The organism is Streptomyces sp. 2114.4, from assembly GCF_900187385.1.
GTDB lineage: Bacteria > Actinomycetota > Actinomycetes > Streptomycetales > Streptomycetaceae > Streptomyces > Streptomyces mooreae.
This window is the reverse complement of the sequence record NZ_FYEY01000001.1, coordinates 6821899-6877111: the sequence shown is the minus strand read 5'-3', so window position 1 is coordinate 6877111 and position 55213 is coordinate 6821899. Positions and strand designations below refer to the sequence as shown.

General features: G+C 71.7%; 53 protein-coding genes and 1 pseudogene (2 of these 54 running past the window's edge). 29 read left to right on the top strand and 25 right to left on the bottom strand.

The annotated features are described in order from the left end of the window. From CFW40_RS30380 to CFW40_RS30370, 3 genes are all read right to left on the bottom strand, one after another. On the bottom strand, positions 1-353 hold the 5' portion of the coding sequence (locus tag CFW40_RS30380; protein WP_176956336.1) for an aldehyde dehydrogenase family protein. The gene continues 1243 nt to the left of window position 1, outside the view; 353 of the gene's 1596 nt are visible here — the first part of the coding sequence; it begins with the start codon at positions 351-353; its stop codon lies off the left edge, out of view. Positions 354-724: 371 nt separating this feature from the next. Then, complete coding sequence (locus CFW40_RS30375) at positions 725-1102, bottom strand: chorismate mutase (RefSeq protein WP_088800989.1); 378 nt, start codon at positions 1100-1102, stop codon at positions 725-727. Positions 1103-1183: 81 nt separating this feature from the next. Continuing rightward, a complete protein-coding gene (locus CFW40_RS30370) occupies positions 1184-1438 on the bottom strand; it encodes a hypothetical protein (protein WP_088800988.1) in 255 nt (84 codons plus the stop codon). Between the two features lie 352 nt (positions 1439-1790). Between CFW40_RS30370 and CFW40_RS30365 the strand changes: the two genes are divergently transcribed. The 3 genes from CFW40_RS30365 to fdhD all read left to right on the top strand — a co-directional run bounded on the left by CFW40_RS30365 (position 1791) and on the right by fdhD (position 5230). Then, positions 1791-2351 carry a cysteine hydrolase family protein gene (locus CFW40_RS30365; protein WP_088800987.1) on the top strand — a complete coding sequence of 187 codons (561 nt, stop codon included), beginning with the start codon at positions 1791-1793 and terminating at the stop codon, positions 2349-2351. A gap of 376 nt (positions 2352-2727) precedes the next feature. Beyond that, complete coding sequence (locus CFW40_RS30360; RefSeq protein ID WP_088800986.1) at positions 2728-4044, top strand: FAD-dependent monooxygenase; 1317 nt, start codon at positions 2728-2730, stop codon at positions 4042-4044. Positions 4045-4339: 295 nt separating this feature from the next. Then, positions 4340-5230, top strand: a complete 891-nt coding sequence (fdhD, locus tag CFW40_RS30355; protein WP_088800985.1) for a formate dehydrogenase accessory sulfurtransferase FdhD — start codon at positions 4340-4342, stop codon at positions 5228-5230. 106 nt (positions 5231-5336) lie between these two features. Here the strand turns inward: fdhD and CFW40_RS30350 are convergent, their stop codons facing one another. Further along, positions 5337-5780, bottom strand: coding sequence for a MarR family winged helix-turn-helix transcriptional regulator (locus CFW40_RS30350; RefSeq protein ID WP_088800984.1), 444 nt, complete (start codon positions 5778-5780; stop codon positions 5337-5339). A 182-nt stretch (positions 5781-5962) separates the two neighbouring features. Here CFW40_RS30350 and CFW40_RS30345 point away from each other — a divergent pair, with 182 nt between their 5' ends. The 5 genes from CFW40_RS30345 to CFW40_RS30320 all read left to right on the top strand — a co-directional run bounded on the left by CFW40_RS30345 (position 5963) and on the right by CFW40_RS30320 (position 13610). After that, positions 5963-6904, top strand: a complete 942-nt coding sequence (locus CFW40_RS30345; protein ID WP_088800983.1) for a zinc-binding dehydrogenase — start codon at positions 5963-5965, stop codon at positions 6902-6904. A 295-nt stretch (positions 6905-7199) separates the two neighbouring features. Next, complete coding sequence (locus CFW40_RS30340; protein WP_176956337.1) at positions 7200-9173, top strand: exo-alpha-sialidase; 1974 nt, start codon at positions 7200-7202, stop codon at positions 9171-9173. A gap of 487 nt (positions 9174-9660) precedes the next feature. After that, positions 9661-11487, top strand: coding sequence for a long-chain fatty acid--CoA ligase (locus CFW40_RS30330; RefSeq protein WP_088800982.1), 1827 nt, complete (start codon positions 9661-9663; stop codon positions 11485-11487). 282 nt (positions 11488-11769) lie between these two features. Continuing rightward, the gene (locus CFW40_RS30325; protein WP_088800981.1) at positions 11770-12603 is read left to right on the top strand and encodes an aldo/keto reductase; all 834 of its coding nucleotides are present in this window, start codon (positions 11770-11772) and stop codon (positions 12601-12603) included. Positions 12604-12818: 215 nt separating this feature from the next. Continuing rightward, positions 12819-13610 (top strand): VOC family protein, encoded by a 792-nt coding sequence (locus CFW40_RS30320; protein WP_088800980.1) that lies wholly within the window; start codon positions 12819-12821, stop codon positions 13608-13610. A gap of 17 nt (positions 13611-13627) precedes the next feature. Here CFW40_RS30320 and CFW40_RS30315 read toward each other — a convergent pair whose 3' ends face one another. After that, positions 13628-14536, bottom strand: a complete 909-nt coding sequence (locus CFW40_RS30315; protein ID WP_088800979.1) for a trans-aconitate 2-methyltransferase — start codon at positions 14534-14536, stop codon at positions 13628-13630. 114 nt (positions 14537-14650) lie between these two features. Here CFW40_RS30315 and CFW40_RS30310 point away from each other — a divergent pair, with 114 nt between their 5' ends. The 3 genes from CFW40_RS30310 (at position 14651) to CFW40_RS30300 (ending at position 18429) form a co-directional block, all read left to right on the top strand. Continuing rightward, on the top strand, positions 14651-15778 hold the full coding sequence (locus tag CFW40_RS30310) for a DUF1266 domain-containing protein (RefSeq protein WP_088802456.1): 1128 nt from the start codon (positions 14651-14653) through the stop codon (positions 15776-15778). Positions 15779-15923: 145 nt separating this feature from the next. After that, positions 15924-17303 carry a deoxyribodipyrimidine photo-lyase gene (locus CFW40_RS30305; RefSeq protein ID WP_088800978.1) on the top strand — a complete coding sequence of 460 codons (1380 nt, stop codon included), beginning with the start codon at positions 15924-15926 and terminating at the stop codon, positions 17301-17303. 181 nt (positions 17304-17484) lie between these two features. Continuing rightward, the gene (locus CFW40_RS30300; protein WP_088802455.1) at positions 17485-18429 is read left to right on the top strand and encodes a YihY/virulence factor BrkB family protein; all 945 of its coding nucleotides are present in this window, start codon (positions 17485-17487) and stop codon (positions 18427-18429) included. A gap of 143 nt (positions 18430-18572) precedes the next feature. On the opposite strand, the gene CFW40_RS30295 is transcribed toward CFW40_RS30300, so the two are convergent. Next, positions 18573-18884: a 4a-hydroxytetrahydrobiopterin dehydratase gene (locus tag CFW40_RS30295; protein ID WP_088800977.1), complete on the bottom strand. Its 312-nt coding sequence runs from the start codon at positions 18882-18884 to the stop codon at positions 18573-18575. 221 nt (positions 18885-19105) lie between these two features. On the opposite strand from CFW40_RS30295, the gene CFW40_RS30290 reads away from it, so the two are divergent. Then, the gene (locus tag CFW40_RS30290) at positions 19106-19921 is read left to right on the top strand and encodes a helix-turn-helix domain-containing protein (protein WP_176956338.1); all 816 of its coding nucleotides are present in this window, start codon (positions 19106-19108) and stop codon (positions 19919-19921) included. Positions 19922-20039: 118 nt separating this feature from the next. Here CFW40_RS30290 and CFW40_RS30285 read toward each other — a convergent pair whose 3' ends face one another. After that, positions 20040-20474: a nuclear transport factor 2 family protein gene (locus tag CFW40_RS30285; RefSeq protein WP_088800975.1), complete on the bottom strand. Its 435-nt coding sequence runs from the start codon at positions 20472-20474 to the stop codon at positions 20040-20042. Positions 20475-21004: 530 nt separating this feature from the next. Beyond that, positions 21005-21424, bottom strand: coding sequence for a DUF6415 family natural product biosynthesis protein (locus CFW40_RS30275; protein WP_088800973.1), 420 nt, complete (start codon positions 21422-21424; stop codon positions 21005-21007). Between the two features lie 260 nt (positions 21425-21684). Here CFW40_RS30275 and CFW40_RS30270 point away from each other — a divergent pair, with 260 nt between their 5' ends. Then, entirely contained in the window at positions 21685-22917 is a 1233-nt protein-coding gene (locus tag CFW40_RS30270; protein WP_088800972.1) for a helix-turn-helix transcriptional regulator, read from the top strand. Here CFW40_RS30270 and CFW40_RS30265 read toward each other — a convergent pair. The 3 genes from CFW40_RS30265 to CFW40_RS30255 all read right to left on the bottom strand — a co-directional run bounded on the left by CFW40_RS30265 (position 22898) and on the right by CFW40_RS30255 (position 25308). Next, positions 22898-23560 (bottom strand): HAD family hydrolase, encoded by a 663-nt coding sequence (locus tag CFW40_RS30265; RefSeq protein WP_088800971.1) that lies wholly within the window; start codon positions 23558-23560, stop codon positions 22898-22900. The genes CFW40_RS30270 and CFW40_RS30265 overlap by 20 nt on opposite strands. Before the next feature lie 202 nt (positions 23561-23762). Beyond that, positions 23763-24599 carry a M55 family metallopeptidase gene (locus CFW40_RS30260; protein ID WP_088800970.1) on the bottom strand — a complete coding sequence of 279 codons (837 nt, stop codon included), beginning with the start codon at positions 24597-24599 and terminating at the stop codon, positions 23763-23765. A 283-nt stretch (positions 24600-24882) separates the two neighbouring features. After that, positions 24883-25308 (bottom strand): OsmC family peroxiredoxin, encoded by a 426-nt coding sequence (locus CFW40_RS30255; protein WP_088800969.1) that lies wholly within the window; start codon positions 25306-25308, stop codon positions 24883-24885. Positions 25309-25643: 335 nt separating this feature from the next. Between CFW40_RS30255 and CFW40_RS30250 the strand changes: the two genes are divergently transcribed. Both CFW40_RS30250 and CFW40_RS30245 read left to right on the top strand, forming a co-directional pair. Next, on the top strand, positions 25644-26117 hold the full coding sequence (locus CFW40_RS30250; RefSeq protein WP_088800968.1) for an SseB family protein: 474 nt from the start codon (positions 25644-25646) through the stop codon (positions 26115-26117). Positions 26118-26311: 194 nt separating this feature from the next. Beyond that, entirely contained in the window at positions 26312-27349 is a 1038-nt protein-coding gene (locus CFW40_RS30245; protein ID WP_088800967.1) for a D-alanine--D-alanine ligase, read from the top strand. 77 nt (positions 27350-27426) lie between these two features. Here the strand turns inward: CFW40_RS30245 and CFW40_RS30240 are convergent, their stop codons facing one another. Continuing rightward, positions 27427-28080 carry a M15 family metallopeptidase gene (locus CFW40_RS30240; RefSeq protein ID WP_088800966.1) on the bottom strand — a complete coding sequence of 218 codons (654 nt, stop codon included), beginning with the start codon at positions 28078-28080 and terminating at the stop codon, positions 27427-27429. 328 nt (positions 28081-28408) lie between these two features. Here CFW40_RS30240 and CFW40_RS30235 point away from each other — a divergent pair, with 328 nt between their 5' ends. Both CFW40_RS30235 and CFW40_RS30230 read left to right on the top strand, forming a co-directional pair. Further along, positions 28409-29074 carry a GNAT family N-acetyltransferase gene (locus tag CFW40_RS30235; RefSeq protein ID WP_306427446.1) on the top strand — a complete coding sequence of 222 codons (666 nt, stop codon included), beginning with the start codon at positions 28409-28411 and terminating at the stop codon, positions 29072-29074. 88 nt (positions 29075-29162) lie between these two features. Continuing rightward, entirely contained in the window at positions 29163-30212 is a 1050-nt protein-coding gene (locus CFW40_RS30230) for an acyl-CoA desaturase (RefSeq protein WP_088800964.1), read from the top strand. On the opposite strand, the gene CFW40_RS30225 is transcribed toward CFW40_RS30230, so the two are convergent. Beyond that, positions 30142-31557, bottom strand: a complete 1416-nt coding sequence (locus tag CFW40_RS30225) for an amino acid permease (RefSeq protein WP_088800963.1) — start codon at positions 31555-31557, stop codon at positions 30142-30144. The two genes, CFW40_RS30230 and CFW40_RS30225, sit on opposite strands and share 71 nt — an antisense overlap. Positions 31558-31888: 331 nt before the next feature. Between CFW40_RS30225 and tsaD the strand changes: the two genes are divergently transcribed. Further along, positions 31889-32962 (top strand): tRNA (adenosine(37)-N6)-threonylcarbamoyltransferase complex transferase subunit TsaD, encoded by a 1074-nt coding sequence (tsaD, locus tag CFW40_RS30220; RefSeq protein ID WP_088800962.1) that lies wholly within the window; start codon positions 31889-31891, stop codon positions 32960-32962. Positions 32963-33083: 121 nt separating this feature from the next. Here the strand turns inward: tsaD and CFW40_RS30215 are convergent, their stop codons facing one another. Then, entirely contained in the window at positions 33084-34298 is a 1215-nt protein-coding gene (locus CFW40_RS30215) for an aminotransferase class I/II-fold pyridoxal phosphate-dependent enzyme (protein ID WP_088800961.1), read from the bottom strand. Between the two features lie 125 nt (positions 34299-34423). Further along, positions 34424-34882, bottom strand: coding sequence for a GNAT family N-acetyltransferase (locus CFW40_RS30210; RefSeq protein ID WP_088800960.1), 459 nt, complete (start codon positions 34880-34882; stop codon positions 34424-34426). Positions 34883-35102: 220 nt separating this feature from the next. On the opposite strand from CFW40_RS30210, the gene CFW40_RS30205 reads away from it, so the two are divergent. From CFW40_RS30205 to CFW40_RS30195, 3 genes are all read left to right on the top strand, one after another. Continuing rightward, complete coding sequence (locus CFW40_RS30205) at positions 35103-36584, top strand: bifunctional phosphatase PAP2/diacylglycerol kinase family protein (RefSeq protein ID WP_088800959.1); 1482 nt, start codon at positions 35103-35105, stop codon at positions 36582-36584. A gap of 148 nt (positions 36585-36732) precedes the next feature. After that, a complete protein-coding gene (locus CFW40_RS30200; RefSeq protein WP_088800958.1) occupies positions 36733-37548 on the top strand; it encodes a class I SAM-dependent methyltransferase in 816 nt (271 codons plus the stop codon). Between the two features lie 160 nt (positions 37549-37708). Then, the gene (locus CFW40_RS30195; protein WP_088800957.1) at positions 37709-38068 is read left to right on the top strand and encodes a VOC family protein; all 360 of its coding nucleotides are present in this window, start codon (positions 37709-37711) and stop codon (positions 38066-38068) included. 23 nt (positions 38069-38091) lie between these two features. Here the strand turns inward: CFW40_RS30195 and CFW40_RS30190 are convergent, their stop codons facing one another. Both CFW40_RS30190 and CFW40_RS30185 read right to left on the bottom strand, forming a co-directional pair. Beyond that, entirely contained in the window at positions 38092-38754 is a 663-nt protein-coding gene (locus CFW40_RS30190) for a LysE family translocator (RefSeq protein ID WP_176956339.1), read from the bottom strand. Then, positions 38751-39287: a PadR family transcriptional regulator gene (locus CFW40_RS30185; protein WP_088800956.1), complete on the bottom strand. Its 537-nt coding sequence runs from the start codon at positions 39285-39287 to the stop codon at positions 38751-38753. The genes CFW40_RS30190 and CFW40_RS30185 overlap by 4 nt, the downstream gene beginning before the upstream one ends. Before the next feature lie 163 nt (positions 39288-39450). On the opposite strand from CFW40_RS30185, the gene CFW40_RS30180 reads away from it, so the two are divergent. Then, positions 39451-40251: an alpha/beta fold hydrolase gene (locus tag CFW40_RS30180; protein ID WP_088800955.1), complete on the top strand. Its 801-nt coding sequence runs from the start codon at positions 39451-39453 to the stop codon at positions 40249-40251. A 218-nt stretch (positions 40252-40469) separates the two neighbouring features. Next, positions 40470-40784, top strand: a complete 315-nt coding sequence (locus CFW40_RS30175; protein ID WP_088800954.1) for a hypothetical protein — start codon at positions 40470-40472, stop codon at positions 40782-40784. A gap of 103 nt (positions 40785-40887) precedes the next feature. Here the strand turns inward: CFW40_RS30175 and CFW40_RS30170 are convergent, their stop codons facing one another. Then, positions 40888-41811: an NADP-dependent oxidoreductase gene (locus CFW40_RS30170; protein WP_088802453.1), complete on the bottom strand. Its 924-nt coding sequence runs from the start codon at positions 41809-41811 to the stop codon at positions 40888-40890. A gap of 82 nt (positions 41812-41893) precedes the next feature. Between CFW40_RS30170 and CFW40_RS36390 the strand changes: the two are divergent. Continuing rightward, positions 41894-42049 (top strand): annotated as a pseudogene (locus CFW40_RS36390) (aldehyde dehydrogenase family protein); the annotation flags it as partial. A gap of 129 nt (positions 42050-42178) precedes the next feature. Here the strand turns inward: CFW40_RS36390 and CFW40_RS30165 are convergent. The 3 genes from CFW40_RS30165 to CFW40_RS37320 form a co-directional block, all read right to left on the bottom strand. After that, positions 42179-44221 (bottom strand): DUF5107 domain-containing protein, encoded by a 2043-nt coding sequence (locus CFW40_RS30165; protein WP_088800953.1) that lies wholly within the window; start codon positions 44219-44221, stop codon positions 42179-42181. A 277-nt stretch (positions 44222-44498) separates the two neighbouring features. Beyond that, complete coding sequence (locus CFW40_RS30160) at positions 44499-45050, bottom strand: GNAT family N-acetyltransferase (protein WP_088800952.1); 552 nt, start codon at positions 45048-45050, stop codon at positions 44499-44501. Between the two features lie 201 nt (positions 45051-45251). After that, positions 45252-45485: a hypothetical protein gene (locus CFW40_RS37320; RefSeq protein WP_093491307.1), complete on the bottom strand. Its 234-nt coding sequence runs from the start codon at positions 45483-45485 to the stop codon at positions 45252-45254. Here CFW40_RS37320 and CFW40_RS30155 point away from each other — a divergent pair. Together CFW40_RS30155 and CFW40_RS30150 are read left to right on the top strand one after the other, a co-directional pair. Continuing rightward, positions 45472-46659 (top strand): cytochrome P450, encoded by a 1188-nt coding sequence (locus CFW40_RS30155; protein WP_088800951.1) that lies wholly within the window; start codon positions 45472-45474, stop codon positions 46657-46659. The genes CFW40_RS37320 and CFW40_RS30155 overlap by 14 nt on opposite strands. Positions 46660-46694: 35 nt before the next feature. Then, complete coding sequence (locus CFW40_RS30150) at positions 46695-46889, top strand: ferredoxin (RefSeq protein WP_088800950.1); 195 nt, start codon at positions 46695-46697, stop codon at positions 46887-46889. A gap of 21 nt (positions 46890-46910) precedes the next feature. Here CFW40_RS30150 and CFW40_RS30145 read toward each other — a convergent pair whose 3' ends face one another. The 4 genes from CFW40_RS30145 to CFW40_RS30130 are packed head-to-tail and all read right to left on the bottom strand — an operon-like array spanning position 46911 to position 52115. Continuing rightward, the gene (locus CFW40_RS30145; RefSeq protein ID WP_088800949.1) at positions 46911-47843 is read right to left on the bottom strand and encodes an LD-carboxypeptidase; all 933 of its coding nucleotides are present in this window, start codon (positions 47841-47843) and stop codon (positions 46911-46913) included. Next, positions 47840-49897 (bottom strand): prolyl oligopeptidase family serine peptidase, encoded by a 2058-nt coding sequence (locus CFW40_RS30140; RefSeq protein WP_088800948.1) that lies wholly within the window; start codon positions 49895-49897, stop codon positions 47840-47842. The genes CFW40_RS30145 and CFW40_RS30140 overlap by 4 nt, the downstream gene beginning before the upstream one ends. 42 nt (positions 49898-49939) lie before the next feature. Next, the gene (locus CFW40_RS30135; RefSeq protein ID WP_088800947.1) at positions 49940-51289 is read right to left on the bottom strand and encodes a M20/M25/M40 family metallo-hydrolase; all 1350 of its coding nucleotides are present in this window, start codon (positions 51287-51289) and stop codon (positions 49940-49942) included. Further along, positions 51282-52115 carry a M55 family metallopeptidase gene (locus CFW40_RS30130; RefSeq protein WP_088802452.1) on the bottom strand — a complete coding sequence of 278 codons (834 nt, stop codon included), beginning with the start codon at positions 52113-52115 and terminating at the stop codon, positions 51282-51284. Before CFW40_RS30130 ends, CFW40_RS30135 begins: the two co-directional genes overlap by 8 nt. Positions 52116-52494: 379 nt before the next feature. Here CFW40_RS30130 and CFW40_RS30125 point away from each other — a divergent pair, with 379 nt between their 5' ends. The 3 genes from CFW40_RS30125 to CFW40_RS30115 all read left to right on the top strand — a co-directional run. Continuing rightward, the gene (locus CFW40_RS30125; protein WP_088800946.1) at positions 52495-53376 is read left to right on the top strand and encodes a helix-turn-helix domain-containing protein; all 882 of its coding nucleotides are present in this window, start codon (positions 52495-52497) and stop codon (positions 53374-53376) included. A 301-nt stretch (positions 53377-53677) separates the two neighbouring features. Then, positions 53678-54556: a class A beta-lactamase-related serine hydrolase gene (locus CFW40_RS30120; protein ID WP_256331202.1), complete on the top strand. Its 879-nt coding sequence runs from the start codon at positions 53678-53680 to the stop codon at positions 54554-54556. 213 nt (positions 54557-54769) lie between these two features. Next, a protein-coding gene (locus CFW40_RS30115; RefSeq protein WP_256331203.1) for a class I SAM-dependent methyltransferase crosses the window boundary here: on the top strand, positions 54770-55213 show its 5' portion. It continues 519 nt past the right edge of the window; only the first 444 of its 963 coding nucleotides appear in the window; its start codon is at positions 54770-54772; its stop codon lies beyond the right edge, outside the window.

Sequence of the window (55213 nt, the reverse complement as noted above, 5' to 3'; positions counted from 1 at the left end):
AGGGTGGCGGAGATCCGGGCCTTGCGTTCGGTCAACGGGACGTGGCGCCAGGCCCGGTGCTGGTCGAGGCAGGCGCGTACGGCGTGCAGCGCGGCGTCCGCGTCGAGGCGGGGCGGGCCGGCGATGGGGGTGTTGTCGATGGGGCTGGTGGCGGGCAGCGGATCACCGTCCGGGTGCCAGGCGGCGGCCCAGAGGTTGAGGGCCTGGTCGTCGCGGAAGGCTTCGGGGGCGGCGGCCAGGCTGCGCTGCCAGGCGTCCTGCCAGGACGTTCCGGGCTTGAGGAGCAGCGTCGGGGCGGGCGCGGGGTGCTCGTTCCGCTGCGGGTTCGAGGTGGATTCGGTGCTGGGGGCCATCGGATGTCTCCGCTCTCGGTGCACGGCCGGAGGGGCAGGGTCATGGCGCTCGGGCGGCTCCCGGAGGAACCGTGTTACTGGACGGTAGTGGGCAGGGTGGCACCGCGGGACGGTCCGGCGTCAGGTATGGCGAGTGTCACCCGGCGCGGGCGACGGGGCCAGCGGGGTGAGGCGACCGCGTGGCCCTGGCCGGCGGCAGGGGCCTCCCGCGGGCCGCGGGCGCTGCGGGCGGCCTGCCCAACACGGCGTGGTGGGCGCACAGTTCCGGCCACCGTTCGCTGGGGCGGTGCGAGACCGGCCCGGTGTATGCGAGGAGGGTGGGCGGTGGCCTCGCGGCACCGCCCACCCTCGTCGGTTTCGTGTGTACGGGCTCAGCCGGCCGCGGGCTCGGCCGGCTCCCCCGTCCCCTCCTGCGTACGGTCGGCGATCGCCCGGTGGTGGCGTACGACCTCCCCGATGATGAAGTTGAGGAACTTCTCGGCGAATGCCGGATCGAGCTTGGCGTCCTCGGCCAGTCGGCGCAGCCGCTCGATCTGCGCGGCTTCGCGGGCCGGGTCGGCGGGCGGCAGGCTGTGCCGGGCCTTGAGCTCGCCGACCTGCTGGGTGCACTTGAAGCGCTCGGCGAGCAGATGCACCAGGGCGGCGTCGAGGTTGTCGATGCTGCCGCGCAGATAGCTCAGCCGTTCACGGGCCGCCTCGTCGGCGACGACGGCCGCTTCGCCGGCCGCCGGTGCTGTCCCCTCGCTCATGTGCGTCTCGCCATTCGTGATCGGTCGGGTACCTGGTGCGGTGTCGTGCTGCTGATCTCTGATGTCTTGATCGGGTGCACATTACCCGGCCGGTGGCCGGCGGCCGGGCCGGTCTCGCGGATCGGACCGGAGGTAACGCGTTCCGGCCGGTGTGGCCGGCGAGGTGTGGAAGGTGAGGCGCCGATCGTCGTCGGCGGGACGCACGGGCCCGGGGTTTCGTCGGGGTACGGCCCGGGCGGCCGGCGGGTCGGTCTTCCTGGCCGCGCGGGCGAGACGGTAGTGGTCGGCCTCGCGCAGCAGTTCCCGGTGACGCAGCTGATGGATCTCGATGTTCATCCTCGCTCCTCCTCGCACCGGACACGTCAACCGGCCCACCGATGCTGTGGCTTCTCCCAGGGGCAAGGTCAACGAGCGGCCGCGTCCCGTCGCGGGAGGGGCCTCGATCGGGCGCTCTCGAGGGCGTGTTGGGGCTGCCTCATTGGCCGATATGATCCGCCGTTATCCGCCGTTATCCGCCGTTCCCGCCGCTGACCTGGGGTTTCATGGAACTTTCGGCACGGAACTACGGAACTACGGTCAGGCCTTGCAGTTGCCCACCGCGGCTCGACCGGCCGCACCCCGAGACTTGTTCCTGTCCCCCGCGCTTCCCCGAAGCCCCCGTGCTCCCCGTGAAGAAAGGACCGCAAGCATGCCGAACAGCGCCCTCCTGGTGATGGACGTCCAACGGGACATCGTGAATATCGTCGACGACGGCTCCGGATATCTGCCGCGCCTGCGCAAGGCGATCGACGGTGCCCGAGCGGCGGACATCCCCGTGATCTACGTGGTCGTCGCGTTGCGCCCGGGCCGGCCGGACGTCAGCCCGCGGAACAAGGTGCTCACCTCCGCCGTGCGAGAAGGCCTGTTCACCGAGGGCAGCCCCGGCACCGGGATCCACCCCGACGTCACGCCCCGGCACGGCGAGATCGTGGTCACCAAGAGGCGGGGGAGCGCGTTCTCGGGCAGCGATCTCGACCTGGTACTCAGGACTCGCGGTATCGACAGCCTTGTTCTCACCGGCATCGCCACCAGCGGTGTAGTGCTGCACACCCTGTGCCAAGCCAACGACTTGGACTTCGGCCTCACCGTCCTGGGGGATGCCTGCCTCGACAGCGACCCCGAGGTGCACCGGGTCCTCACCGGGAAACTGTTCCCGCAGTGGGCGGATGTCGTCACCGTCGAGGACTGGTGCGAAGCCCTCGCCCCGTAAGAGACCCGCCGAGCGAGGGACCCGTTCGCCGAAGCGGTGACCGAGCGGTTCCCCGCGTCAGCGGACGCCCGGTGGCGGGATCCCCCACAGAACCCGCCACCGGGCCGCTTTTCATGGGGCGCGGCGCTCGGCCGGCCCCGGGTCCGCGGCGCTGCCGGGTCCCGATTCAGGCACATACCCAGGTCACCGCCCGGCCACCCCTCCTACACGAGACTTCAGGGGGCTTGAGAGGGAGGGGACGAACGGGCGGCGGCGCAGGGGCGGTGCAGGGGGCGGTTTCGGCGCGCCGGGACGGACGCGCGCTGCGAAGATGTGCCCGGTCACACCAGGCAGCCGACCGACCATCGGCGCCGGACAACGCAGGGGGTATCCGCGTATGAGCAGGGACCGCATCAGGATCGCCGGGGCCGACGTCGCCGTCGTGGGCGGCAGCATCGCCGGTTGTGCCACGGCACTGGCCGCGCACCGGGCCGGCGCCGGCCGGGTCACCGTGTACGAACGCACCGCCGGCCGCCTCGCGGACCGCGGTGTCGGCCTCGCGGTGCACAACGCCCGGTATGCCGAGCTCGCCGCCGCCGGGTATCTGGACACCGCCATGGCGTGGGTCCAGCTGGCCACCCGTCGCTGGTACGTGCGCGACGGCGCCGGGCCGCTCGGCCGTGAGATCGGCGCGCTGCCCTTCCCGTTCCGCTCGTACTGCTGGGGTCCGCTCTGGCAGGAGTTACGGCGGCGGCTGCCGGAGGACACCGTCTTCCGGTCAGGGGTACGGGTGGACGCGGTCAGCGACACGGCGGACGGCGCCGGAGTCCATCTCGGCGGCGGCGAAGGAAGCAGAGCAGGCGAGGGCGGTGCCGGCAGCGGCGGGCGGCGCGGCGCCGACGGCAGCAGCCGCCGTACGGAGCGCTTCGACCTGGTCATCGGCGCGGACGGCTACCGTTCGGTGGTCCGCGAGACCGCGTTCCCCGGCGTGCGGCCCGGTTATGCCGGCTACCTCGCCTGGCGTGGCGCGGTGCCGGCCGACCGGCTGACGGAACTCCGCTTCCCCGGCCTGCCGGCCGACCCCTGGGCGGAAGAGGACTGCACCTACGGCGTCTTCCCCGGCGGCCACGTCATCATCTACCGCATCCCGGACGGCCAAGGGGGTAAGCGCGCGAACTGGGTCCTGTACACCGCCCCGCCGGCCGGCCTCGACCTGGGGCTCGACACCCCCACCAGCCTGCCGCCCGGCACCCTGACCGACGCCCTGTACGCCCATTTCACCTACGTCACGGACGAGTTGCTGCCGCCCTACTGGGGTGGGCTGATGCGACTGACGCCGCGTCAAGAGGTCTTCATCCAGCCGATGTACGACTTCACCGCGGCGCGCTACACCGCAGGACGGCTGCTGCTCGCGGGCGATGCGGCCACTGTCGCCCGCCCGCACACCGGCGCCGGTGCGGTCAAGGCGCTGCAGGACGCCGCCGCCCTGGAGACCGCGCTGCGCGCCGTACCGGAACGGCCCGACGCGCTCGCGGCATACGGGGCCAAGCGCGGCGCGACCGGCCGGTCGGTGGTCGAGCTGGGGCGCCGGCTGGGGCGGACCCTGGTCCAGGCCACCCCGGACTGGCGGACCTTGGACCAAGCCGGTCTGGAGGCCGCCTGGGCCGCGGCCGACGGCTCGGGCGCATTCGGCGGGCGTGAGCTGAAGAGCTGACGCGCCCGTCCGGGCACCACGCACCACGTACCGCCGACTGACCGGCCGGCCGGGCCTGTGGTGCGTGGTGCCGACTCCGGCCGCCGCCCCGCGCTTCCGTGCAGGAGAATGGGAACGTCGAGGTCCCCTTGCCGCACATGGCTCCGGTGGCCACGGCGGCAACCACTGCACCGGGCAGCGCCGCACGGCACCGAGCAGTGCCGAGCAACATCAAGCTGCACCAAGGGCCGCTTCGGCTCTCCATACAGACACCATCGGCGCCGCTCCGGCCCGGTGAGGACGGGACTGATCAGACATGGGACGGGTCACCGAGCGACGCCGCGTCATCCGCATCCGCGACGGTGCCGTGAGCACCCGTCCGGACACCCTCGTCGCCGAGGAACCGCTGGAGATACGGCTCGGTGGCAAGCCGCTCGCGATCACGATGCGCACACCGGGAGACGACTTCGCGCTCGCCGCCGGATTCCTCGTCAGCGAGGGCGTGCTGGCGAGCGCCGACGAGCTGGCGAACATCGTCTACTGCGCGGGGGCGACGGCGGACGGGGAGAACACCTACAACGTCGTGGACGTCCGGCTCGCGGACGGGGTCCCGGTCCCGGAGATCACCCTGGAGCGCAACGTCTATACGACGTCGTCGTGCGGGCTGTGCGGCAAGGCCAGCCTGGACGCGGTGCGCACCACCACGCGCTGGCCCCTGGCCCCCTCCCCCGCCGCCTCGGACGGTATCGACCCGATCCATATCGACCCGCTCCGTATCGACCCGGCGACCCTCGCCGCCCTCCCCGACCGGCTGCGGGCCGCTCAGCGGGTGTTCGAGCGGACCGGGGGCCTGCACGCCGCGGCGCTGTTCACGACGGACGGTGAGCTGCTCGACATCCGGGAGGACGTGGGGCGGCACAACGCCGTCGACAAGATCGTGGGGCGGGCGCTGCAGCAGGGGCAGCTGCCGCTGTCGTCGAGTGTGCTGATGGTTTCCGGCCGGGCGTCGTTCGAGCTGGCACAGAAGGCCGTGATGGCGGGCATTCCGGTGCTGGCCGCGGTCTCGGCGCCCTCCTCGCTCGCCGTCGATCTGGCCACCGAAACCGGGCTGACCCTGGTCGGGTTTCTGCGCGGCTCCTCCATGAACGTCTACGCGGGTGAGCACCGCATCGCCCTGCCCTCGGGGGCCGCCACACCTGCGGAGTGAGGGCGCGGGCCCGCCACACCGGCACCGCGGCGTACGGGCCGCCACACCGGGCGGGCCGAGGGGCGAGGCGCCCCCGAGGTGCCCCTCGCGCCCCCGGCCTCATGGCTCACTCCCCCGGCAGCGCGATCCGGGTCAGCAGGGCGACCAACTGCTCTCGTTCGGCCGGGGTCAGATCCTCGGTCAACTCCGCGTTGGCCTCGTCACCGAGCTGCCGGGTGCGCAGCAGCCGCCGTCGGCCGTCGGCGGAGATCTCGATGGCGTTCTTGCGCCGGTCCCGGGGATCGGGGCTGCGGGTCACCAGCCCGTCCCGCTGCAGCTCGTTGACGATCGCGACCATGTCCTTGGGGTCGATATGCAGCGTCCGGCCGAGCTCCGCCTGCGAGACCGGACCGATTTCCTCGACCGCCGACAGGACGGCGTGGTGCATCATCCGCATGCCCTCGCCGGCCAGGGCCTCGGCGACGAGGCGGTGGCCGCGGGCGGCGGCGCGGCCCAGCAGCCAGCTGGGGAGCGCGCGGATGTGGCGGGGGGCGTAGGGGGTGTCGGCCATGGGACCACCGTACCGAGCATTCCCTTGGCGGACCCAATGAAAAACTATTGGTGGAACCCATGATTTCGGGATATCGTTGGGGAACCCCATGAAACCGCCGGTGCGCGCCGACCGGCGACCGGCAGCTGTCCGGCTGCCGGTCCGCCCCGCGCGCCGAGCGACGATCCCGGAGGTGTCCGACCATGCGCCGTGTCCGATTCCATACCTACGGCGGCCCCGAGGTCCTGCGGGTCGAGGAGGCCGAGGCGCCGGTGCCCGGCCCCGGTGAACTGCTGGTGCGCACGGAGGCGATCGGCGTCACGCTGCCGTGCGTACGACGGGTGCGCGGGGACGGCAAGGGCAGCGGCGATCCGCTGCCCGCCATGCCCGGCGGCGAGATCGCCGGTTCGGTCGTGGCCGTCGGCCCGGACGTCACAGGATTCGCCCCCGGCGACCGCGTCACCTCACTCACCCTCACCGGTTCCTACACCGAACTCGCCCTCGCGCCCGCCTTCCTGGCGAGCCGGATACCGGACGACGCGGACGCCGTGCAGGCGGTGGCGCTGGTGCGCAGCGGCCAGGTCGCGCTCGCCGCGCTCAGCACCGCGGCACCGCAGGGCGCCGAGTCCGTACTGATCACCGGCGCGGCGAGCGGCACCGGACACCTCGCCGTCCAACTGGCCAAGCTCCAGGGGGTGCCACGGGTGGTGGCCGCGGTCGGCTCGTCCGCCAAGGCGGAGTTCCTGTACGGGCTGGGGGCCGACGAGGTGGTGGTCTACGACCAGGAGTCCTGGGGCGAGCCGGTCGATATCGTCCTGGACGGCGTCGGCGGCGAGCTGCTGCCGCGCGCACTGGCCGCGCTGACTCCCGGTGGCCGGCTGATCTTCTTCAACTCCGGCGGCGGGACGGTCCCGGCGCACGAGCTGCTGGCGGGCGCCAAGACCATCACGGGGCTGACGATGCGCCGCTTCTCCACCGTCCACCGGGAGCTGTACGAGCAGCACCGGGCGCGGCTGTGGGAACTTGCCGGATCCGGCCGGCTGCGGGCCGCGGTCCATGCCGAACTGCCCCTGGAAGAGGCCGCGAAGGCACACGAGATCATCGAGGCCAGGGCCAACCTCGGGAAGGTGGTACTGCGTCCGTGAGGCGCGGCGGGCACGGCAGACGCGGCCGGCTCGACGGGTGCGGCGGGCGCGGCGGGCGCGACGCGGCATCTGCGGAACACCGGGCACACGCGGCCCTCGCACCGCGCCGGGCGCACCCGGCGCGGTCTGCGGGCCGGGAGAGTGAATCAGGAGAGTGAATTACGGCCGCGGCGCGGAGAACCCGCGCACGCTCCTTGTCGCGGTCCGCACGCGGCAGTAGCTTCCGTCGCGATGCACATAGGACGTGGGATGTCCTGATGACCCGACGCCGATGCCTCGAAGGGCAGGCCGGACCATGACGTCAGTTCTCCGCGCACACCCCAGCCCCCGCCGCAGACCCCGGCGCCGCGCCGTGGCCCTGCTCACCGCGCTGACCGCCACCGCCCTCGCCCTCCTCCCGACCGCCCCCGCACACGCCATGCCTGACAGGGCATCGGACAGCGCCCGTGCCACCGCCGCGGCGCCCTCCCCCACCGGCGGCTTCGAGCAGCAGATCCTCTTCAAAGCGTCCCAGGAACAGGGCTACTTCTGCTTCCGTATACCGGCCGTCGTGAAGTCCGTGCGCGGCACCCTCCTCGCGTTCGCCGAGGGCCGGCGGCACGACTGCGGTGACGCGGGCGATATCGACCTCGTCCTCAAGCGCTCCACCGACGGCGGCCGCACCTGGGGGCCGCTCCAGGTGATCAACCACGGCAACGGCGACACCCACGGCAACCCGGCGCCCATCGTGGACCGCCGCACCGGCCGGATCGTGCTCGCCGAGACCTACAACAAGGGCCGCACCGACGGCCTCAGCTGCGAGGTCCCCTGCGACCGCACCCCGCACCTCCAGTACAGCGACGACGAAGGCGCCACCTGGTCCGCGCCCCGGGACCTGACCGCCGCCGTCCGTCCCCCGCAGTGGAATTCGTGGTACGCCACCGGGCCCCTGCACGGCATCCAGCTCACCCGGGGACGGCACGCGGGCCGTCTGGTGTTCGGCATCAACTCCGAGAGCTACGCGGACAACCGGGTCACCGCCAACCACGCCGCGCTCGTCCACAGCGACGACGGCGGCGCCACCTGGAAGGTCGGCGCGCTGGACACCTGGCCCGTCGCCGCTGACGGCACATTCCGTCAAAAGCCTTCGGAGATGGCGCTCCTGGAACGCTCCGACGGCTCGGTCTACGTCAACGGGCGGGAACAGGACGGCACCGACCTGGGCCACCGCACCGCTGCGGTCAGCCGTGACGGCGGCAACTCCTTCGCCGCCCCGTTCCGTGCCCTGCCCGACCTCTACACCCCGATGGTGCAGGGTTCGGCGCTCCGGCTGCCGCACCCGCGCGCCGGCCGCAGCCGCACCCTGTTCGCGGCGCCCGCCGACCCCGACCGGCGCCGGACCATGACCATCCGCTCCTCCTGGGACGAGGGCCGCACCTGGGAGGGCGTCGACCGGGGCGCCCGGGTGACCACCGACTGGTCCGGCTACTCGGACCTGGTCGCCGTCTCCGACGACGTCACCGGCCTGATGTACGAGGGCGGCGCGGTCGACGCCCGGGACGAGATCCGCTTCGCCCGCTTCACCGAGGACTGGCTCGGTCCGCGCCGCGGCCCGGATCCCACGACGGGTGACGCCGCCCCGGGCGCCCGCCCGGCCTTCGTCCTGGGCGGCGCCCGGACCACCGGCGGCCGCTTCGGTCAGGCGCTGGCCTTCGACGGCGCCGACGACGCGGTACGCCTCCCCTACCGCAGCTCCCTCCCGCTCGGCACCCACGACTTCACCTGCAGCCTGTGGCTCCGCTATGACGCCACCGCCGGCGAACAGCCGCTGTGGTGGATGGGCGGGGTGGGCAGCAAGTCCCCGCAGGTCGCGGTGGAGGGCGACCCCGGCCACGCCCGGATCATCGCCCGCGTCACCGCCGTCGACGGCCCCGCCCCGGCCGCCACCGCCCAGGCCGTGACCCACGACGCGTACAACGACGGGAACTGGCACCATCTGGCCCTGCGCCGCACGGGCGGCCGGCTGCTGCTCACCGTGGACGGCGGGGAGACCACCGTCGTCCCCGATGTCCCGGGGTCGGTCAGCCGCGGCTCGGTCTTCGGCGTGCACCTGGGTCAGCGGCCCGACAGTCGCGCCCAGTTCACCGGTGCGCTGGACGAGGTACGGGTCTACCGGCGGGCCCTGACCGACGCCGAACTGTCTCGCGTACGCAGTGCCAACGCCCCGGTGGGCGGTCCGCTGGTCCTGGGACTGCCACTGGACGGGGTGCGCGGGGGTGCGAAGCGCTGAGCCGCGCCGCCCGGCAATGCACCAGCGGAACGCTCGACGGGCTGATCGTCGCAACCCGGGACGTTCAGGGTGTTATGGCACATACGAGGGGCGTGATCACGCCAAGCCGGTCCGGATTCAGCCACGCGCCGGACTACCGGAACTCGGCGGAGTGGAGTTCGTTCTCCTGAGGCACGGGAGGGGCCCGCCGCCCGGCCCCCGACCCCCGCCCCTCGGCCCGCAGGGCAAGCCCTGGCCAGGGCTCTGTGCCAGGCGTTCGCCCGATCCGGTACCAGGTGCAGAGATTTGGTGCAGATATGGTCCCGGCGTCGTGATCGTCCGGCGTTGAACCGGCTGGCTCATGTCCAGGCTTCTCCGAAGTAACCCGATTTCGACGGTTGGCCAGATCCCATGCCGCCGGATTCACCACGTGGTACGGCCCTGCCGGATGCGGTCACGTTGGGGTACGGTCGCGGCCTTGTGAGCAACACCACGAGGAGCTGGGTCATTGCGCGAGTTCACCGTCCCGCCTTTGGCGACCGCGCCCCGGGTCGGCGGGCTGGCGGACGTTGTCTACGAGTACGCCGAGGCCGACCCCGAGCGTGTCGCCTTCGCCCGTAAGGACGACGCGGGCAACTGGCAGAACGTCACCGCCGGAACATTCCGGGACGAGGTCATCGCACTGGCCAAGGGCCTGCTGGCGCAGGGCGTCCGGTTCGGCGACCGTGTCGGCATCATGTCGCGTACGCGCTATGAGTGGACCCTGTTCGACTTCGCGCTGTGGTCGATCGGCGTCCAGTCCGTACCGCTGTATCCGACGTCGTCGGCGGAGCAGGTCTTCTGGATGCTGCACAACGCGGGCGTCTCGGCCTGCCTGGTCGAGCACGAGGACCATGCGATGACCATCGGCTCGGTCATCGACCGGCTTCCCCATCTGCGCAAGCTGTGGCAGCTGGACGCCGACCCGGTGGCCGAACTGACCGCGGCGGGTGCGCATATCGACGACGACGTCGTGCACCGCCACCGGATGGCCGTCACCCCGGACGCCACCGCGACGATCATCTACACCTCCGGCACCACCGGCCGCCCCAAGGGCTGCGTGATCACCCACGCCAACTTCATGGCCGAGGCCGACAACATCGTGCTGCGCCACGAGACCGTCTTCACCTCCAAGGGCGACGACGAGGCCGCCACCCTGCTGTTCCTGCCGCTGGCGCATGTCTTCGGGCGGATGGTCCAGGTCGCCGCGGTGCGTGGCCGGGTCAAGCTGGGCCACCAGCCCGAGCTGGCGGCCCGTGCGCTCCTGCCGGACCTGCAGACGTTCCGGCCGACCTTCATCCTGGCGGTGCCCTACATCTTCGAGAAGGTCTTCGCCGCGGCCCGGCGCAAGGCGGAGGCGGACGGCAAGGCCGGACCGTTCGACAAGGCCGTCGAGATCGCCGTCCGCTATGCCGAGGCCCAGGAGCACAAGGCCTTCGGCACCGGGCCGGGGCCCAGCGCCGCGCTGCGGATGCAGCATCAGTTCTTCGACAAGGTGGTCTACAGCAAGGTCCGGGCGGCGATGGGCGGCCGGGTGCGGCATGCGATGTCGGGCGGCTCCGCGATGGAGCGCCGGCTCGGACTGTTCTTCGACGGCGCCGGCGTGCGGATCTTCGAGGGCTACGGCCTGACGGAGAGCACCGCGGCCGCCACCGCCAACCCGCCCGAGCGGACCCGCTTCGGCACCGTCGGCACCCCGGTCCCCGGTACCACCGTGCACATCGCGGAGGACGGCGAGATCTGGCTGTACGGCGGGCAGATCTTCCACGGCTACCACAACGACCCCAAGGCGACCGATGCCGTGCTGCACGACGGCTGGTTCTCCACGGGTGACCTGGGCGCGCTGGACGAGGACGGCTATCTGACGATCACCGGCCGCAAGAAGGAAATCCTGGTCACCTCCGGCGGCAAGACGGTCTCACCGGTGGGCCTGGAGGAGCGGGTGCGGGCGCATCCGCTGGTCGCCCAGTGCATCGTCGTGGGCAACGACCGGCCGTTCATCGCGGCCCTGGTGACCCTGGACCCGGAGGCGGTCGCGCACTGGCTGGCCATGCGGGAGAAGCCGGAGATGCCGCCGACCGACCTGGTGCGCGACCCGGATCTGGAGACCGAGATCCGGCGCGCCGTGGTCGCCGCCAACACACTGGTCTCGCAGGCCGAGTCGATCCGTACGTTCCGGATACTGGCCAACCAGTTCAGCGAGGAGCACGGGCTGCTGACCCCGTCGCTGAAGCTCAAGCGCAAGGCGATCGAGACGACGTACCAGGTCGAGGTGGACGCGCTGTACCAGGCGTGAGGGGCCCGTCCCTCGGGGCTTCCCGGGGGCGCCCCGGCTGGTGATGTGCTCCCCCACCAGCGCGTTCACTCTCGGCGAACCCGCTGCCGCGACCACCGCGGCATGCCCCCGTACCACCGGCCACGACCGGCGTGGGGCGCCGCCGGCCGGTCCCGCTCACGGCGCCTTCGCATGAATACTCCGCCCTCCGCCCGCATCCCGTCGGCCCGTGCGGGAATGCGCGACCACGGATGGTCGTTGACCTCCGTGAACGAGAAAAACGACGTAAGGATCGATTCCCCCGTGAGCAAGGTTCCCGCCATCACGCTCAACAACGGCGTAGCGATGCCGCAGCTGGGCTTCGGCGTCTGGCAGGTCGAGGACGACCAGGCGTTCACCGCCGTCGGCCAGGCCCTGGAGGCCGGATACCGCAGCATCGACACCGCGGCGATCTACGGCAACGAAGAGGGCACGGGCAAGGCGCTCGCCGCTTCCGGAATCGCCCGTGACGAACTGTTCGTCACGACCAAGCTCTGGAACGCCGACCAGGGCCACGACTCCACGCTGCGCGCCTTCGACGCCTCCCTCACCAAGCTCGGCCTGGAGTATGTGGATCTCTACCTGATCCACTGGCCGCTCCCGTCGAAGGACCGCTACGTCGAGACGTACCAGGCCCTGGAGAAGATTCAGGCGGAGGGCCGCGCCAAGGCCATCGGTGTCTCGAACTTCCGGCCCGAGCACCTGGAGCGGCTGCTGGGCGAGACCTCCGTCGTCCCGGCCGTCAACCAGATCGAGCTGCACCCGCAGTTCCCGCAGGCCGAGTCCCGCGCCTTCCACGCCCGGCACAACATCGTGACCGAGGCCTGGTCGCCGCTCGGCCAGGGCAAGGGCCTCCTGGAGGACCCGACGCTCGCCACGCTCGCCGCCAAGCACGGCAAGACGCCCGCACAGGTGGTCCTGCGCTGGCACCTCCAGCTCGGCAATGTCGTCATCCCGAAGTCCGTCACCCCTTCGCGCATCGCGGAGAACATCGACGTCTTCGACTTCGAGCTGGACGACGAGGACCTTGCCGCCCTCGCCGGCCTGGACACCGGAAAGCGGATCGGCCCGGACCCGGCCACCTTCGACGTGGCCTGACCGCCGCTCGGTAACGGCGCTCCACAGCGGCGCCGCCCGGCTCGTCCGGGCGGCGCCGTTGCCGTACCCGAGTGGCGGGCCCGGCGGACGGCAGGAAGTGTGGTGGGTGAGCGTGGGGCGGACCCGGCGCATGCCGACCGGGGCCGGTACCCCTCGCTTTGCCCTGCGCCTCCCCCGTGCCCTGGCAGGGGAGGTGCCCCCAGCGAGGAGGCACGATGCCTGAAGTCACCTCTCCCTACCAGCCCGGAACGCCCTGCTGGATCGATCTCGCGGCCCCTGACCAGCAAGCCGCCATCGACTTCTACTCCGAGGTCTTCGGGTGGGCCGGAGAGATCGGGCCCGCGGAGACCGGGGGCTATGCCGTCTGCACGCTGAACGGCAAGCCGGTGGCCGGAATCATGGCCGCCGTCCCGATGGGCGGCCAGCCCGCGCCGCCGACCGTGTGGACCACCTACCTGTCGGCCGCCGACGCGGACGCCACCTCCGAAGCGGTGAGCCAGGCCGGCGGCACGCTCCTGATGCCGGTCACGGACGTGATGACGCTCGGCCGGATGTGTATCGCGGCCGAGCCCACCGGAGCGGTGTTCGGCATCTGGCAGCCCATGGACTTCCCCGGCGCCGGCATCGTCAACGAACCGGGCGCACTCATCTGGAACGAGCTCAACACCACCGACCCGTCCGCCGCCGCCACGTTCTACAAGGCGGCCCTCGGAATCGACAGCGCCCCCATGGAGGGCGCCGAGAACTACTACGCCCTTACGGTGAAGGACCGGCCGGTCGGCGGAATGCAGCCGATGTCCGAACAGATGCCGTCCGGCACTCCCTCGCACTGGCTGGTGTACTTCGCGGTGACGGACACCGATGGCACGGTCGACAAGATCACCGCGGCCGGCGGTGCGGCGCTGCAGCAGCCCTTCGACATGGTCGCCGGCCGGATGGCCGTGGTGGCCGATCCGCAGGGCGCGACATTCGCCGTGATCAGCCCGAAGCCGATGCATCAAGGCTGAGGGACCGCCCACCGCTCCTACTGCGCGCGGGCCGTGTGGACGGTCTGCGCGGACAGCAGGAAGGCGTCGGGGCGGCGGACGATACCGACGGCGTCATCGGGGTCGGCGAGACGGGCGAGGGTGGTGCGGTCGCCCTCGTCCAGGCGGTCGCCGTACAGGTCGAGCCCCTGGGTCAGGTGGTCCCGGAGGTAGGCGCGCGCATCCTCGGTCAGTGGGGCCGGCAGGTCCAGCAGGAAACTGCGGGTGCGCGGGGTGCGCAGGCCGGCGTCGGCGAGGAAGGCGGGCCAGTCCTCGGTGTCGTCGACGGCGCCGGGCAGCGCCGCGCGCATCTCCACGAACCAATCCTCGCAGGCCGCGTCGAGCCGGGACTGCAGCCCCGGGCGCCCGATGCCGATGTCGCGCGGCAGGAAGCGCGGGGGGAGGCCGCCCTCGGAGACCGCGAGCAGCCCGCCGGGCCGCAGATGAGCACCGAGGGCGGCGACCGCGGCACGCTGGTCACCGACGTGGTGCAGGGTCCTGGCGGACCAGATGAGGTCGGCGCCACCGAGGGCGTCGAGCCCGTCCGGGAGTTCGGCGAGATGGGTGCGGACCCGGTCGCCGAGGCCGAGGCGCCCGGCCCGGGCGTGTGCCCGCTCCAGAAGTGCCGCGCTCGCGTCCACGGCGACCACTTCGGCGGCGGGGAAGGCATGCGCCAGCAGACAGCTGACGACGCCCGGCCCGCTGCCGACGTCGAGCACCCGGTCCACCCCCTGGTCGGCGACCACGGCCGTCCCGGCGAGGAGCTGCCGCAGCCAGGCGGCGGCCTGCTCGTAGAGCGGCAGGTGCAGCTCGGCGCCCCGTTCGAGGAGCGGGCCGAACACCTCCCAGTCGATCTGCGCCGTGTCGTGGGGGCCGTGCCCGGGTGCGGGCCGTTCGTCGTTGCTCATGACATCGAGCCTCCGTTACCGGTCGTGCGAATCCACGTTGCCGCTCCGGCAGCCCCGGATTCCGGCGGAGCAGGGCGCGACCGTAGGGTCTGGCCCGTGGCTACTCCGGGATGGATACCGCCGACGGATACCGAGCGGCGGCTGTACGAAGCGACGGTGCGTGGTGACTGGGACGGTCAGATCGCGGCGATCGCCGGTGAGGATCTGTATCTGGCGGCACCGCAGCAGGGCCAGGACCCGCTGCCCGTCTACGACGACCCGGCGGCGGGTGGTAAGTGCATTCCCGTCCTGACCCGCGGCATGCTGCCGCCGTGGCAGCCGCAGCAGTTCTTCGACCGGGTTTCGCTGGAGGAACTGGCGCAGGACTGGCCGAACGACAAATGGCGGCTCGCGGTCAACCCCGGGACGCCGTGTGCCGCGTACCTGGCCGCCTCCCCGGCCCACCGGGCGGGCTGGCTGCAGCGGCGTGCTCAGGTCGGGGCCCGGCCCGGCGGCCTGCTCGTCACGCACTTCGGCGGTCCGCTGCACGGCCCGGTGGCACAGGGGCTGGCGTGCGGTGCGCCGCTCGCGGTGCACCACAGCGTGCCGTGGAACGAACTCGGTACGGCCTTCCTCGATCACGCCGCCGATGCACAGACGCTGCACGAACAGTGGTCGGTGACCGATCCCGCCGGTTGGCAGCAGCGCCTGGACCAGCTGCTCGGCGGACAGTTCGTACCGGCGGAGACGGAGACCGCGCTGCGGGCACGGGCCGGCGGACGCGGCGCCGGGGCCGGGGCCGGGACCGGCGGGGGCGCTGCGGACGAGGCGGACACGACGGACGCGAGCCGGACCGATGAGGCCGGGGCGGGCTCCCCGGACACCGCCGCCACGCCGGCCGTCCCCGAGCTCGTGACCAGGTACGAAGAGCGGTTCCGCGCCGACGGCCTGCTGCCGCCGGCGGACGGCCGGGTCCTGTCGCTCGTCGCGCTGGACCTCGCGCATGCCGTCGCTCTCGTCCGCTGGGGCCTGGGCGCCCGGCTGTGCGCACCGCAGCAGGCCGAACAGGCCGTAACGCAGGCCGGTGCGAAGGCCAGGGAGGTGTACGGCTCGTGGGAAGAGTTCGCCGCGGGCTATGCGCTGGGGCGGATGCTGGCGTTCGACAACGGCTGGTTCGGGCCGGAGTACGCGCAGGCCGTGCACCTGCACCGGGCCCTCACCCAGGACCCGGCCTCGCCGTGGCGCGGGCTGCCGTTCGCTTGACGGGATCGCGTCGCTCGGCCGGGAGCGCGTCGCTGGACGGGACCGGGCCGCTTGACGGGTCACGTCGCTTGACCGGAGTGCGTCGCTGGACGGGGCGCGCCCCGGCGGGCGGTCGCGCGGCGCGGGTTCGGTGTAGACGTAGGGCATGGATGTAGCCGTTTGCCTGTTCAGCTCCGACCTCCGGCTGCACGATCAGCCGGTGCTGCATGCCGCGCTGCGCTCGGCGGCGCGGGTGGTGCCGCTGTTCGTCGTCGATACGGGGGTCGCCGACGCGGGCTTCATGGTGCCCAACCGGGCGGCGTTCCTGGCCGGCGCGCTGACGGATCTCGATGCCGGGTTGCGCGGTTGCGGCGGTCGGCTGGTCATCCGTACGGGGGATGTGGTGGCCGAGGCCTGCCGGGTGGCGGCGGAGACCGGGGCCGGCGAGGTGCATCTCGCGGCCGGGGTGAGCGGCTATGCGCTGCGCAGGGAGCGGCGGTTGGCCGGCGATCTGGCGGCGGCGGGGCGGGCGCTGGTGGTGCACGACGCCGTCATCACGGCGCTGCCGCCCGCCGCGGTGCTGCCCTCCGGTCCGGACAAGGACCACTTCGCGGTCTTCACGCCGTACTTCCGGCGCTGGCAGGCCGCGGGGCTGCGGTCGGTGCTGCCCGCGCCGCGGTCCGTACGCGTCCCGGACGGGGCGCGGTCCGAGGACCTGCCGTCGGCGGCGGACCTGTGCCCGGGCGGGAAACCGTCGCCCGCGCTGCCGGAGGGCGGCGAGCGGGCGGGGCGCCGCCGGTTCGGGGCCTGGCAGCGCTCCGGCATGGCCGACTACCAGGACCGGCAGGACGACCTGCCGGGCGATGCCACGTCACGGCTCTCGCCGTATCTGCACTTCGGCTGCCTCTCGCCGGTGGAGCTGGTGCACAAGGCGTCGGCCCGCCCGGACGCCGGTGCCGAAGCGTTCGTACGGCAGCTGGCCTGGCGGGACTTCCACCATCAGGTGCTGGCGGCCCGCCCCGGCGCGGCGAGCGCCGACTATCGCACCAGGGGCGACCGCTGGCGGTACGACGACGCCGAGGTGACGGCGTGGAAGGAGGGCCGTACCGGCTATCCGGTGGTCGATGCGGGGATGCGGCAGCTGCTGCACGAGGGGTGGCTGCACAACCGGGCGCGGATGCTGGTGGCGAGCTTTCTGACCAAGACGCTGTATGTGGACTGGCGGGTGGGCGCGCGGCACTTCCTGGACTGGCTGGTGGACGGCGATATGGCGAACAACCAGCTCAACTGGCAGTGGGTGGCCGGGACCGGCACCGACACCCGCCCCAACCGGGTGCTGAATCCGCTGGCCCAGGCCGGCCGGTTCGACCCGCGGGGCGAGTACGTACGGCGCTGGGTGCCGGAGCTGGCCGGCCTCGCGGGCGCCGCGGTGCACCAGCCGTGGAAGCTGACCGGGCCGGAGCGCGCGGCGTACGACTATCCGGATCCCGTGGTGGACCTGGCGGACGGGCTGGCGCGGTTCAAGCGGGCACGCGGGCTGGAGTAGCCAGGGTGGCCTGGGGTGGCGGAGCCGGGCCGGGGTGGCGGAGCCGGGCCGGGGTGGCGGAGCCGGGCCGGAGCGGAGCGGCCGGGGCCCGCGGGCCGGGCCGTCGTGTCGTGCGCGGCATCCGTGCCGGGAGATGATGCAGGACGGATACGACGGATGCGACGGAGAGGACGGATACGACATGGCCGGGAGCGGTATGCGCCGCGGGCTGGACCGGACGCAGCTGGACCGCGCACTCGGGGCGGCGGGGCCGAGGCAGCCGGCCGCGCTGCCGACGTGGGCCCAGTTCCGTACCGCACTGCGCCGCACACCGTTGTCGGTGTGGCACGACGATGTGACGGACTGGGCCGCGAGCCTGACCTACTACTCGGTGCTGGCACTGCTGCCGACGCTGATCGTCACGGTGTCGCTGATCGGTCTCGCCGATCCGGCGGCCACCGAGCAGCTCATCAACCAGATCACGTCGATCGCACCGGCCCAGTCGGGCCCGACCGTGCACCGTGCGCTGGTCGGCATGGCGCATCAGCGCACCGCCGCCTGGGTGGTGCTGGGCGGCGCCCTGATCAGCGCCCTGTGGTCGTCGTGCAGCTATCTGGCCGTCTTCCGCCGCGCGCTGCACGCCATGAACCGCACCAAGGACGACCGTCCGCCGTGGCGCAAGGCACCGCGGATCCTGATGACGGCGCTGCTGCTGATGGCGCTGCTGATCAGCAGCGCGGTGGCCCTGCTGGTGAGCGGGCCGATCGCGACCGCACTGGGCCGGGCCATCGGGCTGGGCGAGGCGGGCGAGGCGACCTGGAACCTGCTGAAGTGGCCGCTGCTGCTGCTTCTGGCCACGGTGCTGGCGATGGTGCTGTTCCGTTCCGGCCCGCCCAGCTCCCGCGGCGTGCGCAGGGCGGTGCCCGGCGGCGTCGTCGCCGTGCTCCTCTGGCTGGTCTCCTCCGCCGGCTTCGCGGCCTACACCTCGTACGTCGGCACCTTCAACCGGCTCTACGGTTCGCTCGCGGGGCCGGTGGTGTTCCTGATCTGGCTGTGGTTCTCCCACCTGTCACTGCTGTCCGGCGCCCAGTTCAATGTGGAACTGGCGCGCGCGGGGCGCGTGGTCCGGCCGCGCGCGGGGAGCTGAGGGCGGGCCGGGACGGTGTGGGGCGGGCGGGGCGGCGGCGGGGGGCTCGGCCCGGCCACCACGGTGCAGCCGCACTCCGGGGGCGGTGTGCGCCCCCGGAGCGACAGACAGGACCAGCGGGCTCCACGGCCCGCGGCGACGGATCAGCGGGCTCCGTGCCCCGGAGCGATCGCCTCGATCCGGTGGGCCAGGCCGAAGTCGAGATGAGTGATCCGTCCGCCGATGCTGTGGGTGTTCACCGAGACCGCGAGTCGGTTGTACCCCAGCGTCAGCTCGGCGTGATGACCCAACTCCTCCTGGATCTGCGCGATATGGATGACCATGGCGGCAGCCGGGAAGTGCCCGTGGAAGGCGTAGCCACGGCACAGCATCCCGCCCTCGACGGACCAGCCGGGCAGCTCCGCGAGACGGTCCTCGATCTCCTTGAAGCTGAGCGGTTCCAGCTGAGCGGTCATGGCGTTCGCCTCTCCGCGTGTGCCGGCCACCGACGAGCCGGTCCCGATACGCACGAATACGAATGAATATGCACGGTTATGGTTACTCGGGCCGCCGCCGCCCACTGCCACGACGCCCGCGACCATTCCAGCGTGGCACGCCGACGACACTTTCGCGCACCCACGGCGCGCGCTCCTCCCGACACCCCACCCGCACCGGCCCCTCGGCTACCGTCCCTCCCATGACAACTGCTGCGGCATCCTCGCCGGAGACGACCACAGGCGTGGGCTCCCTGCTGCGCGAATGGCGCGACCGGCGCCGGATCAGCCAGCTGGAACTGGCCCTGCGCGCCGACTCCTCCGCCCGCCACATCAGCTTCATCGAGACCGGCCGCTCCCGCCCCAGCCAGGAGATGGTGCTCCGCCTCGCCGAACACCTCGACGTCCCCGTACGGGAGCGCAACGCCCTGCTGATCGCAGCGGGCTACGCCCCCACCTTCCCTGAGACACCACTGGACGACCCGTCGATGGCCGCCCTGCGCTCCGGCATGGAACGCCTCCTGACCGGCTACGAGCCCTTCCCCGCCCTGGTGGTCGACGGGACCTACCACGTACAGGCGGCAAACCGCGGTGTCACCCTGCTGCTGGACGGCATCGCCCCTGCCCTCCTCCAGCCCCCGCTGAACTCCATGCGCCTGACCATGCACCCCGACGGGCTGGCCCCCCGCATCCGCAACTACCTGGAATGGCGCAGCCACCTCCTCGCCCAGATGGAACGCCAGTTGGCCCTGATGCGCTCCCCCCGCCTGCGCGCCCTCTACGACGAGGTGATCGCCTACCCCCTGCCCCCGGGCGGCCACGAAACGGCAGCCTTCGGCGAACACGCCCCCTTCGCCCTCCCCATGATGCTCGAACACCACAACACCGTGCTCTCCTTCATCTCGACCATCGCCACGTTCAACACCCCTATGGACGTGACCGTCTCCGAGCTGGCGGTGGAGACCCTTCTCCCGGCCGACCCGCAAACGGCGGCGTACCTGCGGGAGACGGGCCCATAGGGGACGGCGGCTGCCCGGGCTTTACGGGAGGGCACGGGCTTACGGAAGGGCTCGGGCCGTACGGGACGGCTCGACCCTCGACGGCTCGACGGCTCGACGGCTCGACGGCTCGGACAGTTCAGCCTGCCGACGGCACCCGGTCCAGAAACCCGCACACGGACCGGATCCGCCCGTCCTCCCCCAGCCGCACCACATCGAACCCGGCCACCGGCGCCGAACCATCCGCCACACTGACCAGCTCCCACCCGAACCGCGCCATGTCATGGTGCCCGTCCACGCCCCCCAACTGCCGGAACACAAACCCGGGGAACTGCGCATGCGCCCCCGCGATGGCCGCCGCCAGCCCCTCGTGCCCCACGACATCGGCCAACGGGTCCGTATACGTGGCGTCCTCCCCGAAGGCCGCCGCGACAGCCTTGCCCCGCGCCCCCTCCTCCGTCGCATTCCACGCCTCGAAGTACCGCGCAACCGCCGCCGCGTACCGCTCCCCCGCACCCGCGGACTGCTGCCCAACCTGCTGCTCCTGCTGCTCCTGCTGCTCCTGCTGCGTCATGACCTACTCCTGCTCCTGGTGAGATCCGAACGGCACCGGTACCGGGCCCTGCTGCCCAGTACCGGTTCACGGGCCGGAGTGCGCCGGCCCGTGAACCGATGACGTCACCTTGCCGGGTGGTGGGGTGGGGGTCGATTACTCGGGAGGTAATGGCGAAGCGGCTGCTACACAAAAGAACCGGCCCGTTACGGGGGCTTCAAGGGCGCAGCCGCCGGGGCTCGCCGTGGACCGGGCGCCGGCGAGCCGTGCGAGGCCGGGCAGGAGGCGGCGGTGTCTGCGCCACTCATCAGAGGTCCCCCGCCGCAATCCGCTCAGCGCGCGTCCGCTTCACCGTCAGCTCCTGGGGGTCCGGCACCGGCCATTCCCGGTTTCCGGGCGACCGGAGGTAGTAGTCACCTCTGCGGATGTCTGTCACCACGGCTCGACGTCCGGGGGCGTACTCGACTTCGTCGCCGACCTCCGGCTGGCGGGTACTCACCACGCCGCCCGTGGAGTCGTATCCTTACGGCAGATGGAGCACCATTCCTGGGTCACCGCCAGCCCTCCCGGTAGCCGTCCAGGAGCCACTGGCAATCGCGGGCCATCAGTTGCACCTCGATCAGGGCACCCAACGGGAGTGAGCTCAACTCCTGCGCCGCCTGTCGCTCGACACTGTCCAGCCGCGTGATGTGCCGATGCCACTCGACGCCGCCGTGCCACATCCGGTCGACCGCCTTCCGGGCAGGCTCCCGGAGTAACGCGATGTGGCCACGCAGCTGCGCCCTAAGGCCGACGAGCATGCTCACCTGCAGCTGTCCCCGGCTCGCGCCCAATGCCGATGTGATGGTCTCTTCGATGGCGAGCAAGTCGATTGCCTCGAGCTCACCCGCCGTAATGGTCCTGTCGTTGGTCTGCAGCTCTGCCTGATGTCCGTCATGTTCGCATCGCCACCCTTGCACGGACAGCACCACGGCTGTTGATGCCGGCCTCTTGAGTGGCACGGTCAGGGGCTTCGGAATGATCTCGGGTGGTGGGGATAGTGCGGCTCCTTTCACACCGTTGCTCGGTCAACGTGTGTCAAGACTGGCCCTCTCACCCCTTCAGCACGAGGACTTCCAGAGGCCTTTCGTGTGCAGCAAAGGGGACTTTGGTGATACCTATCGGGTGATGAGTAGCCAAGGTGAGGACTTCGGGGTGACACTGTCCACGACCCCATGATGGAGGTGCACCGGTGACGCGGCCTGCAGGCAACACCAAGCTCAAGTCCGCCCGCGTGGCGGCTGGTTACCCGACCCAGCAAGTCTTCGCCGAGGCACTTGGCGTAGGCGTAAGGCAAGTCCGACGCTGGGAGTCCGACAACCCGCCATGGCCTCACCCGGACCTACAGCAGCGCCTCATGCACTTGACTGGTCAGGATTTGGAAAACCTTGGCTTCATCATTCCGCCCGGACGTGACCACCCCAACGGGCCCCAGCGTCACGCCTCCACCTCAAGAAGCGCCAGTAGTCGTCTGTCCGCCGTCCCTTCGCAGTCCCCCGTGCCCATGCAGCCCGCATCGGTGGCGGCCGACTATGCAAGCGTCACCCGGTCCCATCGCGGCCTGTACTGGTCCGTGACACCCGCCACCCTCCACCCAGCCGTTATCGCCCACGCCGACCTCGGTTGCGCGCTGCTCCCCGGAACCGCCGGTCAGACGCGCCGCGCGGTGGCGGCCGCCCTCGCTGAGACATGGCTACTCGCCGGGCGTATCGAGTTCTTCGACCTTCGAGAGCCTGATGACGCCGGCACCACCCTGCTCCGTGCCCTACAGGCCGCAAGTGAGGCCGAAGATTCCTTGATCGGATCCGCGATCCTCGCGCACACAGCCTTCATCCCCGGGTGGGCGGGAGATCATGAAAGTGCCACGGAGCACATGGTCGCTGCCCGCGCATATGCCCGACGCGGTCCTGCCTCAGCAGAGCTCTGGGCATGGCTCGACGCCGTCGAGGCCGAGTGCGAAACGCGGTGCGGGAACACACGCACCGCACTGCACCTGATCAGGCACGCCGAGGATACCCTCACGGCAGGGTCCGAGCACATGACGCCAGCATGGATGGACTGGTTCGACGCTGTCCGCCTGGCCGCGTTCAAGGGCCACACTCAGTTCAAGGCCGGCCACCTGCCTCAGGCCCGCGCAACGCTGCTCAGCGTCCTGGATCACATGTCGGCCACCGAGGACAAGCAGCGCACCGTCATCTTTGGTGACCTGGCCGCGGTCGAGGCCGCAGCCGGCCAGCCAGAGGAAGCGTGCCGATACGCGTGCCTTGCCCTCGACCAGTTGGAGGTCACCTGGTACGCGACGGGCATGGACCGGGTCAGGGAAGTACGGCGAGCGCTCACCCCGCACCAACATGCCCGGTGTGTGCGAGATCTTGACGACCGGCTATACGGCTGGACGACGACGGTCAGCGCTCTCGCTCGTTGAACTTCGTGATGGCTTCCGGCAGTTCCATCAGCGACTCGATACGGAACGTAGGCAGCTCGCGCGCCTCCACGGTGTTCCACTGGATCGTGGCCCATGGGCCTCGGTGAACGAGTGCGGTATGCATACCAGCGGCCACGGCGGGTCGGAGATCGTTGTCCACGCGGTCCCCGACATACAGAATCTGATCGTTCGCGAAGGGGACAACGTCGGCCACGCGCTCGAAGAAGAGCCGATCGGGCTTGCTGGCTCCCCAGTCATCCGACGTGCCGATGAGGTCGACATCGTTGGTGAACAGACCGCGGAGGATCCCGCCCGCACGCACGGTTTGATTCCCCGCGATGCCGAGCCACAAGCCGTCGCCGCGCAAGTGCGCCAGGGCGGGCCGGACATCGGCGTACAGATCTGACTCGTCAAAGTGCTCCGGCCGGCCTGCAGCGGCACGCGCGTCCCGCTGCTCGTACAGGTCAAATCCGGGCCGGAACTCCTGAAAAACCTCGCGGTAGTCCCGGCCTTGTGCGATGACCGCACCGAACATCGCCGCGAACGTGTGACGCGGCACGCCGAGCCAGTCAGCCCACGTTCCGTACTCCCGCGTCTCGTCGACCAGGCACTCACCGACGTCAAAGACCACAGCGCGAATCATGCCGACACCCTACTGAGCGGCTCGGGGTCGATACTGCCGCGTTGCAGGTTGCATGCTTCTTCGCCAGATCGGTCCGGCGACGGCAGAGTCCCCCGGCCAGGGCCTCACAGGAATCGAGCAGGCTCACCCTGCGGGCACCCGCTTGCCCGTGCCGGAGTACGCAACCGGATCTGATCGTGGGACGGAGCGACGGATACGACGGTCAGCAGTACGGCGCCTGGCCGGTAAAGGAGGCGGCTACCCGCATCCATACGCCGAAGAGGCGGTACAGGGCCGGGAGTTGGCCTTCCGTCTGGACGGTCCGGCTGTCCACGGAGGTGACCGAGGGGATTCCCAGAAGTGCCGAAGCCACCGAGGCCGACTGCCAACGGACCCTGAGGGTGGAGGAGCCCGAAGTCGCGGCGCTCCGGGGTGCCTTCCGCGTTGCGGAGAGACCGGCCGTGACCGCTTCCTCGATCGCCTGGCGTGCTTCCGCAGCCGGGCGCAGCTTCGCGGCGAAGCGGTCATGTGCGCTCTTCACGGCCACGGTGGTGACCGAATCGTCCCACGCCAAGGTCTCCGCGCAGGCGCTGTCGTCACCGGTGAGGGCCGCCATGGGCACACCGAGCACCGCTGCGGTGGCGTGGGTCAGGCCGATCTCGCCCACCGGTATGCCGTCCAGCCATATGTCCTCGATCTCGTGCCCCATAAAGCTGTGGCTCAGCACGCCGAGTGTGCCGGCTCGAGAGTGGTAGCCGACGCAGATCATGGCGTCATGTTCGGGGGTGAGGCCTTCGAGCATGCCCATGTGCTTGGGCTTGCCGCGGATGAGGCGGGCCTCCGGGTGCAGTGTCGCGGGCACCAGATTGCGCATGGGGCCGTGCGCATCGTTGACGACGATATCGGTGGCACCCGCCGCCAGGGCACCGCGGACAGCCGCGTTGACGTCCTCCGCCATCATCAGACGTCCGCGCTCGTAATCCCGCCCGCCCGGCTGAACGTCATCGGCATCGACGAGCCCCGTGATGCCTTCCATGTCCGCGCTGATGTAGATCCGCACTTCGCATACTCCTCAACCTCAAGCCTCACGTTTGACCGGTGGGGAGACGCTGAGCGTTCCTCGCCCGGTTCCTGGGCGAGGACACGGCCGGACGGAAAAGGCGGAGAGGCGGAAAGCTCCTCGGGGACGAACCTTGCCGATCAGTTGTCCCAACTCCTCGGCTTTCAGGTTCAGTTGTCCGGGTGCAAACGCGGACCCGCGCGCCACCAGCCGAAGCGCCCCGGGCAGACGAATGCCCCCTCGTGCCGAAGTGGAGAGGGGGCCTGGTGTCGCGTTCGCGGGGTCAGGACAGGGTGGCGGTGAGGGTGATGGTGGTGCCCGCGAGGGCCTGGCTCACCGGGCAGTTGACCTTGGCGTCCTCGGCCGCGGACTTGAAGGCGGACTCGTCGATGCCGGGTACCTGACCCTCCACGGTGAGGTGGATTCCGGTGATGCCGGTGCCGGGCTGGAAGGTGACCGCGGCCTTCGTCGTGAGCAGCGTCGGTGGGTTTCCGGCTCCGGTGAGCGTGTTCGACAGGGCCATGGAGAAGCAACTGGAGTGGGCGGCGGCGATCAGCTCCTCGGGGCTGGTCTTCCCATTGGGGTCCTCGGCACGGGAAGCCCAGGTCACGGGGAAGTGACCGACTCCCGAGGAGTCGAGCGTGACCTCCCCCAGGCCCTTGAACAACTCGCCCTCCCACTCGGTGTGAGCGTTACGTGTGGTGGCCATGGTGAACCTTTCTGTGTACGGATGACGTCGACTCTCCGATCGTCCGCCCTGGGGTGGTCCGCCCGGGTTTACGACGCGCCGCACCATGCGACTCGGCGGTCCGTCCGCACTCGGGAGACGTCGCCTGACCAGGCCGCCTGACCAGGTCGAACGTGGTTGCCGACGGTCCCCTGACCGGGAACGTTGCGGAGTACGCGGGGCGGCTTAGCCTTGGAGGTATTGCCACGCTTGCCCCGGCCCCATGCCGCTGGGCGGCATCCGGCGGCGACTGCGGCAACCGCGCCGACCCGTGTCGTGCGGGTGGCCGGTGAGCAACGCCGACGAGAGGACAAGCCATGAGCCCCCTGACCCCAGACGAAAACGCGCCCCCGGCCGGAGAACCTTCCGCCGACGGCACACAGTCCGCGGCGGAGGCGGCGGACACCCAGGCCGCCCTGGTCGAGCTCGCGGCCAGCGTGGCGCTACTGCCGCAGGCGCCACCGGCCGAGGGCGAGGAGGAGCGTCCCGAGGGCGCTGTTTCCCTGCCGGTGATCGAACAGGACGGCAACCGGTACGTCCCCGTCTTCACCACCGAGAATGCGCTGCTGACGGCCGGGGGCGACCTGGAGACCGCGCTCCGCATCCCCGTCGTCGACCTGGCCGCGAACTGGCCGGCGGACGATCTGTGGATGGCGGTCGACCCGTCTTCCGAGCAGGGCCTTGCTCTTCCCCCGGACCTGGTGCGGGCGCTGCCGGTCTTCAGCCGGCACGCCGATGACACGGTCGGACGGCCCGGCGAGGCCGGTGCGGAAGGGATGGAGGGCGCGTAAGGCATAAGGAGGAGGTGGAGACGGAGAGCCTGCTCCGCTGCGGGCCGGATAACTCGCGTCGTCCGCCGCGCAACCGGGGGTATGGCTGCCCGTCGGTGAGCGCAGCGCCAGTTCCTGCACGCCGTCTTGGCGCGCCCCTGCCGGTGGCCATGCCCGCGGAGCGCGGGCGACGGTGATGCGGCAGAATCGCGCATATGCGCGTTGTGGTTTTATGCGGTGGAGAGAGCTCCGAGCGGGATGTTTCGCTGGCCTCGGGCTGGTCGGTCGCCCAGGCATTGCTGGAGCGGGGTCACGAGGTGGTGCTGGTCGATCCGGCCGCAGCGGTGCCGGTCCTGGCCGGACCGCTGCACCCCGGTGACACGGTCGACGGATTCAGCGTCGCGAAGGAACCACCCTCCCTCTCCGATCAGCAGCAGTGGCGGCGGCGCATGTACGCGGCTCTGACGGACGGTCCGGTCCTTGAACTCCTGCGCGGAGCGGAGGCCGTATTCCTGGCGCTGCACGGTGGCTGGGGTGAAGACGGGCACGTGCAGACGCTGCTGGAAATGGCGGCCATCCCGTTCACCGGTGCAGGCAGCGCGGCGTGTGCGGCGGCCTGGCACAAGGGCCGGGCGCAGGCGGTACTCGGTGCGGTGGGGCTGCCGGTGGTCGAACGGGCACTGTGGCGGCCCGGGGACGGAGACGTGCCCGAGAACGTGGCACGACTGGTTGCGGCGGGTCCGGTGGTGGCAAAGCCGGCAGCGGACGGGTCGAGTGTGTCGGTGCACCGGGTCGACTCGCTGTCGCAATTGGGCCAGGTTGCTTCCGACGTGCGCTCCCGTGGGGTCGAGCTGCTGGTGGAGCCGTTCCTGCCGGGGCGCGAGTTCACTGTGGCCGTGGTCGGTGACCAGGTGCTTCCGGTGGTCGAGATCGAGCTGACGACTCCGGTGTGGGACTACGCCGCCAAGTACCAGCCGGGAGCGGTGAGCGAGGTGTGCCCCGCGCGGGTCCCGGCGGCCTTCGCGTCCCGGCTGCAGGAGCTGGCCCTGCACGCGCACCGGGCGCTGGGGTTCGACGGCGACTCCTACTCGCGCACCGACTTCCGCTGCGACACCGGGGGCGAGCCGATGTGCCTCGAGGTGAACGCACTACCCGGCCTGACGGCAACGAGCCTGTTGCCGCTCGCGGCGACCGGGGCCGGCTGGACCTACCCCGACCTGATCCAGCGCATCCTCGGCCTCGCGATCCGCTGAGCACGGACCGTGTCCGCACGGACGAGGCAGCCCCGCATGGGACGGATCCCCCCGCGTGAGTGCCGGTCTCCGGAGCGTCAGCCAAGCTCCCGCGGTCCGTAGACGGCGTGGCCGACGCCGGTAGCAAGTGCCCAGTAGCGATCGCCGTAGGACCAATGCCACCACTCGGTCGGGTAGTTGACCATGCCCGCTGCGGTCAGGGCCTCGGTGAGGATCTGCCGGTTCCCACGCGCCTCCGAACTGATGTTGTGTGCGGCGGTGTAGCAGGCGCCCTTACTCACTTCCGGGCTGGCATCCACCGGCGTTCCCATGTCAAGTTCCCGGTCATCGGCGGCGACGAGAGTCACGTCGACGGCAGCGCCGGCGCTGTGCGGGGCGATCTCCGGGGGAGACACGAACCGGCTTGCGGCAGCACGAACCTGCTCCGAGGGCCAGCCGGGGTTGTCGTTCCGGAGCGTTTCGGCATACCGCTCGAAGTAGAAACGTTGCACCGCAGGCGGCCGGTACCCCTCGATGAACAGCAACTGGATGCCGTCCGGCAGAAGCTCCCGGGCATCGAGAAGGCGGTTCAGGACACCTTCGCGCACGTGCGCGAAGGCCCCGGCATCGTCTTGCTCTCGCGTGTCGACGGGGAAGGGATCCTGACGTCGGACATCAAGGAGCGGTTCGTTGCAGTCCTCCACCGGTATGGCTGCAATCTTCAGATCTGACATCAAGACGATCTCGGTCATGGACTGATCATTGCGCACCGGCCTCGACGCCGTCCGCTCAACCGCATGATCAGAACCAGGCACCGGACGCACCGCCCTGCCCTGCTCCAACTCACCTGCAGAATTCTCCACTTGAGATGCCCCCGCACGTCGTACTGAGACGATCGGTAAGTGGCAGGATCGGGTCATGACCGATGACTTACCGGCCCGTGCGCGGAGCCTCTGGGAACAGTTGGCGGGGGCACCTGTGTCGTTCCCGTCGGACCGAGGCTCCGTGATCGCTGTCTCTGCCGAGTCCCGGCTGTGCCCGGTCGCCTGGGCGGGGATCGTGAGGCTGGACGATGCCGCGGTGATCACCGTGCCCGACGAGGCTCAGGCGCTGCTGTTCCGTCGTGCGGTGGTGGACACGCCGGTTGAGTCCCTGATGTGCCTCAGCACGCTCCGGGCGCTGCTGCCGGTGGTCGAGGTGCTCGGACCCGCCGTGCTGGCCTACCTCTCGAAGGACGACTTCCGCCCTGAGTCCGGTGGGGCGGCGGTCGGGTGCTTGCCGCCGGGTCATGAGGGCCTTCGGGCGTTGGCGGAATTGGCGGGGCCGGAGGATGCGGCCGAGAGCGGCATCGACGAGGTCGACTCCCCGGTGTTCGTGGTGCGTGACGGCCCGGAGGTCGTGGCTGCTGCGGGATACCGGAGGTGGCCGGCGTCGACCGCGCACCTGTGTGTGCTGACCGCTCCGCAACGAAGAGGGCACGGTCTGGCGCGGCAGGTGGCCTCCGGGGCGGTGGCCCACGCGCTTGGCGCCGGACTGTTACCGCAGTGGCGTGCGCGTCCCGAGGCCTCCCGACGGGTGGCGGCCGCACTCGGATTCCGGGAGATCGGCGGTCAGTTGAGTGACTGGGACTCGATCAGGGCGTGTGACGAAAGCCGATCACGTAGGTTCAGGGTCTTCCTGCCTACCGGCCTTGAGGCGGGAGGGGCGGGAGGGGTAGTGGTAACCCCCCACCCGGTCCGGGGGTGAACCAGCCGTCGAAGCGGGGGCGAACCAGCCGTCCGGGCGGGGGCCGACCGGCTGTCCGGGCGGGCGCGGTGGCAGAAGACTCGTCCGCATGACAACGAGGCTTGAGAACCCTTCCCGGCCCGCCGATGCGGCAGCACCCGTCGGCAGCGACTTTGCGCGGCTGTCGCGGCGCATCGTCGCGGCCGGGCTGTTGAAGCGGCGGCCCGGGTACTACGCGGTGCGGCTGTCGGCCGTGAGCGCGGCGTTCGCCGGGGGCTGGGTGGTGTTCTTCGCGCTGGGCGACAGTTGGTGGCAACTGGCCGTGGCCGTGTTCCTGGCGTTCGTCTTCGGGCAGATGGCGCTGGTCACCCACGATGTGGCGCATATGCAGGTGTTCCGGCGGCGTCGGCCCAGTGGGGTCGGTGGGCGGCTGTTCGGCAACCTGGGTGTGGGGATGTCGTACGGCTGGTGGATGGACAAGCACACCCGGCATCACGCCAACCCCAACCATGAGGAGCTGGACCCGGATGTCGCGCCGGACATCCTGGTGTGGTCGCAGGACCAGGCGCGGGCCGCCGCGGGGCTGCCCCGCTTCATCGGCCGTTATCAGGCGCAGTTGTTCTTCCCGTTGCTGACGCTGGAAGGGTTCAATCTGCGGGTCTCGAGCATCCGCGCGCTGCGGTCGCCCACCATGAAGCACTGGGGCAGCGAGGCAGCGCTGCTGCTGACGCATATCGGCCTGTATCTCGCCGCGCTGTTCCTGGTGCTGTCACCCGGTAAGGCGCTGGCCTTCCTCCTCGTTCACCAGGCCGTCTTCGGTGTGTATCTGGGGTGCACCTTTGCGCCCAATCACAAGGGGATGCCGACGCTGACGGGTGACGCCCGGCCGGACTTCCTGCGCCGTCAGGTGCTGACCTCGCGCAATATCCGGGGCGGGGTGGTGACCGACTTCCTTCTCGGCGGGCTCAATCACCAGATCGAGCACCACCTCTTCCCCAGCATGCCGACGCCGCATCTGCGCCGTGCGCGGGAGATCGTGCGCGCCTACTGCGCCGAGATCGGTGTCCCGTACCACGAGACGGGGCTGATCAGGTCGTACGCGGAGGCACTGCGGCACTTGCGGCGGGCGGGGGAACCTCTTCGGAGTCCGCGGGCGTAGGCGCATCCGTCGTGGCAGCCGTGGTCGTCGTGGCAGCCGTGGCCGCGGTCTCCGCCTGTCGTGCCGTACGCCGGGCCGCCATGAAGGCGTAGACCAGGATGCCGGCGAACAGGAAGAGCACACCCTGGTAGATCGCTGCGTAGCCGGCGCCGGCGACGAGCCAGAAGGTGAAGCCGAAGGCGGTCAGGGCGAGGGTCAGATCGCGGGCGAAGCGGGCGGGGCGGACCTGGTCGCGGCGGCCGGTGAGCAGGAAGTAGACCTGGGCGCCGGCGGCGAGGAGGTAGGGGACGGTCGCCGAGAAGGTGGTGATCAGGACGAGGATTTCGAAGACGCCGCCGGACCCGATGAGGTAGTTCATCACCGTGAGGGCGCTGGCCAGCACACCGGCGGCCAGGACGCCGAAGGTCGGGACGCCGCGCCGCTTGGTCAGGAACGGCGCGGGGAACAGCCCGTCCTTGGCGGCGGCGTACGGGGACTGGGCGCTCATCAGCGTCCAGCCGTTGAGGGCGCCGATGATCGAGACGACGGCCGCGAGCGCGACGACCGTACCGCCCCAGTGTCCGCCGAACATGGCGTTCACCGCGTCGGAGAACGGCGCCTGGGACTTCACCAGCTTGTCGTGGGCAACGGTGCCGAAGACGGCGACGGTGCCCAGGAGGTAGACGACGGCGGAGCCGATGGTGCCGAGGACGGTGGCCCGGCCGACGTTCCGCTCCGGGTCGCGGACCTCGCCCGCACTCATCGCGGCGGACTCCACACCGACGTAGGAGTAGAGGAGGATCGCCGCGGCCGCGGACATTCCGCCGGCCGCGCTGCCGCTGCCTTCGTGGAACGGGCCGAGGTTGGCCGGGTCGAAGAAGAACAGGCCGACGACGGCGATGAAGAGGAGCGGGATGAACTTGAGGACGGTGGAGATCGTCTGGACCAGGCCGACGTAGCGGGTGCCGGCGAAGTTCGCGAGGGCCGGCAGCCAGAGCGCGACGAGTGCGATCGCGAGGTCGGCGCCGCGGGAGGGGTGGCCGGGGAGGAGGACGTGGACGTAGCCGACGATGGCGACCGCGAGCGCCGCGTTGCTGACCCAGGTCATGGTCCAGTACGACCAGGCGGAGAGGAATCCGGCGAAGTCGCCGAACGCCTCGCGCGCGTAGACGTAGGGACCTCCGGTGTCCGGGTGGCGCTCGGCGAGCCGCCCGAAGACCAGGGCGAGCGCGAGGGCGCCGATGGTCAGTGCGCCGAAGGCGACGAGGCTGACGGTACCGAACGGGGCGACCGAAGCCGGCAGCAGAAAGATGCCGCCACCGATGATGTTCCCCATCACCAGGCAGGTGGCGGTGAACAGGCTCATCCGAAACGGTGACTTGGCTTGCGTGTGCAGGTCAGAGCCGGTCTCGGGGGGCTGAGCGGCAGGGCTGCGGTGCATGTGGGGCGCATCTCTCGTCGTGCCGGGCTGTCCGGTGTGCCGGACGGTGCACATGGTCACCGGATCGGCGGCACGCTTCAAAATCGCCGCGAATACTCCCGTCACGGGGGCCTGTCGGTGAAAGATCTGCGGTCTCGCGGGTGGACGACGGGATTCCCTGGACAGGTCCACTTATTGCGTATGATATGCAATAACTAGCTCTGCGCAATTAGCAATTAGGCATGACCCCGGGCGCAGTGTGCGAGAGGAGAACGGCATGCGTGGGACACCCGTCGTGCTGGGCATCGAGTCGTCCTGTGACGAGACGGGCGCCGGGCTGGTGCGGGACGGCCGGCTCCTGGGGCACGCCGTGGCCTCCAGCATGGCCGAGCACGCCCGGTTCGGGGGCGTGGTGCCGGAGATCGCCGCCCGCGCCCATGTCCACTCGTTCACCCCGGTGGTACACCGGGCGCTGGAGGCGGCCGGGCTGCGGATGTCCGATGTCGGGGCGGTCGCGGTGACGACCGGGCCGGGGCTCTCCGGTGCGCTCCAGGTCGGGCTGGCCGGGGCGAAGAGCCTGGCGTACGCGCTGGACGTGCCGCTGTACGGGGTGCACCACCTGGCCGGCCATGTCGCGGCCGACACCCTGGAGCACGGTCCGCTGCCCGACCCCTGTGTGGTGCTGATCGTCTCCGGTGGCCACACCTCGCTGCTGCTCGTCCGCGACCTGGCCCGCGATCCGATCGTGCACCTCGGCGACACCTTGGACGACGCCGCCGGCGAGTGCTTCGACAAGGTCGCCCGGGTCTTCGGGCTCCCTCATCCCGGCGGGCCGGCCATCGACCGGACCGCGCGCGAGGGCGACGCGGGCGCCGTGCGGTTTCCCCGTCCGCTGACCGGGCCGCGTGATGATCCGTACGGCTTCTCGTTCTCGGGGCTCAAGACCGCCGCCGCACGATGGGCGGAGCGGCACCGCGGCCGGGCCCTGCCGGTGGCGGACGGCGCGGCCGGGCTGCAGGAGGCGGTCGCCGATGTCCTGACCCGCAAGGCGGTGGCCGCCTGCACCGCCCACGGCGTCGGCACCCTTGTCGTGGTGGGCGGGGTCGCCGCCAACTCCCGGGTCCGGAGCCTGGCGGAGGAGCGCTGCGCCGCCGCCGGGATCACCCTGCGGGTGCCGCCGCTGCGGCTGTGCACCGACAACGGCGCGATGGTCGCCGCCATCGGGGATCTGCTGGTCCGGGCGGGCGCCGCACCGGCCCCGCTGGATGTCTCGATCGATCCGTCGGCGCCCCTGGAGTACGCCGCACTGCACCCGGCCGCCCGTACCGCCGCCGTGAACGCACCCTCCTGACCCCTACGGACCGGGTCCGGGGGCGCATCCGGTGGGCTGTGGCGGGAGCGGCGGGCTGTGGCGGGCGGGGGTGGGACCCCCGCGGGCGGGGGCGGAACCGGCGGGCGGGGCGCGGTGGTGATCAGCCGTCCGCGGACGTCGTGAGTCCGGCCAGCGCCCGCGCCAGGGCGGTCAGCGCCTGGGTGACATGCGGGAGTTCCAGCGGGTCCGGCGCGGCCAGGACGCGTTGCCGCAGCTCCCGGTCGGCGCCGAGCAGCGCCTCGACGCCGAGGCGTACCCGCAGGGCGCCCGGCGCGTCGCCGAAACGGTGTCCGCCGCGCGCCCCCCAGGGCGCCAACTTCCGCTCCAGTGCGCGGGATTCCACGGTTCCGCGGGCCGCCATCGGCCGGCGCAGCGGTTCGAGGTCGGCGTAGAGATGGCTGCCGGAGTGCGGCGGGCGGCAGAGGGCGCCGGCCTCGGTGACGGTGTGGTGGAGCGCCGCGGCGAGCATGCCGTACACCCGGGCGGCGGTGGCCGTACGAGCGCGGACCTCGTCGGGTTCGCCGAGCGCATGGGTGACGGCGCAGCCGACCGGCCCCGGAATCGGCACCGGGACCGCGGTGAGCGCGTCCAGCACGGCGGCCCGCAGGACGGCTCCGCGCTCGGTGCCGGGGAAGCGGGCCAGCGCGGCCGGCCAGGAGGCGGGCACCAGCGTGGCCCGCAGGTCGGTGAGCACCACGACCTCGCCGGGCAGCATCTCGGCGGGGCTGAGCAGCACGGTGTCATGCGGATCGTGCAGCAGATCACGGCGCGTCTCGTCGCTGATGATCCACAGTCCTTCCTGAGCCGCCGCTTCACAGACCTCGTGCAGTTGCTCGGGCGCGGGGCAGGTGCCGGTCGGATCGTCGGCGACGGCCAGGACCAGGACGCGCGGGCTGTCGCCGTGCATCCGGGCCCGGCGGACGGTCTCCAGCAGCGCGAACGGGTCGGGCACGCCGCCCGATTCCGGCGGTACGGGCGCGAGGTGCACCGGCCGCCCGAGTTGCCGGGCGGGCGGCGCGTACCACTCGGAGCAGGGCCGCGGCAGCACCACCGCCCCGTCCGTCGCGGCGTACAGCGCGAGGAGCAGGGCCGGCGCCCCGGGGGCGGCGAGGACCCGGTCGGGGGTGGTGACCAGGCCGCGGCGTTCCCAGTAGCCGCAGGCGGCGGTGCGCAGGGGCGTGCTGCCGCCGGGCGGCTCGGCTTCGGTGCGGTCCGCCGCCGCGGAGAGGTACGCGGCGAGCGCCGGCAGGACCGGCAGGCCGGCCGGCGGATCCGGGTCCGGCTCCTGCTGCGGATCCGGGGCGGTCCGCTGCATCCGTACCTCCACTCCACGACGGCGGGTCGATCGTGGGCCCCTCGCCCTGGGGAAACGCCCAGGACGTCCCCTGAGGCGGCCCCGTCCACCTTGGCAGATCGCGGGGGTGGCGGCCGGGCGACACGTCAGCGCGGGGCCATACCCGCGCTCACCGCACCGGGCTCGTAGCGATGCACCGTCACCACCTCACCGCCGTCCCACTCCTGCCGCTCGGTGGCGCGGCGGATCCAGCCCAGCCGCTCGTAGAGGCCGATGGCCGCGGTGTCGGTGGCCTTCACCTCCAGTACGGGGCGCAGCCCACGGGCGGCCGCCGCCGTCTCGACGGTGCGCAGCAGCCGTCCGCCGAGGCCCGCGCCGCGGGCGCCGGGTGCGACACACAGCCGGCTGACCTCGTGGCCGCACAGCGCCGCGTGGCCGACGACCGTACCGTCGGTCTCGGCGACCCAGGCGGCGGTCAGTCCGTCGGGGGCCAGCCAGCGCGCCGGGTCGTCCGGCCAGCGGTGTGGATAGCCGCTGTGGGTGTGCACCTCGGCCAGGAGCGCCACACAGGCGGCGAGGTCGGTGTCGCGCCGTTTCCTGATCATCCCGACAGCGAAGCACGGAGGGCCGGGGCAAGGGGCCGGGGCACACGGGCGGTCGGCAGAGACAGCCGGGGCAGGGGCGCCGGGGCGCGGCAGCCCGGTCTGCGCGCGGCACCGCCCATGCGACGCCGCGCACCGCCCCGCCACGGCCGCGCAATGCCGCGCACCGCCCCCAGCAGCCCCTTCCTGCCTGTTACGGCGAGTCTGGGGTACAAGAGGGCGCATGCGATCGCTACTTCCCCAACTCGACCGGCGGACCTTCCACCTCATCGCCTCCCGCGAATGGCCGGGCGCGCAGCGGGTCCTGCCCCGGCTGACCCGCAGCGCCAACCACGGACTGCTGTGGTTCGGCATCGCGGCCGGCGCGGCCGCACTGGGCGGCCGGCCGATGCGCCGGGCGGCGCTGCGCGGGGTGGCGTCGCTGGCCGTGGCGTCGGCGACGGTGAATACCCTCGGCAAGCGCTCGGTCCGGCGCCAGCGACCGCTGCTGGACGCGGTGCCGGTCATACGGCAGCTGCACCGTCAGCCCGTCACCTCCTCGTTCCCGTCCGGGCACGCGGCCTCGGCGGTGGCCTTCGCGACCGGTGTCGCCTTCGAGAACAAGTGGTGGGGCCTGGCGCTGGCGCCGGTCGCCGCTTCGGTGGCGTTCTCCCGCGTCTATACGGGCGTGCACTATCCGGGTGATGTGCTGGCGGGTGCCGCGCTGGGGGCCGGTGCGGCGTTTGCGGTCCGGGGTTTCGCGCCGACCCGCGCCCAGCTGGCGCCGCCCGCGAGACCGCGCGCCGAGGCGCCCGCGCTGCCGGGCGGCCGGGGTCTGGTCGTGGTGGCGAACCAGGGCTCAGGGCAGCGCACGGGCCCCGGACCGGACCGCACCGAGGAGGTGCACGGAGTACTGCCGCAGGCCGAGGTCACGGTGTGCAGCGGGCCGGACGGGGAGCCGCTGGACAAGGCACTGGAAGATGCCGCGGAGCGGGCCAAGGCACTGGGCGGTGCGCTGGGAGTGCTCGGCGGGGACGGCACGGTCAATGCCGCGGCGGAGGTCGCACTCCGGCACGGGCTGCCGCTCGCGGTGCTGCCCGGCGGCACCCTGAACCACTTCGCGTACGACCTCGGGATCGAAACCTATGCGGCGGCGGCACGCGCCGTGGAGACCGGTGAGGCCGTCGCGGTGGACGTGGCGCGCTTCCGGGCCGGGCCGCATCCGGAGGCGCGGCACTTCCTCAACACCTTCTCGATCGGCGCGTATCCGGAGCTGGTGCGGATCCGGGAGCGGTGGGCCGGGAAGATCGGCGCCTGGCCCGCGGGGGTGCTCGCGGCGTGGGAGGTGCTGCGCACCGCCGAGCCGCTGACCCTCACGATCAACGGCGAGCGGCGGGCCGTGTGGCTGCTGTTCGCCGGCAACTCTCAGTACCGGGGGCTGGGGTTCGCTCCGGTGCGCCGCCACGACCTGGCGGACGGGGTGCTCGATGTGCGAGTGGTGCACGGCGGCCGGCTGGCCCGTACCCGGCTGCTCACCGCGGCCCTGCTGGGCACCCCGCGCAGCTCTCCGGTGCTCGGTGAGGCGCGTCTGTCGCGACTGCGGATCAGCGGGCTCCCGGAGGGCACGACGCTGGCCTTCGACGGCGAAGTGGCGCCCGCACCGGCCGAGTTGACGCTGGACAAGCAGAACGAAGCACTGACGGTCTATCGCCTGCTGCCCGAATGATGAGACCCTACTCTCATGATGCGAGATTGCGGCGTACGGTGTGATCACCACGCCGCAGAGCGGCCGCGCGGGTACGTGCGGCCGCCGGGCGGTGGCCGGGATGCCGTGCGCACCGGCCACCGCTCCCCCGCATGCGAAGGAGCCGGCCATGCCGCAGGAATCCGCCGTCTACACCCACGGCCACCACGAGTCCGTACTGCGCTCCCACACCTGGCGCACCGTCGACAATTCGGCCGGATACCTCCGGGATGCGGTGCAGGCGCACATGCAGATCCTGGACGTCGGCTGCGGCCCCGGCACCATCACCGCCGACCTGGCGGCCCTGGTGCCGGACGGGCAGGTCACCGGCCTGGAGCACGCACCGGACGTCCTGCGCCAGGCACGCGCCACCGCCGCCGGCAGGGGCCTGACAAACGTCCGTTTCGCGGTCGGCGATGTCCACGCACTGGACTACCCCGATGACACCTTCTGCGTGGTGCACGCCCATCAGGTGCTGCAGCACGTGGGCGACCCCGTCCAGGCGCTGCGCGAGATGCGCCGGGTCACCAAGCCCGGCGGAATCGTCGCCGTCCGGGATTCGGACTACTCGGCCATGACCTGGTACCCGGAGGTCGACGGGATGGCCGACTGGCTGCGGCTGTACCTGCGGGTCGCCCGCGCCAACGGAGGCGAACCGGATGCGGGACGCCGGCTGCACGCCTGGGCACGGCAGGCCGGTTTCGCCCCGGACGCGATCACCGCCACGGCCGGCACCTGGTGTTACCACACCCCGCAGGAGCGCTCCTGGTGGAGCGAGCTGTGGGCGGAGCGTACGGTCGGCTCCTCCTACGCGCGGATCGCGGTGGACGGCGGGCACGCCACCACGGAGCAGCTGGACCGGATCGCTGCGGCCTGGCGGGCGTGGGGCGCCGAGGAGGACGGCTGGTTCGGCATCCTGCACGGCGAGATCCTCTGCCGCGTCTGACGAACGGGAGGGCCGGGGACGCCCGGGGGGGCCTGGCGGCCGGAGGCCAGGGGCGTCAGGCTCCGTCGTCCGGGCGCTCCCTTGTCACAAGACGACGGAGAGCGGTCGATGACGACCAAGTGATCGCGTACCCGCGGGCCACCCAACTAGGGTTGCCGGTATGGACATTCTGGGGACCTCATTGCGGGTGTGCGTCGGCGATCTCGATGCGGCGATCGGCGTCTACGAACGGCTGACCGGCGCCGAAGCGGTCCGCTTCCAGCGCGGCGGGGTGGCGGTCGCGGCCGTCGGGTGCTTCTTCCTGATGAGCGGGCCCGAAGCGGAGTTGTCGGTGCTGCGGAAGATCACAGCGACCATCGCCGTCAAGGATGTGGACGATGCGGTGGCCGATCTGACGGCCGTCGGCGCGGACATCGTCGCCGGCCCGCTGCCGACGCCGATCGGCCGCAATCTGGTCGCCCGCCACCCCGACGGTTCGATCTTCGAGTACGTCGACCGGAAGCAGGAGGCGGAGGCTTAGAGGTATCGAGGGCCCCGCCCCCTCTACCCCACGGCCGTCTCCACCGCCGTCCCCACCCCGAGCGCGACGAGCACACCGCCCGTCGCGCGCTCCAGGTTGCGGTGTACGCGGGGACGTCGCAGACGCTCCAGGAGTCGGCCGGCGCAGACGACGACCAGCAGCAGCCAGCCCGCCGCGATGGCGGCGTCGATCGCGCCCAGGAACAGCGTCGCTCCCAGGACCGAGTGCCCGCCAGGCAGGAACTGCGGCACCACGGCCACGAAGAAGATGCCGACCTTGGGGTTGAGCAGGCAGCTCAACAGCCCCTGCCGAAAGGCGCGTACCGGCCTCAGGTATGCGGCGGAGCCGTCCGGCACCTCCGCCACCGAGGGCGCGTCCCCGGACTCGGCGACCGAGCCCGACCGCCGGTGGGCCCACAGCGCCTGCCCGCCCAGCAGCACCAGATAGGCCGCACCGGCCAGCCGTACGGCGGTGAACGCCGCATCCCACCGTTGCAGTGCCGCCGCGAGCCCGACCGCCGCGGCGACCGCCCAGGCGAGCGAGCCGAGCGCGGCGCCGACGGCCGTGGCCGCCCCCGTACGCCGCCCGCCCCGCACGCAGTTGCGCAGCACCAGCAGGGTGTCCGGGCCGGGGGTCACCGTCATCACCAGGGCGAACAGCGCAAAGCCCACTACCGCAGCCGTCACGGCGAGACACCCCCTGCCAGCTCTCCGACGGTGCGTTCCAGCCAGGCACGGTCGGCCTTGCTGGTGGCGTGGGCGAGTTGGAGCATGCCGCGCCGGAATCGGTCGGTCATGTCGCGGGCGCGCAGCGGCCGGCCGTCCTCGTAGAAGTAGCTGCCGGGCTCGTCCATGAAGGCGAGGCGGCGGCGTAGTACGCGGGCCTGGTCGGCCGGGTCGGGCAGCCGGCCGAGGAAGGCCAGGAGGATGAAGAAGGAGTTGCGGTCGGTGATTTCGAGGTCGGCGGGTTCGCGCAGCCGACGCAGGAATTCGGCTCGGCCGGATGCGGTGAGGGTGAGGACCTGGCGGGGCGTGGCGCGTTCACCGGGTTCGATGTGGCGGGTGAGGTGCCCGGCGGCCTCGAGACGCTTGATGGCGGGGTAGAGAGCGCCGTCGCTCACGGGGCGCACATGGCCACTGAGGCCGGAGATGCGGGCGCGCAGGTCGTAGGCGTGCAGGGGTTCCTCGTCGAGGAATCCGAGGATGCAGAGGGTGAGCACCGGGCCTCCGAGGTGCGTGCTTCGCGGTCGTCGTGGCGGTCCAGAGTAGCCACGTCATGGGCTATGCCTCTAGTAGAGGCACATCGATGGGAGATACCTCGAGTAGCGATACCTCTAATCGAGATGACTCTAATCGAGGCATAGCCCTGTTAGAGTCAAAGCCATGACGACGGCAACCACGCAGTACTTCCGCACCCCGGACGGCATACGTCTCGCCTACCTCGACCTCGGCGGCACCGGCCGCCCCGTCCTCGCACTGCACGGCGCCTATGGACGCGGCCGCTCCCTGCTCGGGCTCGCCGGCCACCTCGGACCCGGATACCGGCTCATCGCGCTCGATCAGCGCGGCCACGGCCTCTCCGACCACCCCGACGACCACGGGCGGGAGGCCTATATCGGCGACGCGGCGGCGCTCGTCGAACACCTCGGACTCGGCCCCGTTGCGGCCGTCGGACACTCGCTCGGCGGCATCACCGCGTATCAACTGGCCGCACGTCGACCGGAATTGACTTCGGCCGTGGCCGTGGTGGACTTTCCGGCGGAGTACCGGGCACCGCTCGGCGACGATCAGCTGCTCGCACTGCCGACACACTTCCCGAGCATGCGGGCGATGCTGGACGCACTCGCGGGTGTGGACGAGCCCCGGCACTTCACCGAGAGCGCGGTGGAGGAACCCGAGGGGTGGCGGTTCCTGTGGCGGGCGGAGGAAGTGCAGGCCGCCAAGGTCGCCGTCCGGGGCGACTGGTGGGACGACTTCACCGCCGTCGAGCAGCCGCTGATGGTCGTGCGGGGCGAACGCAGTGCGGTCGTGCCGCGCCGGCACGCCGAGGAGATGGTCCGTCGCCGGCCCGGCACCGAAGTCGTGACGATCGACGGGCATCACGACTTCTACCTCACGCACCAGGCGGAACTGGGCGCAACGGTAAGGGAATTCCTCGACCGCACGGTGCCCTTGGCGGCGTAACGCCTCCACTCCGGACGGCCAAGAACGGCAAACTCGAAACCCCGTGAAATCGAACTAAGTTGCCGATATCCTGGAAGGCTTTCCACTCCGGTGGATGGTGCTCGCAGGCGCCCGACCGGTGCCGCGGACGAAGGAAGGAGCGTGTCGCCGTGAAGTGGCGAACCCAGCCGCCCGCCCGGAAGGTCCGGAGCCCGGGCGGCGGTTCCGGAAGGAACGAGATGTCCCGTACGGACAGGACGAAGCCGGTGTGGGTGCGCTACGCGGAGCACGATCCCCGGCCGGTCCACGATCACCGCTACGGTGCCTGTGACCTGCCGCCGGCCCCGACGGGGACGGGAGAGGCCCCGGACACCCGCTGCCGGTGGGAGCACCCCGGCACGCTGCTGTTCCGCCGCACCTGCTGTTCGGGGTGCAGTGTGCGCGGCTGCGTCAAGGAGCGCCAGCAGATGGCCAGGCAGCGCAAGCGCAAGGAGCGTTACGCAGGCCGGCGCGAGGCCCGCCGCTTTGCCGTCGGAGAGGTCAGCGGCGACTGACCGCGTCCACCACGCCCTCCGTCACGGCCCTGAGGTGCCGTCATCACAGCGGTGCGGGCCGCCGCCGCCTCCGTCCGGCGGCGGCGGCCCGCACCGGACGTGGTCAGGACACCTCAAGGACGATCTTGCCGCGGGCCCGCCCGGCCATGCTCCGCCGGAACGCCTCGGCGGCCTCGGACAGCGGGAGGATCGCCTCGACCGGCACGCTCAGCTTCCCCGCGTCCGCGAGTGCGCCGAGCGCGGTCAGATCGGCGGTGTCCGGGCGCACCCACACCATGTGGCCGCCCTTGTCCTTGACCTCGCCGTCGGCGATCGACGCCACCCGGCTGCGGTCCTTGAGAAGTTCCTGCGAGACCTCCACGACGCCACCGCCGACGAAGTCCACGGCCGCGTCGACGCCTTGGGGCGCCAGGGCCCGCACCCGGTCGGCGAGGCCGTCACCGTAGGTGACCGGCTCGGCGCCCAGGGAGCGCAGGAAGTCGTGGTTGCGCTCGCTCGCCGTGCCGATGACACGGGCGCCCTGCGCCACCGCGATCTGGACGGCGAGGGAGCCGACACCCCCAGCGGCGGCATGCACCAGGACCGTCTCGCCCGCCCGCACACCGACCCGCTTGAGCGACTGATAGGCCGTCAGCCCGGCGAGCGGAAGCCCGGCGGCCTGCTGCCAGCTGAGCGAGGCGGGCTTGTGCGCCAGCGTCCTGACCGGCGCGGCAACCAACTCTGCGTAGGTTCCGTGCTGCACCTCGTCCTTGCGCACATAGCCGATGACCTCGTCCCCGACCGCATACTCCGTGGCGTCCGCGCCCACCGCCTCGACCACGCCCGCCACGTCCCACCCGGGAGTGAGCGGGAAGTGCCCGTCCATCATCGGGTCCAGATAGCCGGCGACGATCTTCCAGTCCACCGGGTTGACCCCGGCCGCCTTGACCCGGATCAGGAAGGAGTCCGGGCCCACCTTCGGATCGGGACGGTCGGCGTATTCGAGGACCTCGGGGCCGCCGTAGCTCTTTGCGATGATTGCCTTCATGACCGTCACAACGCGTGACGGCCGGGGTTCATTCCAGGGTCGCGGAAGGTCACCGAATCGGGCGTAGGCGAGGTGCGACGACGGCGCGCTCACCTTCGGACTGCCGGTCGCCCATCTCAGCGCGCCCGACCTGCCGTTCGGCGGGGTGGGCGAGAGCGGGATGGGGCGCTATCACGGCGAGTACTCCCTCGACACCTTCAGTCACAGCAAGGCGGTGCTCGACAAGCCGCTGGGGTGACGGCGGGTACGCGGTGGCGCCACCCGCCGGGCGCACCGGCCGGACGGGCCCACCGTACGGCCCGGGTGCACCGCCGCAACCGGGCTGGACCAGCTGAAGGGGCCGAAGGGGCCGAAGGGGCCAAGGGGGCTACACCGACGACCCGCCCTGCACCGGCCGCATCCGGTACTCGTACCGCTCCGGGAGCGGATGCCGGGAACGGGCCTCGGCGCGGACCCGTTCGGTGACCGGCCCGCCGCCCGCGACCAGCCGCTCGGCGATGGCGAACCAGGTATCGGCCGGCGCCTCCTCGCCCTCCCGCAGCGTGGCGATCTCGAAGCCGGCGTCGAAGATCTCCCGGGCCGCGGCCGGCTTCCCCTGGGCGAGCAGCACCTGCGCGGTCAGCAACCGGAAGCGGCCGTCGGCCGGATCGGGCTGCGGCAGGGCCGCCAGCAGCCGCGCCGCCTCGTCGGTACGGCCGGCCGCGAGCAGCACGGGCACCGCCTCCCGGACGAGGGCCGACCGCACCGGCCGCCAGTCCCGCGCGCCCGGTCCCGGCTCCGCCGCCGCCCGCGCCGCTTCATCGCAGGCCTGCAGAGAGCGGTCGGCGGCGCGCCCGGTCTCGCCCGCCTCCGCTTCGGCAACGGCCAGGCAGTACAGCGGCAGGGCGCCGGCGCCGTGCCCGAGCGCACGCTCCCAGCTGCGGACGGCCTGGGCGCGGTCACCGGCGTGCCACTGGGCGAGCCCCAGGTGATATTCGGTGGCCGCGCCCGAGGGGGCGGACTCCAGCAGATCGCGCCAGGCCGGCCCGACCAGCGCAGGTCCGGGCACCGGGCGGCCGGCCGGCAGGTCCCCGGTCCTGAGCAGCGTGAGCCAGGGCTCCTGCTCCGGGCCCAGCGCGGCCGCGTCGAACGGCGTGCCCGGCAGCTCCAGACCCGCGCGGGCGGCCTCCAGTGCGCCCCAGCCGGAGCCGGTGGCCAGCGATTCCTTCGGTTCCTGGTCGGCGTACGGCAGCCAGGCGGCGTAGGCGGCATCGACGTCCGCGCGCGGCAGGGCGGCTTCCAGCCGGGCCGCGACCTCGTGGCGGGCCGTGTCCCAGTTGGTGCCGTGCACGGTCGCGGCGTCGGCCTCCAGCGGCCCGTAGGCCTCCAGCCAGGCGAACTCCGCACCGGCGTCGAGCGGTACCTGCTCCAGTTGCGTACGGGCCAGGCCTGCCTGGATCTCGGCGTAACCGCCGGTGCCCGGCTCGGTGAGCCACTGCTGCCAGCGCCGCCCGGCCCGGCCGGCGCCCCACAGGAAGAGCTTGCGGCCGCGCAGGGTGTCGGTGGAGGTCTGCACCAGGCCGCGGCCGTCGGCGTCGAGGGAGGTGATCCAGGGGCGGGCGCCGTCGGGCACCTCGTAGAAGTAGTCGGCGGGGAACTCGCTGCGCAGCGGATACGTCCGGTCGATGCCGTCGGAGCCGGGGACCGGAACGCGGCGCAGGCACCGTTCGTAGCCGAAGTGCCAGGCTTCCTCGGCGGGGGCCAGGACACGGGTGCGCTCGCCTTCGGGGACGGCGGTGTTGGACCACCAGTAGACGGGGACCATGTGGTGGTGCGGGTTACGGATCCGGACACCCACATGGAGGAAGTCGGAGCCGTCGGGCAGCCACAGGTCCACCTGGAAGGGCAGGTCGCGCAGCCGTTCCCACTCCCACAGCCGCAGCATCTCCCCGCCGTCCGGCGCCGGGACACGGGCGGCGTGCAGCGGGGAACAGGAGAGGGTGGTGTGGCCGGTGGCCCCGATGTTCCATTCGATGCCGCCGGAGAACCAGGCGCCGTTGAGGGCGAAGGCCGCGGGTTGCCACACCGGATTGCGGTACAGCAGTTCCCGGCCGGTGGGCTTGTGGTGCAGGGAGTACACCCGGCCGCCGAGGCCGGGCAGGACGGTGGCGCGCAGCCGGTCGTTCTCGATGACCAGCGCGTCGAGGCCGGTGGGACGGCGGGTGCGGCCGTAGCCGTCACGCATCCGCGTCGGCAGGATCGAGCGCAGCGGCGCACTGTCGATCTGCCGTGCCATGTCGGCGGGCAGGCGGGCGTCCCGGGTCTCGGTGCGGTGCGGGTCCCGGCCGCCGCGCAGCGCGGGAAGGGGGTTGTCGGGGCCGAGGGGGGCTGCGGGGAGGGTCAGGGTGGTGCGTCGCACTCTCGTGGCCACGGCTGCCTCGCAATGCTGGACCGGGCCACCCCGGCTGTGGCGGCCTCCTGTTGACCATGGAACCGCGTGATCGCCCCTCTGCACAGGGCTCCTTGCGGCCGGGTGAGGTCAGGGTTGCGCAAAAAGGACCTCACGAGGTCGGCTTCGGCGAGGAGCGCCACACGGGTGTGATCGCGCTCAGCCGGCCATGAAGATCAACCGCAAGTCCCGCTGCCGGTCGCTTCGTCGGACGGCTGCGCGCCGGTGCCCGGCTCGTTGAAGCGCGGCCGGTTCGGCCTCACACGGCTCCCCCGGCGACCATCTCGGCGGTGATCGCCCAGCGCTCGTGGTCGCGCCAGGCGCCGTCGATGAAGAGGAAGTCCGGGGAGAACCCCTCCAGCCGGAATCCGGCCCGCTTGACCAGGGCGATCGACCGCTCGTTGGCGGGCTGGACATTGACCTCCAGCCGGTGCAGCCCCATCTCCCCGAAGGCATGATGCAGGACGAGCCGCAGCCCCTCGCTCATCAGCCCCCGCCCGGCGGCGTGCGCAAAGGCGCCGTAGCCGATCGCACCGCAACGGAACGCGCCGTACACGATGTTGTTGACCGTCAGGTAGCCGGCGATCCGCCCGTCGGCAAGATCGCAGATCAAGAAGCCCTCGCGCGCCGGCTCCTGGAGCCGGTGCAGATAGGCGTCGTAGGCGGTGTCCTCGGCCGGCGGGAAGAGCCAGGGGCGGTGCAGTTCCGTGCTCTGCCGGGCCAGCGCGGTGAACTCGTCCCGGTCGGCGGCGGTGAAGTGCCGGATGCCCACCCGCGGGCCGTGTGCGAGGTAGCGGTCGTTGGTCGTCACCGGAGGAGCGTACGGAGGGGGAAGGCAGGGGGCCAGCAGTTTGCGGTGGTGCCGTCGCGGGTGGCACGGGCCCCGGATCACCCCCGCGCCCTCGGCCGCTCCCCCGCGTCCGGTGCGGCGAGCGCCGGCCGGCGGTGGGAACGGCGCGGCACCGTGCGGACCACGAACAGGGGCATCTCCATACGGTGCCGCCCGCGACCGCTATCTGGACGGGGTGATCGAAACCCTCGTACGGCCTTGAACGGAGGCGAGAATTCCGAAAATGAGCGAACCTGAAAGAAAATGGCCGAACTGCGCATAGACGTGCCCGGTATCCGAGGCATGAGGTGAGATCAGCGCGGCCAACACGGCGCGCTTCAGCAGGGACATCTCACACCCGAGCAGCTCGACGCACTTGAGCTCCTCGTACGGGAGGAATTCCGTGACCGAAGCCATCTCCTACTTTCAGGACCGCACCTGTCCCTACCACCCGCCCGCCGGCTACCAGCCGTTGCGGGAGAGCGGACCGCTGACGCATGTCGCGCTCTACGACGGCCGCAAGATATGGGCGGTAACCGGCCACGGCGAGGCACGGGCGCTGCTGAGCGACCAGCGGCTCTCCGCCGACCGGCAGAACCCCGCCTTCCCGATGCCGGTCGCGCGCTTCGCGGCGATCCGCCAGGTCAGGACCCCGCTGATCGGCGTCGACGACCCCGAGCACAACACCCAGCGCCGGATGCTGATCCCCAGCTTCAGCGTGAAGCGGGTCGCCGCGCTGCGGCCGGACATCCACCGGATCGTCGACGGACTGCTCGACCGGATGCTGGCCCAGGGCCCGCCCGCCGAGCTGGTCTCCGCGTTCGCGCTGCCGGTCCCCTCGATGGTGATCTGCTCACTGCTCGGCGTCCCGTACTCCGACCACGAGTTCTTCGAGGACGCGTCCAGCCGTCTGCTGCGCAGCCGTACGGCCGAGGAGGCGGAGACCGCCCGCACCGAGCTGGAGGAGTACTTCACCGAGCTGATCGCCCACAAGGAGAAGAACCCGGGCGACGGTCTGCTGGACGAGCTGATCGAGGAGCGGCTGCGGTCCGGCGACCTCGCCCACGAGGACCTGGTCCGGCTCGCCATGATCCTGCTGGTGGCCGGCCATGAGACCACCGCCAACATGATCTCGCTCGGCACCTTCACCCTGCTCGAACACCCCGAGCAGCTGGCACAGCTGAAGGCCGAGGAGGGCTTGATGCCCGCGGCCGTCGAGGAGCTGCTGCGGTTCCTGTCCATCGCGGACGGCATGCTGCGGGTGGCCACGGAGGACATCGAGATCGGCGGGCAGGTCATCCGCGCCGACGACGGAGTCCTGTTCCCCACCTCGCTGATCAACCGGGACGAGACCGCCTATCCGTCGCCGGACGAGCTGGACCTCGACCGCTCGGCCCGCCACCACGTGGCGTTCGGCTTCGGGATCCACCAGTGCCTGGGGCAGAACCTCGCCCGCGCCGAGATGGACATCGCGCTGCGTTCGCTGTTCACCAGGATCCCGGACCTGCGCCTCGCCGTGCCGGCCGCCGAGATTCCTTTCAAGCCGGGCGACACCCTGCAAGGAATGATCGAACTGCCGCTGACCTGGTAGCAGCCATGACGGCAGACGAACGAAAGGGGTCCGGAATGCGGATCACCATCGACACCGACCGCTGTATCGGCGCCGGCCAGTGCGCCCTGACCGCGCCGGGAGTCTTCACCCAGGACGACGACGGTTTCAGCGCCCTGCTGCCCGGCCGTGAGGACGGCGCGGGCGACCCGCTGGTACGCGAGGCCGCCCGCGCCTGCCCGGTGCAGGCCATCTCGGTCACGGACGACTGAGCCACCACCCCCGGGCCCCGTTCAGACGGTCGCCGGCCGCTCGAAGAGCAGCGTGCCGGCCGTCGCGTCCAGCTCGGCGGGGACGCCCAGCGGCAGGGTCAGCGCACTGTCGCCGTGCCCGAAGCCGAACTCCTCGGCCACCGGCACCCCGAGGCCGCCCAGCCGGTCCCTCAGCACCTCCCGCACCCGGTCGTAGGGACCGCAGCCGGCCCAGGACCCGAGCACGATCCCGGCGACGCCGTCCAGCCAGCCCGCGCGCAGGAGTTGGGTGAGCGCCCGGTCGAGGCGGTACGGCGGCTCCCCGATGTCCTCCAGCAGCAGGAGGCCGCCCGCCGCGCCGCGCCTGGCCCGCGGGGTGCCCACCTCGGTGGCGAGCATGGTCAGACAGCCGCCGAGGGTGACGCCGCGGGCCCGCCCGGGCACCAGGGGCCGGGCGGTCGGCGACGCCAGGGTCCGGACGGTCTCGGGTGCGAACAGCGTGCGCCGCAGATGCTCGCGGGTGGCGTCGTCCTTGAGGAAGACCTCCCCCGCCACGGCCGGTCCGTGCAGGGTGGACACCCCGGCGCGCACCGCGAACGCCTCGTGCAGCACCGTCACATCGCTGAAGCCGACCAGCGGTTTGGGGGCCGCGGCCCGGACGGCGTCCCAGTCCAGCAGATCGACCATCCGCTGGGCGCCGTAGCCGCCCCGCGCCGCGAACACGGCCTTGACGGCGGGGTCGCACCACGCCTCCTGCAGGTCGCGGGCCCGTTCCTCGTCGGCCGCGGCCAGATAGCGCAGCGTCGGGTGGGTGTCCCTGGCGTGGGGGGCCGCGACCGGGTCGAGGTCCCAGCCCCGCAGTACGTCCAGCCCGCGGTCCAGCCGCTCCGGGGTGAGGGGGCCGCTGGGTGCCACCACCGCCACCCGGTCGCCGGGCCGCAGCCGTGGCGCACGTACCCGCTCCGCCGCGGTCATCCGCGCAGCTCCAGCACCGGGACATCGCTCCGGGCGAGGCCGAAGGTCTGTGAATACAGGGAGAGTTCGGCCTCCACGGCGCGCACGATGGTCTCCGCCCGGCGGAAGCCGTGCCCCTCCCCGGCAAAGGCCAGATAGGCGTGCGGGGTACCGCGCCCGGCGACCGCGGCGAGGAACCGTTCGCACTGCACGGGCGGGCAGATCACATCGTCCAGGCCCTGGAGCAGCAGGAACGGCGCGGCGATACGGTCCGCGCGGTGCAGCGGCGAGCGGTCGCGGTAGCGGTCGGGCACCTCCGCGAGGGGACCGACCAGCGACTCCAGATACTGCGATTCGAAGTCGTGGGTCTCGTCGGTGGCCCAGGCGGTCAGGTCCAGAATCGGATAGCTGATGGTGCCGCAGGCGTAGAGGTCGGTGGCGGTCAGGGAGGCGGCGGTGGTCCAGCCGCCGGCGCTGCCGCCGCGGATGGCCAGCCGCGCACGGTCGGCGGTGCCTTCGTCGGCGAGCGCCCGGGCCACGGCGGCGCAGTCCTCGACGTCCACCACGCCCCACTGGCCGCGCAGCCGCTCGCGGTACTCCCGGCCGTAGCCCGTCGACCCGCCGTAGTTGACCTCGGCGATGCCGATGCCCCGGGAGGTGAAGTAGGCGATCTCCAGGTCGAGCACCATCGGGGCGTGGCCGGTGGGGCCGCCGTGTGCCCACACCACGAAGGGCGGCAACTCGCCGTCGGGCGCCCGGTGGTCGGGGTTGTGCGGCGGATAGATGTGGGCGTGGATGTCCCGGCCGTCGGGGCCGGTGAAGGTACGGCTCCGCGGCCGCGGGTAGTAGGCCGGGTCCAGGACGTCGGCGTGCCGGCAGGCGATCACCCGGGTGCGTCCGGTGCAGGTGTCCAGCTCGACGATCTCGTACGAGCTGTGCGGGCCCGCGGCGATGCCGAGGACGCGGCTGCCCTGTACGGCGAGGGTGGGCGCCCACTCCGTCCACGGACCGGCGGAGTCGACGAGTTCCCCGGTCACCGGGTCGAGGATGCCCAGGGTGGTGGAGCCGCGGCCGTGGATCACCGCGACGGTGCCGTTCTCCAGGGGCAGGAACCAGCGTTGCCCGACATTCCACAGCGGCCCGCCGAACTCCTCCTGCCGCGAGGGGCACAGGGCCACCGCCCCGTCGCCCTCCCCGTTCCCCGGCTCCTCCCCCACACCAGGCTCCGCGCCGCCGTCGGGATCGATGCGCTGCAGCTCCCACCAGCCGCTGCGGTCCGAGACGAAGAGCAGCGAGCCGTCCGCCGTCCACTCGATCTGCGCGACGGACTCCCCGGCCGCACCGCCGCCCGGCGCGCCGGTGCCGAGGTCGCCGACGAGCGTCCGGACGTCCTCGAACTCGCCCTTGCCGGTGACCCGGGCCACCCTCACCAGCGTGCCCTCCCAGGGCATCAGGGGGTGGTCCCAGGTGATCCATGCGGCCCGCCGCCCGTTGGGGGAGATCCGCGGGCCGGTCACGAAGCGGTGCCGGTCATCGCTCAACTCCCGTACGCGGGAGCGGTTTTCGGCGGCGGCACCATCGAGCGGCACGGCCGCGATCACCCGGCGCACCTCGGTCGGCCGGTCGCCCGTGAACTCCTCCAGGACGCACCACACCTCGCCGAGCTCCGGGCGCAGCACGGGATCGACCCAGCGCAGTCCGCCACCGATGCCGGAGAGCGGGGTGAGCGGGCGCGGGGCGTCGCCGCCGTCCGGTGTGCAGACGTACAGCCGCTGGTCGGCGAAGTTGCTGAAGACGACGAGCGGTCCGTGCTCGGTGACCGTGCCGGCCCAGGGCTGGCCGCCGTACTCCAGCACCCGGCTGCGGACGTTCCAGGGCGCGGGCAGCACCGACTCCTCGGTGCCGTCCGGCCGCCGGCGGACCAGCGCCCGCCGGCCGCCCTCCGCGGGCCGCGGCTCCGTCCACCACACCTCGTCGCCGACCACGCCGACGAAGGCCGGCCGGCCGTCGTGCGCGGCGACCGCCCGGGCGTCTATCGGGGACGTCCAGCCGCCGTACGGAGCCGTGGTCACCATGTGCAGTTCCTCTCCTCCACCGGTCGGGCGTGCTCCGGCCGGTCAGACCGTCCGCAGGAAGTGATCGAGCACCCGGACGCCGAAGTGCAGCCCCTCGACCGGCACCCGCTCGTCCACGCCGTGGAAGAGCGCCTGGTAGTCGAACCCCTCGGGCAGTTTGAGCGGCGAGAAACCATAGCCGGTGATGCCCAGCCGGGAGAACTGCTTGGCGTCCGTGCCACCGGACATGCAGTACGGCACGACATGGCCGTCCGGGTCGAAGCGCTCGATCGCGGCCCGCATCGCGGCATACGCCGGGGAGTCGACCGGGGCCTGCAGGGCGACCTCGCGATGGTCGTAGTCCCAGCTCACCCCGGGTCCGGTGAGCTCGTCCAGGGCCGCTTGGAACTCCACTTCTCCCCCGGGGAGCACCCGGCCGTCCACGTAGGCGACGGCCGATCCCGGGATCACATTGACCTTGTAACCGGCCGCGAGCATCGTCGGATTGGCGCTGTTGCGGACGGTCGGCTCAACCAGTTTGGCGGCCGCGCCGAGCCGGCCGAGCAGCGCATCGACATCGAAGTCCGGCGCTTCGATGTCCACGTCGACGGCGTGCAGCTCGGCGAGCCTGCCGAGAGCGGTCCGCACGGTCGGGGTGAGCCGGACCGGCCACTCGTGCGCGCCGATCCGGGCCACGGCCGCGGCCAGCCTGCTGACCGCGTTGTCGCGGTTGACCTTCGAGCCGTGCCCCGCCCGGCCCCGGGCGGTCAGCTTCAGCCAGGCGGTGCCGCGCTCCCCCGCCGCGACCGGGTACAGCCGCATCCCGCGGTCCGCGTGGAAGGTGAAGGCCCCGGACTCGCTGATGCCTTCGGTGCAGCCCTCGAAAAGCCCGGCGTGCCGGTCGGCCAGGAAACCGGAGCCGTCCTCGGCACTGGCCTCCTCGTCGGCGGTGAAGGCCAGCACGATGTCGCGCCGCGGCCGCACTCCGCCGCGGGCCCACTCCCGTACGACGGCGAGCACCATCGCGTCCATGTTCTTCATGTCGATGGCGCCCCGGCCCCAGACCACACCGTCGCGGACCTCCCCGGAGAAGGGGTGCACGCTCCAGTCGGCGGGCTCGGCGGGGACCACGTCCAGATGTCCGTGCACCAGCAGGGCGTCGGCCCCGGGGTCGGTGCCCTCGATGCGGGCGACGACATTCGTACGGCCCTTGCTGCGCTCCAGCAGTGTCGGCGTCAGCCCGGCCCCGGACAGCCGCTCGGCGACGTACTCGGCGGCCGGCCGCTCCCGGCAGGCGCCGTCGCCGGCGTTGGCGGTGTCGATCCGGATCAGCTCGGAGGTGAACCGCACCACCTCGTCGAGCGCCTGCTGCCCGACGCCGCCGGTCTCCCCGGCCCTCTCCCGCTCAGCCATATTGCTCCTCCACGGCGGACGACACGACGGTGGTCACGGCCTTGAAGCACCGGATCCCCTCGTACATGTCCCCACTGGTATACGCAACGCGGCGCTCTCCCGTTCGCTCCACGCCGGGAACGCAGGTCGCCGCGCCCACCAGGTGCTCGGCGTCGAACTCCATCTCGACCCGGAACGGCCCGCGCCGGGAGGGTTCGTGACGTACCGCCAGCCCCGCTCCCTTGCAGGCCGCGGCCCGGATCTCGGCCGCCGTACGGGCCGGCGGCCGGCACACCGCCGCATAGCGCGACACATAGTCCTTGACCGCCACGGCCGGTGCCTGCGGGGCGTAGCCCAGCGCGTCCTGACAGGTGCGGTCGTCGCCGGTGACCAGCACCACCGGCACGCCGTACCCGGCGACCACAAGGGAGTTCAGATAGCCCTCGCTCGCCCGGGTGCCGTCGACCCAGACGCCGGTGAGGGTGTTGGCGAGGTAGGTGTGCGCGAGGACGCCTTCGGTGCCCGCCCCCGTGTGGTAGCCGACGAAGGCGATGCCGTCGACATCGCCGTGCTGCACGCCTTCGACCATGCTGAGCGATTTGTGCCGCCCGGTGAGCATCTGCGCCCGCTCGTCGAGCTGTTCCAGCAGCAGATTGCGCATGGTCCAGTGCGCCTCGTTGACCAGCACCTCGTCGGCCCCGCCGGCGAAGAATCCGGCGATCGCCGCATTCACGTCGGACGTGAACATATGGCGGCAGCGCTCCCATTGAGGGGTGCCGGGCAGCACATCGGCGGGCCAGGTCACGCCCGTGGCGCCCTCCATGTCCGCGGAGATGAGGATCTTCACATTCACCAGTCCTATCGCAGCTAGGAGGCGGTCCGCAGGATTCCTGACATCACTTGTTCACAGCACGTTCGGAGGGCCCGAACAGCGCCCCCACCCTAACCAGGGCCACCGGGCTGACGCCCCGTCCAGGAGCCGCCGGTGCGGCCCCGTTGGCGTGAGCATCACGTTTTCTTCGCTGCTGCACCACGATTCCTTCCAACCGGAACCTGGGGGTACGCTCTTGTGGCACCGCACCTCAGGCAGTTTCTGTCGCAAAGCGGAAGGACTTCCGACGGATTCCGAAAGGGCATCCGAACGAGTTCTGTCAGCTGCCGACGGCACGTGCCCGGTGAGGTAGAACAGGCTGGACCAGCTTCGAACGCGATGAAACAGAGGCAGAATGGTGAGCGAAGCCCTCAACGACGCCTTACCGCAACGCGGCATCCGGGCCGACAGCGAAGACGACCAACTCGCGATCCTGGCCGAACTGATCGCGCAAACACTTTGCGATCGCAATCCTGGCTTCCGGGAAGTCATCGAGCGCGGCGGTCACCAGCAGGTCACCCGCCTGATCGAGGAGGTGCTACGACGCGGCCGGCCGCTGCCCGACAAGGTGCGCGCCGTCATGCTGCGCACCGACACCGACATCCATCTCGTGGCGTCCGCACTGGGCGACTGTCTGGTCAGCGCACACAAGGAGGCGCCGGGCCTGCTGATCCCCGCCCAGCTCGCCGACGGCAAGAGCGGCAGGGCGAGGCTGAAGGGCGTACTGCGGCATCGTGCCGCCGTGGTCGGCCATGCGGTGCCGGCGCACGAGGCCGCCGCGTCCGTACGCTCGGCATCCCGGCTGCTGGACCTGGCGTCCCCGCACGACGGCCCCGAGGCCGGCGTGGTGTTCGTCGACGACCACCTCTCGTCCCTCCTGCTCCTCCAGGACGAGTCGTTGTCCCGCACCCTGATCGCCCGCCATCTGAGCCCGCTGGCGGGACTGACGCCGGAGCGGTGCGAGCGCCTGGAGGCCACCCTGCTGGCCTGGCTCGGCGGCATGGGGGCTCCCGAGGTGGCCAAGGCGCTCAGCATCCACCCGCAGACGGTGCGCTACCGGATGCGCCAGCTGGAGAAGCTGTTCGGGGCCGGCCTTCGCGACCCACGGACCCGCTTCGAGATCGAGATGGCGCTCCGCAGCCGCCAGCTGATGTCCGGCGTACGACGGCGGCGCGCGGCCGCCACCCGCCGCCCACGCGCCGCCGCCAAGCCCCGCAGGGCCCTGCCCCGCCCCTAGAAACCCACCCGCACCCACCGGAACCGGAACCCAGGACGCACCCAGGAGGCACAGCCCACGAGCCCACCCATGCCCGACCCACCGCCCGATTTGTCGAAAATCACATCACGACGCGCAAGCCGAATTCGGACAATTCACCACATTCCCTCAAGGCGCCCAGCCCCCTGCCACGTATCGTCACTGTGACTCCTCCACCGGGACCCCGGCCGCAGCGCGGCCGCGGCGGCCCGGTGCACCGTCGGTCACCGAGGCCGGCCACCCCGTAGCGGGCCTCCGATACACAGCGGGACAGGACACCACCTTGACGCACGGATCACGCATAGCCACCCGCACGCGCCGTGGACTGGCCGCGGCCGTGGCCGCCGGAGCGCTGCTCACGGCGCTCACCACGGCGACCTCGGCCTCGGCCAGCACCTCCAGCACGCCGGTGGGCGACTCCCGGGTCGTGTGCACCTCCAAGAAGCCGGGCCTGGCGCCCGCCCTGTCCCAGGACATCGCCGACGCCCTCGACGGGCGCAAGGGCGCCTCGGCGCTGGCGGTCTACGACCGGCCCACCCGCACCCGCTGCGAGTTCAAGGCCGGCAGCCACTTCGACTCGGCGAGTGTGGTGAAGGTCACCGTGCTCGGTGCCCTGCTGCGGCAGAGCCAGGAGGCGCACCGCAAGCTGACCCCGCACGAGGTCAAGCAGACCACCGCCATGATCACCAAGTCGGACAACGACGCGACCTCGGCGCTCTGGCACCAGATCAGCCCGGCCGGTATCAAGCACTTCCTGTCCCTGGCCGGCATGGGGCACACCGTCCCCGGCGCGGGCAAGGCCTGGGGCCTCACTCAGGTCACCGCCGCCGACCAGCTCACCCTGATGCAGCTGCTCACCACGGACAACACGGTGCTCACCCCGCCCTCCCGCGGCTATGCGCTCGACCTGATGCACCGGGTCGAGCGCGACCAGCGCTGGGGAGTGCCCGCCGGCGCCCCCGCCACGGCCTCCGTCCACGTCAAGAACGGCTGGCTGCCGCGCGACACCGGCGGCTGGCGGGTCCACAGCGTCGGCTCCTTCACCGGCGGCGGCCACGACTACGGCATGGCCGTCCTCTCCACCGGAAGCCGCACCATGGACTACGGGGTGGACACCGTCGAGAGCGCCGCACGGGTCATCCACCGCGATCTGGCGCACTGAGTCCTCACGGGCCGGCGCCCAACTCTCTCCGCACCAGGGCACCGCCGCATTCCGCGGTACGACTAAGCACTCCCGGGAGTGACCGATCCCCCGAACGGCCCCCTGTGGGGCGGCAGCGGCGATATCAACACCGCATCGAGGCAGTGCATCCGGTGGGCCGAGAGGTGTCGCACCGCCGGATGGGCCGCCACCGCGCACGCTGGGAGGAACTCGGTGCCAGTCCGTGTCACGGCAGACCTCAAGGGAGTTCCCGAAACGGCGTTGTGGACGCTCTACCACCGCGCCGCCGAAGCCGCCCGCCCGGACACGGTGCTGCCCGATCCACGCGCCGTACGACTCCTCGCCGAAATCGGCTTCCCCTTCGCGGAGCGGCTGGGCACCGTCCGGCCGTGGCTGGCGCAGGCCATCGCCCTCCGGGCCCTCGCATTCGACGGCGTCGTGCGTGCCTTCCTCGCCGCCCACCCCGAGGGCACCGTGATCGCACTCGGCGAGGGGCTGGAGACCCAGTTCTGGCGGGTCGACAACGGCCGGGCCCGCTGGGTGACCGTCGACCTCCCCGAACCGCTGGCGCTGCGCAGGAGCGTACTGCCGCACGGAGCACGGCAGCGGCTCGTCGCCTGCGACATCCGCGAGCGCCGGTGGATGGCGGGGACCGAC

Excerpts from the sequence above, each read along its gene's own strand:
- CFW40_RS30230 (WP_088800964.1), top strand. The coding sequence starts at position 29,163 with ATGACAACGAGGCTTGAGAACCCTTCCCGGCCCGCCGATGCGGCAGCA.
- CFW40_RS30255 (WP_088800969.1), bottom strand. The coding sequence starts at position 25,308 with ATGGCCACCACACGTAACGCTCACACCGAGTGGGAGGGCGAGTTGTTC.
- CFW40_RS30205 (WP_088800959.1), top strand. The coding sequence starts at position 35,103 with ATGCGATCGCTACTTCCCCAACTCGACCGGCGGACCTTCCACCTCATC.
- CFW40_RS30140 (WP_088800948.1), bottom strand. The coding sequence starts at position 49,897 with ATGGTGACCACGGCTCCGTACGGCGGCTGGACGTCCCCGATAGACGCC.
- CFW40_RS30225 (WP_088800963.1), bottom strand. The coding sequence starts at position 31,557 with ATGAGCCTGTTCACCGCCACCTGCCTGGTGATGGGGAACATCATCGGT.
- CFW40_RS30145 (WP_088800949.1), bottom strand. The coding sequence starts at position 47,843 with ATGACCGCGGCGGAGCGGGTACGTGCGCCACGGCTGCGGCCCGGCGAC.
- CFW40_RS30290 (WP_176956338.1), top strand. The coding sequence starts at position 19,106 with ATGACAACTGCTGCGGCATCCTCGCCGGAGACGACCACAGGCGTGGGC.
- CFW40_RS30345 (WP_088800983.1), top strand. The coding sequence starts at position 5,963 with ATGCGCCGTGTCCGATTCCATACCTACGGCGGCCCCGAGGTCCTGCGG.
- tsaD (WP_088800962.1), top strand. The coding sequence starts at position 31,889 with ATGCGTGGGACACCCGTCGTGCTGGGCATCGAGTCGTCCTGTGACGAG.
- CFW40_RS30175 (WP_088800954.1), top strand. The coding sequence starts at position 40,470 with ATGTCCCGTACGGACAGGACGAAGCCGGTGTGGGTGCGCTACGCGGAG.
- CFW40_RS30210 (WP_088800960.1), bottom strand. The coding sequence starts at position 34,882 with ATGATCAGGAAACGGCGCGACACCGACCTCGCCGCCTGTGTGGCGCTC.
- CFW40_RS30125 (WP_088800946.1), top strand. The coding sequence starts at position 52,495 with ATGGTGAGCGAAGCCCTCAACGACGCCTTACCGCAACGCGGCATCCGG.
- fdhD (WP_088800985.1), top strand. The coding sequence starts at position 4,340 with ATGGGACGGGTCACCGAGCGACGCCGCGTCATCCGCATCCGCGACGGT.
- CFW40_RS30240 (WP_088800966.1), bottom strand. The coding sequence starts at position 28,080 with ATGACCGAGATCGTCTTGATGTCAGATCTGAAGATTGCAGCCATACCG.
- CFW40_RS30360 (WP_088800986.1), top strand. The coding sequence starts at position 2,728 with ATGAGCAGGGACCGCATCAGGATCGCCGGGGCCGACGTCGCCGTCGTG.
- CFW40_RS30295 (WP_088800977.1), bottom strand. The coding sequence starts at position 18,884 with ATGACCGCTCAGCTGGAACCGCTCAGCTTCAAGGAGATCGAGGACCGT.
- CFW40_RS30365 (WP_088800987.1), top strand. The coding sequence starts at position 1,791 with ATGCCGAACAGCGCCCTCCTGGTGATGGACGTCCAACGGGACATCGTG.
- CFW40_RS30135 (WP_088800947.1), bottom strand. The coding sequence starts at position 51,289 with ATGGCTGAGCGGGAGAGGGCCGGGGAGACCGGCGGCGTCGGGCAGCAG.
- CFW40_RS30150 (WP_088800950.1), top strand. The coding sequence starts at position 46,695 with ATGCGGATCACCATCGACACCGACCGCTGTATCGGCGCCGGCCAGTGC.
- CFW40_RS37320 (WP_093491307.1), bottom strand. The coding sequence starts at position 45,485 with ATGGCTTCGGTCACGGAATTCCTCCCGTACGAGGAGCTCAAGTGCGTC.
- CFW40_RS30200 (WP_088800958.1), top strand. The coding sequence starts at position 36,733 with ATGCCGCAGGAATCCGCCGTCTACACCCACGGCCACCACGAGTCCGTA.
- CFW40_RS30195 (WP_088800957.1), top strand. The coding sequence starts at position 37,709 with ATGGACATTCTGGGGACCTCATTGCGGGTGTGCGTCGGCGATCTCGAT.
- CFW40_RS30170 (WP_088802453.1), bottom strand. The coding sequence starts at position 41,811 with ATGAAGGCAATCATCGCAAAGAGCTACGGCGGCCCCGAGGTCCTCGAA.
- CFW40_RS30245 (WP_088800967.1), top strand. The coding sequence starts at position 26,312 with ATGCGCGTTGTGGTTTTATGCGGTGGAGAGAGCTCCGAGCGGGATGTT.
- CFW40_RS30250 (WP_088800968.1), top strand. The coding sequence starts at position 25,644 with ATGAGCCCCCTGACCCCAGACGAAAACGCGCCCCCGGCCGGAGAACCT.
- CFW40_RS30215 (WP_088800961.1), bottom strand. The coding sequence starts at position 34,298 with ATGCAGCGGACCGCCCCGGATCCGCAGCAGGAGCCGGACCCGGATCCG.
- CFW40_RS30320 (WP_088800980.1), top strand. The coding sequence starts at position 12,819 with ATGCCTGAAGTCACCTCTCCCTACCAGCCCGGAACGCCCTGCTGGATC.
- CFW40_RS30305 (WP_088800978.1), top strand. The coding sequence starts at position 15,924 with ATGGATGTAGCCGTTTGCCTGTTCAGCTCCGACCTCCGGCTGCACGAT.
- CFW40_RS30370 (WP_088800988.1), bottom strand. The coding sequence starts at position 1,438 with ATGAACATCGAGATCCATCAGCTGCGTCACCGGGAACTGCTGCGCGAG.
- CFW40_RS30315 (WP_088800979.1), bottom strand. The coding sequence starts at position 14,536 with ATGAGCAACGACGAACGGCCCGCACCCGGGCACGGCCCCCACGACACG.
- CFW40_RS30375 (WP_088800989.1), bottom strand. The coding sequence starts at position 1,102 with ATGAGCGAGGGGACAGCACCGGCGGCCGGCGAAGCGGCCGTCGTCGCC.
- CFW40_RS30340 (WP_176956337.1), top strand. The coding sequence starts at position 7,200 with ATGACGTCAGTTCTCCGCGCACACCCCAGCCCCCGCCGCAGACCCCGG.
- CFW40_RS30300 (WP_088802455.1), top strand. The coding sequence starts at position 17,485 with ATGGCCGGGAGCGGTATGCGCCGCGGGCTGGACCGGACGCAGCTGGAC.
- CFW40_RS30285 (WP_088800975.1), bottom strand. The coding sequence starts at position 20,474 with ATGACGCAGCAGGAGCAGCAGGAGCAGCAGGAGCAGCAGGTTGGGCAG.
- CFW40_RS30180 (WP_088800955.1), top strand. The coding sequence starts at position 39,451 with ATGACGACGGCAACCACGCAGTACTTCCGCACCCCGGACGGCATACGT.
- CFW40_RS30265 (WP_088800971.1), bottom strand. The coding sequence starts at position 23,560 with ATGATTCGCGCTGTGGTCTTTGACGTCGGTGAGTGCCTGGTCGACGAG.
- CFW40_RS30350 (WP_088800984.1), bottom strand. The coding sequence starts at position 5,780 with ATGGCCGACACCCCCTACGCCCCCCGCCACATCCGCGCGCTCCCCAGC.